57 protein-coding genes and 1 pseudogene (2 of these 58 running past the window's edge) are annotated in these 56,599 nt (G+C 64.2%); 25 read left to right on the forward strand and 33 right to left on the reverse strand.

The genetic code is table 11. The features are described 5' to 3' along the window. The 3 genes in view from truA to def are tightly spaced (at most 31 nt apart) and all read right to left on the reverse strand, a layout consistent with a single transcriptional unit that may run on beyond the window. Positions 1-404, reverse strand: the 5' portion of a protein-coding gene (gene truA, locus ACMDCM_RS10265) for a tRNA pseudouridine(38-40) synthase TruA (protein ID WP_412773465.1). Its footprint begins 334 nt before the window's first position; only the first 404 of its 738 coding nucleotides appear in the window; the start codon lies at positions 402-404; its stop codon lies off the left edge, out of view. Positions 405-410: 6 nt separating this feature from the next. Continuing rightward, the gene (fmt, locus tag ACMDCM_RS10270) at positions 411-1,343 is read right to left on the reverse strand and encodes a methionyl-tRNA formyltransferase (RefSeq protein WP_412773466.1); all 933 of its coding nucleotides are present in this window, start codon (positions 1,341-1,343) and stop codon (positions 411-413) included. A gap of 31 nt (positions 1,344-1,374) precedes the next feature. Further along, on the reverse strand, positions 1,375-1,902 hold the full coding sequence (def, locus tag ACMDCM_RS10275; protein ID WP_412773467.1) for a peptide deformylase: 528 nt from the start codon (positions 1,900-1,902) through the stop codon (positions 1,375-1,377). A gap of 149 nt (positions 1,903-2,051) precedes the next feature. Between def and ACMDCM_RS10280 the strand changes: the two genes are divergently transcribed. Then, positions 2,052-3,266 carry a DNA recombination protein RmuC gene (locus ACMDCM_RS10280; protein WP_412773468.1) on the forward strand — a complete coding sequence of 405 codons (1,215 nt, stop codon included), beginning with the start codon at positions 2,052-2,054 and terminating at the stop codon, positions 3,264-3,266. An 82-nt stretch (positions 3,267-3,348) separates the two neighbouring features. Then, a complete protein-coding gene (locus ACMDCM_RS10285) occupies positions 3,349-4,713 on the forward strand; it encodes an AmpG family muropeptide MFS transporter (RefSeq protein WP_412774723.1) in 1,365 nt (454 codons plus the stop codon). Positions 4,714-4,740: 27 nt separating this feature from the next. Here the strand turns inward: ACMDCM_RS10285 and yddG are convergent, their stop codons facing one another. The 3 genes from yddG to ACMDCM_RS10300 all read right to left on the reverse strand — a co-directional run bounded on the left by yddG (position 4,741) and on the right by ACMDCM_RS10300 (position 7,846). Then, positions 4,741-5,607, reverse strand: a complete 867-nt coding sequence (yddG, locus tag ACMDCM_RS10290; protein WP_412773469.1) for an aromatic amino acid exporter YddG — start codon at positions 5,605-5,607, stop codon at positions 4,741-4,743. Positions 5,608-5,794: 187 nt separating this feature from the next. Further along, on the reverse strand, positions 5,795-6,520 hold the full coding sequence (phbB, locus tag ACMDCM_RS10295; RefSeq protein ID WP_412773470.1) for an acetoacetyl-CoA reductase: 726 nt from the start codon (positions 6,518-6,520) through the stop codon (positions 5,795-5,797). Positions 6,521-6,667: 147 nt separating this feature from the next. After that, positions 6,668-7,846 carry an acetyl-CoA C-acetyltransferase gene (locus ACMDCM_RS10300; RefSeq protein WP_412773471.1) on the reverse strand — a complete coding sequence of 393 codons (1,179 nt, stop codon included), beginning with the start codon at positions 7,844-7,846 and terminating at the stop codon, positions 6,668-6,670. Between the two features lie 291 nt (positions 7,847-8,137). On the opposite strand from ACMDCM_RS10300, the gene phaR reads away from it, so the two are divergent. The 7 genes and pseudogenes from phaR (at position 8,138) to ACMDCM_RS10335 (ending at position 14,712) form a co-directional block, all read left to right on the forward strand. After that, the gene (gene phaR / locus ACMDCM_RS10305) at positions 8,138-8,734 is read left to right on the forward strand and encodes a polyhydroxyalkanoate synthesis repressor PhaR (protein ID WP_412773472.1); all 597 of its coding nucleotides are present in this window, start codon (positions 8,138-8,140) and stop codon (positions 8,732-8,734) included. A 100-nt stretch (positions 8,735-8,834) separates the two neighbouring features. Then, positions 8,835-9,222, forward strand: a pseudogene (locus ACMDCM_RS10310) (ATP-binding protein); the annotation flags it as partial. Then, entirely contained in the window at positions 9,192-10,934 is a 1,743-nt protein-coding gene (locus tag ACMDCM_RS10315; RefSeq protein WP_412773473.1) for an ATP-binding response regulator, read from the forward strand. The pseudogene ACMDCM_RS10310 and the gene ACMDCM_RS10315, both read left to right, overlap by 31 nt. Position 10,935: 1 nt before the next feature. After that, the gene (locus ACMDCM_RS10320; protein ID WP_412773474.1) at positions 10,936-11,679 is read left to right on the forward strand and encodes a response regulator; all 744 of its coding nucleotides are present in this window, start codon (positions 10,936-10,938) and stop codon (positions 11,677-11,679) included. A 400-nt stretch (positions 11,680-12,079) separates the two neighbouring features. Further along, positions 12,080-12,691, forward strand: coding sequence for a sigma-70 family RNA polymerase sigma factor (locus tag ACMDCM_RS10325; protein WP_412773475.1), 612 nt, complete (start codon positions 12,080-12,082; stop codon positions 12,689-12,691). 325 nt (positions 12,692-13,016) lie between these two features. After that, complete coding sequence (locus ACMDCM_RS10330; protein WP_412773476.1) at positions 13,017-13,616, forward strand: L,D-transpeptidase; 600 nt, start codon at positions 13,017-13,019, stop codon at positions 13,614-13,616. Positions 13,617-13,674: 58 nt separating this feature from the next. After that, positions 13,675-14,712, forward strand: coding sequence for an amino acid ABC transporter substrate-binding protein (locus ACMDCM_RS10335; RefSeq protein ID WP_412773477.1), 1,038 nt, complete (start codon positions 13,675-13,677; stop codon positions 14,710-14,712). Between the two features lie 12 nt (positions 14,713-14,724). Here ACMDCM_RS10335 and ACMDCM_RS10340 read toward each other — a convergent pair whose 3' ends face one another. Beyond that, entirely contained in the window at positions 14,725-15,405 is a 681-nt protein-coding gene (locus ACMDCM_RS10340; RefSeq protein ID WP_412773478.1) for a DUF938 domain-containing protein, read from the reverse strand. 153 nt (positions 15,406-15,558) lie between these two features. Here ACMDCM_RS10340 and soxX point away from each other — a divergent pair, with 153 nt between their 5' ends. From soxX to ACMDCM_RS10380, 8 genes are all read left to right on the forward strand, one after another. Further along, the gene (gene soxX, locus ACMDCM_RS10345; RefSeq protein WP_412773479.1) at positions 15,559-15,924 is read left to right on the forward strand and encodes a sulfur oxidation c-type cytochrome SoxX; all 366 of its coding nucleotides are present in this window, start codon (positions 15,559-15,561) and stop codon (positions 15,922-15,924) included. 25 nt (positions 15,925-15,949) lie between these two features. Continuing rightward, on the forward strand, positions 15,950-16,447 hold the full coding sequence (gene soxY, locus ACMDCM_RS10350) for a thiosulfate oxidation carrier protein SoxY (protein ID WP_412773480.1): 498 nt from the start codon (positions 15,950-15,952) through the stop codon (positions 16,445-16,447). A 27-nt stretch (positions 16,448-16,474) separates the two neighbouring features. Beyond that, the gene (soxZ, locus tag ACMDCM_RS10355; protein WP_412773481.1) at positions 16,475-16,786 is read left to right on the forward strand and encodes a thiosulfate oxidation carrier complex protein SoxZ; all 312 of its coding nucleotides are present in this window, start codon (positions 16,475-16,477) and stop codon (positions 16,784-16,786) included. A gap of 29 nt (positions 16,787-16,815) precedes the next feature. Continuing rightward, entirely contained in the window at positions 16,816-17,676 is an 861-nt protein-coding gene (soxA, locus tag ACMDCM_RS10360; protein WP_412773482.1) for a sulfur oxidation c-type cytochrome SoxA, read from the forward strand. Further along, positions 17,673-17,999, forward strand: coding sequence for a hypothetical protein (locus tag ACMDCM_RS10365; RefSeq protein ID WP_412773483.1), 327 nt, complete (start codon positions 17,673-17,675; stop codon positions 17,997-17,999). The genes soxA and ACMDCM_RS10365 overlap by 4 nt, the downstream gene beginning before the upstream one ends. A gap of 248 nt (positions 18,000-18,247) precedes the next feature. Beyond that, a complete protein-coding gene (gene soxB, locus ACMDCM_RS10370; RefSeq protein WP_412773484.1) occupies positions 18,248-19,987 on the forward strand; it encodes a thiosulfohydrolase SoxB in 1,740 nt (579 codons plus the stop codon). A gap of 65 nt (positions 19,988-20,052) precedes the next feature. Beyond that, entirely contained in the window at positions 20,053-20,448 is a 396-nt protein-coding gene (locus ACMDCM_RS10375) for a DsrE family protein (protein ID WP_412774724.1), read from the forward strand. Positions 20,449-20,456: 8 nt separating this feature from the next. Continuing rightward, positions 20,457-20,909 carry a DsrE family protein gene (locus tag ACMDCM_RS10380; protein WP_412773485.1) on the forward strand — a complete coding sequence of 151 codons (453 nt, stop codon included), beginning with the start codon at positions 20,457-20,459 and terminating at the stop codon, positions 20,907-20,909. A gap of 524 nt (positions 20,910-21,433) precedes the next feature. Here the strand turns inward: ACMDCM_RS10380 and hemA are convergent. The 14 genes from hemA to bchF form a co-directional block, all read right to left on the reverse strand. Then, a complete protein-coding gene (gene hemA / locus ACMDCM_RS10385; protein ID WP_412773486.1) occupies positions 21,434-22,645 on the reverse strand; it encodes a 5-aminolevulinate synthase in 1,212 nt (403 codons plus the stop codon). Then, positions 22,642-23,667, reverse strand: coding sequence for a putative photosynthetic complex assembly protein PuhE (gene puhE / locus ACMDCM_RS10390; protein WP_412773487.1), 1,026 nt, complete (start codon positions 23,665-23,667; stop codon positions 22,642-22,644). The genes hemA and puhE overlap by 4 nt, the downstream gene beginning before the upstream one ends. A 12-nt stretch (positions 23,668-23,679) precedes the next feature. Continuing rightward, positions 23,680-24,747 carry a magnesium-protoporphyrin IX monomethyl ester (oxidative) cyclase gene (gene acsF, locus ACMDCM_RS10395; RefSeq protein ID WP_412773488.1) on the reverse strand — a complete coding sequence of 356 codons (1,068 nt, stop codon included), beginning with the start codon at positions 24,745-24,747 and terminating at the stop codon, positions 23,680-23,682. Further along, positions 24,744-25,049 carry a hypothetical protein gene (locus ACMDCM_RS10400; protein ID WP_412773489.1) on the reverse strand — a complete coding sequence of 102 codons (306 nt, stop codon included), beginning with the start codon at positions 25,047-25,049 and terminating at the stop codon, positions 24,744-24,746. The genes acsF and ACMDCM_RS10400 overlap by 4 nt, the downstream gene beginning before the upstream one ends. Further along, positions 25,046-25,483, reverse strand: a complete 438-nt coding sequence (puhC, locus tag ACMDCM_RS10405) for a photosynthetic complex assembly protein PuhC (RefSeq protein ID WP_412773490.1) — start codon at positions 25,481-25,483, stop codon at positions 25,046-25,048. The genes ACMDCM_RS10400 and puhC overlap by 4 nt, the downstream gene beginning before the upstream one ends. 74 nt (positions 25,484-25,557) lie before the next feature. Continuing rightward, positions 25,558-26,205: a photosynthetic complex putative assembly protein PuhB gene (gene puhB, locus ACMDCM_RS10410; protein WP_412773491.1), complete on the reverse strand. Its 648-nt coding sequence runs from the start codon at positions 26,203-26,205 to the stop codon at positions 25,558-25,560. Next, entirely contained in the window at positions 26,202-26,978 is a 777-nt protein-coding gene (puhA, locus tag ACMDCM_RS10415) for a photosynthetic reaction center subunit H (RefSeq protein ID WP_412773492.1), read from the reverse strand. The genes puhB and puhA overlap by 4 nt, the downstream gene beginning before the upstream one ends. A gap of 16 nt (positions 26,979-26,994) precedes the next feature. Further along, positions 26,995-28,425 (reverse strand): PucC family protein, encoded by a 1,431-nt coding sequence (locus tag ACMDCM_RS10420; RefSeq protein WP_412773493.1) that lies wholly within the window; start codon positions 28,423-28,425, stop codon positions 26,995-26,997. Next, positions 28,422-29,123, reverse strand: a complete 702-nt coding sequence (gene bchM / locus ACMDCM_RS10425; protein WP_412773494.1) for a magnesium protoporphyrin IX methyltransferase — start codon at positions 29,121-29,123, stop codon at positions 28,422-28,424. Before bchM ends, ACMDCM_RS10420 begins: the two co-directional genes overlap by 4 nt. After that, entirely contained in the window at positions 29,123-30,031 is a 909-nt protein-coding gene (gene bchL, locus ACMDCM_RS10430) for a ferredoxin:protochlorophyllide reductase (ATP-dependent) iron-sulfur ATP-binding protein (protein WP_412773495.1), read from the reverse strand. The genes bchM and bchL overlap by 1 nt, the downstream gene beginning before the upstream one ends. Next, on the reverse strand, positions 30,028-33,609 hold the full coding sequence (locus ACMDCM_RS10435) for a magnesium chelatase subunit H (protein ID WP_412773496.1): 3,582 nt from the start codon (positions 33,607-33,609) through the stop codon (positions 30,028-30,030). The genes bchL and ACMDCM_RS10435 overlap by 4 nt, the downstream gene beginning before the upstream one ends. After that, positions 33,584-35,119: a ferredoxin:protochlorophyllide reductase (ATP-dependent) subunit B gene (gene bchB, locus ACMDCM_RS10440; RefSeq protein WP_412773497.1), complete on the reverse strand. Its 1,536-nt coding sequence runs from the start codon at positions 35,117-35,119 to the stop codon at positions 33,584-33,586. Before bchB ends, ACMDCM_RS10435 begins: the two co-directional genes overlap by 26 nt. Position 35,120: 1 nt before the next feature. After that, a complete protein-coding gene (locus ACMDCM_RS10445; protein WP_412773498.1) occupies positions 35,121-36,392 on the reverse strand; it encodes a ferredoxin:protochlorophyllide reductase (ATP-dependent) subunit N in 1,272 nt (423 codons plus the stop codon). After that, on the reverse strand, positions 36,389-36,922 hold the full coding sequence (gene bchF / locus ACMDCM_RS10450) for a 2-vinyl bacteriochlorophyllide hydratase (protein ID WP_412774725.1): 534 nt from the start codon (positions 36,920-36,922) through the stop codon (positions 36,389-36,391). The genes ACMDCM_RS10445 and bchF overlap by 4 nt, the downstream gene beginning before the upstream one ends. 286 nt (positions 36,923-37,208) lie before the next feature. Here bchF and ACMDCM_RS10455 point away from each other — a divergent pair, with 286 nt between their 5' ends. From ACMDCM_RS10455 to ACMDCM_RS10480, 6 genes are all read left to right on the forward strand, one after another. After that, positions 37,209-38,177, forward strand: coding sequence for a cobalamin B12-binding domain-containing protein (locus ACMDCM_RS10455; protein WP_412773499.1), 969 nt, complete (start codon positions 37,209-37,211; stop codon positions 38,175-38,177). 76 nt (positions 38,178-38,253) lie between these two features. After that, the gene (gene ppsR / locus ACMDCM_RS10460) at positions 38,254-39,690 is read left to right on the forward strand and encodes a transcriptional regulator PpsR (RefSeq protein ID WP_412773500.1); all 1,437 of its coding nucleotides are present in this window, start codon (positions 38,254-38,256) and stop codon (positions 39,688-39,690) included. Between the two features lie 6 nt (positions 39,691-39,696). After that, the gene (chlG, locus tag ACMDCM_RS10465; protein ID WP_412773501.1) at positions 39,697-40,596 is read left to right on the forward strand and encodes a chlorophyll synthase ChlG; all 900 of its coding nucleotides are present in this window, start codon (positions 39,697-39,699) and stop codon (positions 40,594-40,596) included. Continuing rightward, entirely contained in the window at positions 40,593-41,933 is a 1,341-nt protein-coding gene (locus ACMDCM_RS10470) for a BCD family MFS transporter (RefSeq protein WP_412773502.1), read from the forward strand. The genes chlG and ACMDCM_RS10470 overlap by 4 nt, the downstream gene beginning before the upstream one ends. Position 41,934: 1 nt before the next feature. Then, positions 41,935-43,137, forward strand: coding sequence for a geranylgeranyl diphosphate reductase (locus ACMDCM_RS10475; RefSeq protein WP_412773503.1), 1,203 nt, complete (start codon positions 41,935-41,937; stop codon positions 43,135-43,137). Between the two features lie 14 nt (positions 43,138-43,151). After that, a complete protein-coding gene (locus ACMDCM_RS10480; protein WP_412773504.1) occupies positions 43,152-43,415 on the forward strand; it encodes a hypothetical protein in 264 nt (87 codons plus the stop codon). Positions 43,416-43,423: 8 nt separating this feature from the next. Here the strand turns inward: ACMDCM_RS10480 and ACMDCM_RS10485 are convergent, their stop codons facing one another. After that, positions 43,424-43,834, reverse strand: a complete 411-nt coding sequence (locus tag ACMDCM_RS10485) for a c-type cytochrome (protein ID WP_412774726.1) — start codon at positions 43,832-43,834, stop codon at positions 43,424-43,426. A gap of 377 nt (positions 43,835-44,211) precedes the next feature. On the opposite strand from ACMDCM_RS10485, the gene ppsR (ACMDCM_RS10490) reads away from it, so the two are divergent. Beyond that, positions 44,212-45,570, forward strand: coding sequence for a transcriptional regulator PpsR (ppsR, locus tag ACMDCM_RS10490; RefSeq protein WP_412773505.1), 1,359 nt, complete (start codon positions 44,212-44,214; stop codon positions 45,568-45,570). An 18-nt stretch (positions 45,571-45,588) separates the two neighbouring features. Further along, positions 45,589-47,760 (forward strand): GAF domain-containing protein, encoded by a 2,172-nt coding sequence (locus tag ACMDCM_RS10495; protein ID WP_412773506.1) that lies wholly within the window; start codon positions 45,589-45,591, stop codon positions 47,758-47,760. Positions 47,761-47,939: 179 nt separating this feature from the next. Here ACMDCM_RS10495 and ACMDCM_RS10500 read toward each other — a convergent pair whose 3' ends face one another. The 11 genes from ACMDCM_RS10500 to ACMDCM_RS10550 all read right to left on the reverse strand — a co-directional run. Further along, on the reverse strand, positions 47,940-48,614 hold the full coding sequence (locus ACMDCM_RS10500) for a biliverdin-producing heme oxygenase (RefSeq protein WP_412773507.1): 675 nt from the start codon (positions 48,612-48,614) through the stop codon (positions 47,940-47,942). A gap of 23 nt (positions 48,615-48,637) precedes the next feature. Continuing rightward, a complete protein-coding gene (gene pufM / locus ACMDCM_RS10505) occupies positions 48,638-49,564 on the reverse strand; it encodes a photosynthetic reaction center subunit M (RefSeq protein ID WP_412773508.1) in 927 nt (308 codons plus the stop codon). 12 nt (positions 49,565-49,576) lie between these two features. Beyond that, on the reverse strand, positions 49,577-50,422 hold the full coding sequence (gene pufL / locus ACMDCM_RS10510) for a photosynthetic reaction center subunit L (RefSeq protein WP_412773509.1): 846 nt from the start codon (positions 50,420-50,422) through the stop codon (positions 49,577-49,579). A 107-nt stretch (positions 50,423-50,529) separates the two neighbouring features. Continuing rightward, complete coding sequence (pufA, locus tag ACMDCM_RS10515) at positions 50,530-50,718, reverse strand: light-harvesting antenna LH1, alpha subunit (RefSeq protein WP_412773510.1); 189 nt, start codon at positions 50,716-50,718, stop codon at positions 50,530-50,532. Between the two features lie 14 nt (positions 50,719-50,732). Further along, positions 50,733-50,963: a light-harvesting antenna LH1, beta subunit gene (gene pufB / locus ACMDCM_RS10520; protein ID WP_412773511.1), complete on the reverse strand. Its 231-nt coding sequence runs from the start codon at positions 50,961-50,963 to the stop codon at positions 50,733-50,735. 114 nt (positions 50,964-51,077) lie between these two features. Next, a complete protein-coding gene (locus ACMDCM_RS10525) occupies positions 51,078-51,305 on the reverse strand; it encodes a hypothetical protein (protein WP_412773512.1) in 228 nt (75 codons plus the stop codon). Between the two features lie 37 nt (positions 51,306-51,342). Beyond that, on the reverse strand, positions 51,343-52,791 hold the full coding sequence (gene bchZ, locus ACMDCM_RS10530; protein ID WP_412773513.1) for a chlorophyllide a reductase subunit Z: 1,449 nt from the start codon (positions 52,789-52,791) through the stop codon (positions 51,343-51,345). Then, complete coding sequence (bchY, locus tag ACMDCM_RS10535; protein WP_412773514.1) at positions 52,791-54,368, reverse strand: chlorophyllide a reductase subunit Y; 1,578 nt, start codon at positions 54,366-54,368, stop codon at positions 52,791-52,793. Before bchY ends, bchZ begins: the two co-directional genes overlap by 1 nt. A 13-nt stretch (positions 54,369-54,381) precedes the next feature. Next, a complete protein-coding gene (locus ACMDCM_RS10540; RefSeq protein WP_412773515.1) occupies positions 54,382-55,380 on the reverse strand; it encodes a chlorophyllide a reductase iron protein subunit X in 999 nt (332 codons plus the stop codon). Next, positions 55,377-56,315, reverse strand: coding sequence for a chlorophyll synthesis pathway protein BchC (gene bchC / locus ACMDCM_RS10545; protein ID WP_412773516.1), 939 nt, complete (start codon positions 56,313-56,315; stop codon positions 55,377-55,379). The genes ACMDCM_RS10540 and bchC overlap by 4 nt, the downstream gene beginning before the upstream one ends. 80 nt (positions 56,316-56,395) lie before the next feature. Further along, positions 56,396-56,599: the 3' end of a methyltransferase gene (locus ACMDCM_RS10550; RefSeq protein ID WP_412773517.1), read on the reverse strand. 948 nt of this gene lie beyond the right edge of the window; only the last 204 of its 1,152 coding nucleotides appear in the window; the start codon falls outside the window, past its right edge — the gene reads right to left on this strand; it ends in the stop codon at positions 56,396-56,398.

Consider the following 56,599-nt stretch of genomic DNA (forward strand, 5'->3'; position numbering starts at 1 on the left):
GGCCGGGCCACGCGCCAGACACGGCCGACATTGATGGCGAGGTTCGCGCGGCGGTTGGCGATGCGATAGACGTAATGCCGCTTGAGCGCCGAGAAGCGCGCCTCGAAGGTATCAGGCACGATCTCGGCTTCAAGCACACCGATCGGATGCGGCCGCAGGTGCGCGTTGAGCCCGTCGCGCAGCCGGTTCGGCGCGAAGTGCTTGGCGATGTCGCAATGCGCCACCTGCGCCAGCGCATGGACGCCGGCATCGGTGCGGCCCGCGCCATGCACGCGGACGTCGTCGCCGCAGATCGCCTTCACCGCCGCTTCCAGCGCGCCCTGCACCGAGGGACCGTTGTCCTGATACTGCCAGCCGCAGAACGGGCCGCCGTCATATTCGATGGTGAGCTTGTAGCGCGGCATGACAGCCTAGGTGAACCGCATGGGCGGCTGAAGCGGCGTGCCGTTCAGAAAAGCATCGGCCTTCATTGGCGGCTTTCCCGCGCGCTGCAATTCAAGAATGCGGATCGCACCAATCTTGCATGCGATCGTCAACCGGTCGTCGAGCAGTTCACCGGGTTCGCCCGCGCCTTTCGCCACCTCACAGCGCAGGATCTTCACGCGCACCTGCTCGCCGTCGAGCGGCATCTCGCACCATCCGCCCGGAAACGGCGACAGGCCGTGAATATGCCGCACCACGTCGCGCGCAGGCCTGTTCCAGTCGATCCGCGCCTCGGCCTTGTCGATCTTGGCGGCGTAGGTGACGCCTTCGGCGCTTTGCTTCGTCAGCGGCAGTTCGCTCCGCGCCAGCGCGTCCATCGCTCGGACCATCAGAGCGGCTCCCAGCGGCGCCAGCGCGTCATGGAGGTCCGACGCCGTCATCGCGTCGCTCACGGCGATCCGCTCGGCCATGGCGACATCGCCGGTATCGAGACCGGCGTCCATCTTCATGACCATGACGCCGCTCTCAAGGTCGCCGGCCATGATGGCGCGGTTGATGGGCGCGGCGCCGCGCCAGCGCGGCAGCAGCGAAGCATGCAGATTGTAGCAGCCATATCTCGGTGCATCGAGGATCGGTTGCGGCAGGATCATGCCGTAGGCGACGACCACCGCGGCGTCCGCGCCATGCGAGCGGAACTGTTCGCGTGCTTCCGGCGTCTTCAGCGTTTTCGGCGTCAGCGCGGGAATGCCGAGGCGCTGCGCTTCCCGCTCAACCGGGCTCGGTTGCAGCTTCATGCCGCGCCCCGCCGGCCTCGCCTCGCGGGTGTAGACGGCCGCGACCTCATGGCCATGGGCCGCAAGCGCGGCGAGCGTCGGCACCGCGAAACCGGGCGTGCCCATGAAGATCAGGCGAAGCGGCATTTTCTGAATTCGTATGCGGCGATAATCCGCTCTATTTTCCGGCGAGCTTCGCAGCCTTGGTGAACTTCTTCAACACGCGGTCGCGTTTGAGCTTCGAGAGATAATCGACGAACAGCACGCCGTTGAGGTGGTCGATCTCGTGCTGGATGCAGGTGGCGAAAATACCCTCGGCATCCTCCTCGTGCACCTTGCCGTCGAGGTCGGTGAAACGAATCCGCACCCGCGCCGGCCGTTCGACCTCCTCGTAATATTCGGGGATCGACAGACAGCCTTCTTCGTACACCGAGAGTTCCTCGGACGCCGACAGGATTTCCGGGTTGATGAAGACCCGCGGCCGCGGCGTGAGTTCGCCGTCCTCGTCGCGCCTGGCGAGGTCCATGGTGATGATGCGGACGGGCTGCGCGATCTGGATGCCGGCCAGCCCGATGCCCGGCGCGTCGTACATGGTCTCGAACATGTCGTCGGCGAGCTTGCGGATTTCCGGCGTGACTTTTTCGATCGGCCTGGAAACAAGGCGCAACTGCTTGTCCGGAATGATGATGATTTCGCGAATAGCCATGGTCGGCGATGTAATCTGCCGGTCTGCCGGGGTCAATCCGTCGCGGTCGCGGCCGTCAACCGTCCGTTAGTCATAAAATGCAAGCTTTCGTTAACCCACAATGTTCTCTTTTCGTTCGCATCATGCGCCGAATCGGCTAAAAGAGCCGGATGAACGACATTCTTTTCATGCTGGGCGACATGCCGGTGCGGACGGGCGCCGTGTTGATCGGCTTCGGCGGCTTGGCGCTTTTGCTGCTGCTGGTCATCGCGATTGTGATCGCTCGCTCGGGCCGCCGGGGAACCGATATGGCGATGGCGCAGGCAATCCGCGCCGACGAACTGGAAGACCGCCTTGCCGACTTGATGCGCGCGCAGGCGGAGGCGACCGGCCGTGTCGACGCCATGGGCAAGGCGCTGTCAGGGCGCCAGGCGGAGATGGCACGAGCGTTCAGCGACAGGCTTGACACGGTCACCCATCGCGTCGGCCAGTCGATGGAACAGACCACGCGCAACACCATGGACAGCCTGCGGGTGCTGCACGAACGGCTCGGAATCATCGACAACGCGCACCAGAACCTGACCGAACTGACGACGCAGGTGACCACGCTGCGCGATGTGCTCGCCAACAAGCAGTCCCGCGGCGCATTCGGTCAGGCGCGGATGGAAGCGATCGTGCAGGACGGCATGCCGAAGGACTCGTTTGCCTTCCAGTACACGCTGTCGAACGGCAAGCGGCCGGACTGCGTCATCTTCCTCCCCGACCAGCGGCCGCTCTGCATCGACGCGAAATTCCCGCTGGAGGCGATGACGGCGCTGCACGACGCCCGCAGCGACGACGAAAGGAAGTTCGCGAGCCAGCGGCTGCGTGCCGACGTCATGAAACACGTCGCCGACATCGCCGGCAAATACCTGATCCCGGGCGAGACTCAGGACAACGCGCTGATGTTCGTGCCGTCCGAGTCGGTCTATGCCGAGATCTACGACGCCTTCGATGATGTGATCCAGAAGGCCTATCGCGCCCGGATCGTGCTGGTGTCGCCATCGCTCCTGATGCTGGCGATCCAGGTGATGCAGCAGCTTCTCAAGGACGCGCGGATGCGCGATGCCGCCGACAAGGTCCGGGTCGAGGTCATGAACATGATGGGCGACGTCGAGCGGCTGCGCGACCGCGTCAGCAAGCTCGGCAGCCATTTCGATCAGGTCAGCGAGGACGTCAGGCAGGTGCTGATCTCGGCCGGCAAGATCGGCAAGCGCGCGACCAGAATCGAGGAACTCGATTTCAGCAAGGACGAGACCGCCGCGGAGACGCCGCGGATCGTCAGGTCCGGCGAACCGGAGTTGTTCCCGCCGCGACTCGCCCCGAAAATCCAGGCGGGGGAGTAAGTCATGTACGGGTGTCATCGCCCGGCTCGGCGGGACGATGACGTCGGTTCGTAACGCCAAAGAATCTGCTAACACCCGCCGCATGATCGCTCCGGACGCTACCGCGGCCCCGCCGAAAGTATCCGACGCTGCTCCGCGCGCCTCATGGCGCGAGAGCATCGCGGTCTATCTGCAACCGCGCGTTCTTATCGTGATGCTGCTCGGCTTCTCGTCCGGCCTGCCGCTGGCGCTGTCGGGCTCGACGCTGCAGATCTGGATGAAGGAATCCGGCATCGACCTGCGCGCCATCGGACTGTTCGTTCTGGTCGGCACGCCCTACACGCTGAAGTTCCTGTGGGCGCCGCTGGTCGATGCCCTGCACATCCCGCTTTTGACCCGGCGGTTCGGCCGCCGCCGCGGCTGGCTCGTGTTCTCGCAACTGCTCCTGATCGCGGCGATCCTGCTCCTGGGATCGACCGATCCGGTGCAGGCGCCGTGGCTGGTCGCGCTCGGCGCATTGCTCGTGGCGGCGACATCGGCGACGCAGGACATCGTGGTCGATGCCTTCCGCGTCGAGAGCCTGCCGGAAAGCGAGCAGGCCGCCGGCATGGCCGGTTACGTCGCAGCTTACCGCATCGGCATGCTGGTCTCGACCGCCGGCGCTCTCTTTCTCGTCAGCGCGTTCGAAGGGACAGGTCTGGTCCGCGCCTCGGCGTGGACGTGGGGCTATGTCAGCATGGCGGCGATGGTCCTGATCGGAACCGTCACCGCGCTGGCGGCCACCGAGCCCGAGCAATCCGTTCGCGCTGAGCAGGCAACGCGGGGCGAGGACGGTTTCGCGCGCGTCATGCAGGCCGCGGTCGGCGCGTTTTCGGAATTCCTGAGCCGCAAGGATGCGATCGCAGCACTCGCCTTCATCGTGCTGTTCAAGTTCACCGACGCGTTCTCCGGCACAATGACCGCGCCGTTCGTCATCGATCTCGGCTTCACCCGCAACGACTACGCCGCCATCGTCAAGGGCGTCGGCTTGGCCGCGACGCTGATCGGCGGTTTTGCCGGCGGCTTCGTGGCGCGGCGCTATTCATTGGCGGCGAGCCTGTGGATCGGCGGCGTGTTGCAGGCGGTCGCCAACCTGTCGTTCTCCTGGCTGGCGCTGGTCGGCGTCAACCAATGGGCGCTGGCGGTCGCGATCACGGCGGAGAATTTCACCAGCGCAATCGGCACGGTGATCTTCGTCGCCTATCTCTCGGCGCTGTGCCGCAATCCGCTGCACACCGCCACCCAGTATGCGCTGCTGACGGCGTTGGCCGCGGTCGGCCGGACCTATCTGTCCGCCAGCGCCGGCTTCGTCGCCGAGGCGACCGGATGGCCGCTGTTCTTCGCGATCTGCGTCGCCGCGGCGGTGCCGAGCCTGATCCTGCTTGGCTGGCTGCAGCGGCGCGGGCACTTTGCCGGATTGCAGACGTAGCAGCATCGGCCATGGCAAACGGCGCGCTTATCTCGTGAGCATATCCTTTGCCGCGATCAATCCGCCGCCCGCGATCAGCACCGCCGCCCCGGCGAGCGCTGCTGTCGGTTTGGCAAAGCCTGCCATTATCAGGAACGTGGTCGACAACAGCGGCGTCGCATAGGCGGCCGCGCCCAGCACGCGAATGTCGCCGCGCTTCATGCCGATGTCCCAGACATAGAAGGCGAGGCCGACCGGGCCGACGCCGAGCGCGGCGATCGCGAGCCATTGCGCGCCGCTGTCGGGCCACACCGTCGGCTCCGTCAGCACATGCGCGATCGTTGCCAGCGCGGCCGTCGCCAGACAGAAGCCTGCGACCGCGTCGGTTGGAACCGAGGCCAGCCGGCGCGACAGCACGGAATACGCCGCCCAGACGAACGCCGCGACGAACGCGGCCGCGAGCCCCCGGATCCGGGTCGGTTCGAACGCGATCGAGGTGTTGCCCGCGAACAGCAGCACCGTCCCGGCGAGCCCGAGAAGCGCGCCGATCAGATGATGCGGCGCCAGCCGCTCGCCCGGCAGCAGTGAGGAAAACAGCACGATCAGCAGCGGCCAGAGATAGTTCAAAAGGCCGGCTTCCGCGGGCGGCGCCAGGCGCAGCGCGATGAAATACAGCGCGTGATAGCCGAACAGTCCGCCGACCCCGACGAGCCACGCGACCGGCGGCTGTCGCAATGCGCGGACGCCTTGGGGTCGAAACAGCCAACTCGCGCAGCCTGAAAGGCCGCCGATCGCGAACGTCATCGCCGCCAGTTGAAACGCCGGAATGCGCCCCGTCGCGACCGCCATGACCGCGAGCAGCGACCACATCAGGATGGCGGTGAGGCCGACGAGCGTGGCGGTGCGGGAGGTCATGACATCATGCGACTGCACTCATCGTCATGCCCGGCACTCGGGTCCGGCTTCGCCGGCCCGGGCACAGGCCGATTGTGCGGGGCATCCACGTCTTTCATGCGTCGCAACGTCAAAAACGTGGATGGCCGGGTCGAGCCCGGCCATGACGGCTCTTTTGTGGGGGGCTCAATCGCCCACGACAATCTGCCTACGCGCAATACTGCCCGCCATTGATGCTCAATGTCGATCCGGTGATGAAACCGGCGCCGTCGGAGGCGAGGAACACCACCGCGCGCGCGATCTCCTCGGGCTCGCCGAGGCGGCTCGCGGGGATTTGCGGCAGGATGCTTTTCTCGACGACGTCTTTCGGCACCGCCTGCACCATCTCGGTGTTGATGTAGCCCGGGCAGATCGCGTTCACGGTGATTCCAGTCTTGGCGTTTTCCAGCGCCAGGGCCTTGGTGAAGCCGATGTCGCCGGCTTTCGCCGCAGAGTAGTTCACCTGTCCGAACTGACCTTTCTGGCCGTTGATCGAGGAAATATTGATGATGCGGCCGAACTTGCGCGTGCGCATGCCCTCGATCACCGGGCGCGTCATGTTGAACAGCGAACCGAGATTGGTGTTGATGACGGCGCTCCATTGCTCGAGCGTCATCTTGTGGAAAGCGCCGTCCCTGGTGATGCCGGCATTGTTGACGAGCACCTCGACGGGACCGAGTTCCGCCTCGACTTTCCTGACGCCCTCAGTGCAGGCCTCAAACGAGGCGACGTCCCACCTGTAGACGGGGATGCCTGTCTCGGTCTTGAACTTCTCGGCCGCAGCATCGTTGCCCGCATAACTCGCAGCGACCGCATATCCCGCCGCTTTCAGCGCCTTGCTGATCGCGCCGCCGATGCCCCGCGTTCCTCCCGTCACCAGTGCCACTCGTGCCATTGCGTCGTCCTCCCTGAGAGCAAACCGGAATCGTTACGGCGGTAGGTAAGAGCTTTTCCGATAAAAATGCCCGGCTTGTGACCGGGCATTCCGTTGTCGAATCATCTGCGGTGACGTGATGTCATTTTGAAGCGTCCGCCGCCCCGCTCAGCCGCGCTCGACGCACATGGCGATGCCCATGCCGCCGCCGATACACAGCGTGGCGAGGCCCTTCCTGGCGTCACGCTTCTGCATTTCGTGCAGCAGCGTCACCAGCACGCGCGCGCCCGACGCGCCGACCGGGTGTCCGATGGCGATGGCGCCGCCGTTGACATTGACCTTCGAGGTATCCCAGCCGAGGTCCTTGTTGACCGCGCAGGCCTGGGCGGCGAAGGCTTCATTGGCCTCGATCAGGTCGAGGTCGCCGATGGTCCAGCCGGCCTTCTTCAGCGCGGCGCGCGAGGCCGGGATCGGGCCGGTGCCCATGATCTTCGGGTCGACGCCGGCATGGGCCCAGGAGACGATGCGGGCAAGCGGGGTCCTGCCCTCTTTCGCCGCCTGCCCGGCCGACATCAGCACCACCGCAGCCGCGCCGTCGTTGATGCCGGATGCGTTCGCCGCCGTGACCGTGCCGTCCTTCTCGAAGGCCGGGCGCAGCTTGGCGATCGATTCGACCGTCACGCCGGCCTTCGGATATTCGTCCGTATCGACGACGGTGTCGCCCTTGCGGCTCTTGACCGTGACCGGCACGATCTCGTCCTTGAACCGGCCCGCCTTCTGCGCCGCTTCCGCCTTGTTCTGAGAACCGGCGGCGAATTCGTCCTGCTGCTGGCGGGTGATCTGATACTGGCGGGCGACATTCTCGGCGGTGGTGCCCATGTGGTAGCCGTTGAACGCATCCCACAGGCCGTCCTTGATCATGGTGTCGATCAGCTCAACGCCGCCCATCTTCACGCCGCCGCGCAAATACTGCGCATGCGGCGCCATGCTCATCGACTCCTGTCCGCCGGCGACCACGACCTCGGAGTCGCCGTTGAGGATGGCCTGATAGCCGAGCGCGATTGTGCGGAGCCCCGAACCGCAGAGCTGGTTGACGCCCCAGGCGGGGCTTTCCACCGGAATGCCGGCGGCGATCGACGCCTGCCGCGCCGGATTCTGGCCCTGCGCGGCGGTCAAAATCTGACCCATGATGACCTCGGAGACCCGAGCCGGCTCGACCCCGGCCCGCTCCAGCGCGGCCTTGATCGCAATGGCGCCGAGATTATGGGCGGGCATGGTGGCGAACGCACCGTTGAAACTTCCCACCGGGGTACGGGCGGCGCTGACGATGACGACATCGTCTGACATGGACATCTCCTGGAGCTTGAGCGACTGGGTAGCTAAATATTTGATGATGGTTGCCGCGCCGGCAACCCGTGGCACACGTTTACCCTGTTGACCTCACGAGAGTGTGTCAATCGGCCAGAAGTCGCGCCCGACCATATTCCTGAGCAGTCTCTATGCCTTGGAATTAACTGTCCTTCATAAAACGGTAGCCGAAGCCTGCCGAAAGTGCTTACTTTGCTGCAAATGCGTTGCTTGTTAACCCCATCGTGGCGCCGGTGGGGTTGTTGTCCTCGGTATGGGCGTATGGGACCTATGGCGAAATCAGAGACACCGACGACCATCAAGAAATATGCGAACCGGAGGCTCTACAATACCGGAACCAGCACCTATGTGACGCTCGAAGATCTCGCGGCGATGGTCAAGCAGGGCGAGGACTTCCTCGTCTTCGACGCCAAGACCGGCGACGACATCACCCGTTCGGTGCTGGCGCAGATCATCTTCGAGCAAGAAAACAAGGCCGGACAGAATCTGCTCCCGACCACGTTCCTGCGGCAACTGATCCGCTTCTACGGCGACAGCATGCAGATGGTGGTGCCGAAATATCTCGAACGCTCGATCGACATGCTCACCCAGGAGCAGGAGAAGTTTCGCAAGCAGATGACCAGCACCTTCAGCGGCACCCCTTTCGCGCCGCTCGAGGAGCATGTCCGCCGCAACATGGAGCTGTTCGAGCGCACCTTCGCGATGTTCAAGCCGTTCGTGCCGCCGCGCGCCGGCGGCGGCGCTCCCGAGCCGGAGAAGACGCCCGATGTCCCGAGCGACGGCGACAATATCGACGATCTTCGCCGCCAGATGAAAGAGATGCAGGACCGCCTCGAACGGATGTCGAAAGAGCCGAAGAAGGAGTAGACTCGCGGCGCCCGGGATACGCGCGCTGCTCTCTCACGGACATTGCCGCTGAAGCGGCGCAGCTCGAGGAGGTCGTGCGAACCTGCCGCGATGCCGTCCCCTCACCGTCGTCAATCGCGCGTTCGGGACGGACGGTCCGGCACGATTTCCATCGCGGCGAGACCAGCGCCAAGGATGACATCGAGATCGTTTTTGCCGACAATGGCGTCGGCATGACGCCGGACGTCCGGCGGCGGGCCTTCGATCCGTCCTTCACCAGGCGCCGCAACAAGGGCGGCACCGGCCTTGGCCTTCATATCGTCCACAACCTTGTCACCCAGCGGCTCGGCGGCCGGGGTGATGGTGGACCCGGGACCGGGACAAAGCACGAGTTTTCGCATTATCATGCGGCGTGCGCCGTCGGCGGCGCAGGCAGGGACAAAGCAAGCAAGGATGAAACAGACAGCGAGACCACGCCATGGCCGACCAGGATGACGTCCTCCATCTGATCGACGATTCCGACGTCGACCGCCCGGAAGCCTCGACGGTGCGCAAATGGAAGATCGCCGTGATCGACGACGATCGGGCCGTGCATGAGGGCACGCGTTTCGCGTTGAGCGACTACAGCCTCAACGGCCAGACCCTGGAGATCCTGTCGGCCTATTCCGCTACCGAAGGACGCGAGCTGATGCGCGCGCATCCCGACATCGCCGCGGTGTTGCTCGACGTCATCATGGAGACCGATGCCGCCGGCCTCGATCTCGTCGAGTTCATCCGCAACGACCTCAAGAACGAAACCGTGCGGATCATCCTGCGCACCGGGCAGCCAGGACAAGCGCCGGAGCGCCGCGTCATCGTCGACTACGACATCAACGACTACAAGGCGAAGACCGAACTCACCGCCGACAAGCTGTTCACCTCGCTGACCGCGGCGCTGCGCAGCTATCAGCAGCTCGAGCGCATGGTGCAGACCCGCCGCGGCCTCGAGATCATCATCGACGCCGCCTCGACCCTCTACGACTTCAAGTCGATGCAGCGTCTGGCCGAAGGCGTTCTGACGCAGATTGCCTCGCTCTTGAACGTGGACTGCGCCGGCATTCTGGTGCTGCGCGACAGCGGCGCGGACGATGACAATTTTGCCGTGCTGGCGGGATCCGGCTGCTACAGGCGCTTCATCGGCGCGACGGGACAGGAATCGCTCGATTCCGATCTCAAACAGACGGTCGAGGCCGCCCTCAAGCGGCGCAAGCACGAATTCGTCGATCACCGCTCCGTACTCTATGTTCGCACCGGCAGCGGCCGCGAGGTCGTGGTGCTGCTGCAGGCTGAGCGCGACCTGTCGGATACCGACCGCTCGCTGGTTGAAATCTTCGGCAGCCGGCTGTCGATCGCGTTCGACAATGTGATCCTTTACCAGCAATTGCAGGACGCCAATGCGCAGCTCGAGGACCGGGTCGCGCAACGCACCCGCGCGTTGATGCAGGCCAATCGCAGGCTGTCCGCGCAATGGCTGCGGCTGCAGCGAGCCAACGGATTCAAGAACGAGATTCTCGGGACCGTTGCGCACGACCTGAAAAATCCCCTTGGCGTCATTTTTGGCCGTACCGAAATGCTTGCCGAGCTTATCGGAACCGATTCGCCGAGAGATACCGTCACCTCGCAAATCGATCATATTCGCGACGCCACCAAGCGCCTGATCACGATGGTCGATCATCTGATTTCCGACGCCATGGCCGACGCCTTCGATATCACCATCCGGCGCGAGCCGGTCGATGTCGCGGCGCTGGTCGCCGAGGTCTCCGACGCCAACCAGCCGTCCGCAATCAACAAGCAGCAGACCATCGCCGTCTCGGCGCCCACCGGACGCATCACGATGTGCGACCAGGATCGGATGCGCGAGGCGATCGACAATCTCGTCAGCAACGCCATCAAATACACTCCGGTCGGCGGCAGGATCACGGTGCTGGTCGACCACGACGCGGAGCACACCATCATTCGCGTCACCGACGAGGGCGCCGGCCTGTCGCCGGAGGACCTGGGGCGGCTGTTCGGCCGTTTCCAGCGACTGTCCGCAAAGCCGACCGCCGGCGAAAGCTCCACCGGCCTCGGCCTCTCCATCGTGAAACGGATCGTCGAAATGCATGACGGCCAGATCAACGCCGACAGCAGCGGCCCCGGCCAGGGATCGACCTTCACCATTATCCTGCCGGCGACAGCCTGACATGAGCCAAAACCCGCATATCATCGTTGTCGACGACGAGGCGCCCGCGCGCGAAATGGTCGGCGACTATCTCAGGATGCATGGCTTCGCCATCACGCTATGCGACGGCGGCAAGAGCCTGCGCGAAGCCATCGGCGCTGCAACGCCCGATCTCGTTGTCCTCGACCTGAACATGCCGGAAGAAGACGGCCTCTCGATCATTCGCGACCTCAAGAGCCGCACCAACGTGCCCGTGATCATGCTGACGGCGACGGCCAGTCCGATCGACCGGGTGGTCGGCCTCGAACTCGGCGCCGACGACTACGTGGCAAAGCCCTGTGAGCTGCGCGAACTGATGGCGCGTATCCGTTCCGTGCTGCGGCGAAGCGCGCCGAAGACGGGGGCCGCGCTGCCGGACGCCGTCGCCGGAAAGCCCGCGGCCGGGCGGCTCGTTCGCTTCGGCACCAAATGGCTGGATCTCGACGCCCAGGCCTTGCGCGACGACGAAGGCAACGAACATCCGCTTACAGCGTCGGAATTCAGCCTGTTGAAAGTGTTCGCCGCCAACCCGAAGCGGGTTCTGTCGCGCGAACGGCTGCTGGAACTGGCCAATGCCCGCGACAGCGAAGCCTTCGATCGCGCGATCGATCTGCGCATCATGCGGATCCGTCGCAAGATCGAGTCAGATCCGGCGAAGCCGGCCGTGATCCGGACCATCCGTGGAGGTGGCTACCTGTTTTCGCCCGCCGGCGACAACAAAACCTAAGCCCGGCGCGACGTGTGGATTTGCGACATGTGGATTACGGTTCTCTCCAATCTCGACAGAACCCCTGTTGGAACGCCGCAAAGCGGGTTCTCTACGGCTAAAGTCTAACAGCACGACCAAGGTTTAATAACGCTCGGGCGATCGGGGCAATTCTCCATCCGGGCGGAATCCGTTTGGCGTGAAGAAGATACGCTTAATCAATAACTTACGCATATTCTGACCGCGAAACCGTGATCCGCTTTGGCGGACTATGTGCTGGAGTTTTACCATCGATGTTTCGTCGCCGGCGGTGGGGACGAAACATTTCATTGCTCGCGAAACCATTTTCCGCTTGGCGTGCAGACGTCCTGAAACCGTGACCGGCTAAAAATCTACCCAACAAATATAAGGGGAGCCCGTCATGCGTAACGTCATTGCGATCAACGCAGCCGCCCGCCGAGGCATTATCGCTGCCCAGGCGACCTCGGACGAGATGCTGCTTGAGCAAATTGCCAACGGCGACCGCACGGCGATGCACACCCTCTACTTGCGCCATAACGTGCGGGTCTATCGTTTCGTGCTGCGCAGCCTTCGCGACGCGACGGTGGCGGAAGACATCGTCAGCCAGGTATTTCTTGACGTGTGGCGTATCGCCGACCAGTTCGAAGGCCGTTCGCGGGTGTCGACCTGGCTGCTCTCGATCGCCCGCTTCAAGGCGCTGACCGCGATGCGCCAGCGTCGCCACGAGGATATCGACCAGGAGAACGTTCGCGAGATCGCCGACGGCGCGGATACCCCGGAGGCGTCGCTCGACCGCAGCAACGTCAGCGCCATTCTGCGTGCCTGCATCGCCAAGCTGTCGCCGGCCCATCGCGAGATCATCCACCTCGTCTATTATCATGAGAAAACAGTCGAAGAGGCCGGCGTGATCATCGGCATTCCACAGAGCACGGTGAAGACTCGCATGTTCTATGCACGCAAGCAGCTTGCCGAACTCCTGAAGGGCGCAGGCGTCGCAAGCCTCGCGGCCTGATCGTCATGTCCTTTCGGCCCAAATCCTTGGCGGGCCGGATAGCTCATCTCCAGGCGGCCTGACGTTCGGGCCGGCGCCATGGCGAAGCGACAGGATGGCTTGTCGCGCGACGATCCGGCCCCGATGCAAGCTCCCGGAACGTTCAGAACCGCCGCCGCCCGCGTCGCGGCGCCATTTCCTGAAAACTTTAGGATTTCCAGCCGGCGCTCGCGGTCGCTTGCCATCGCGCCGCCGCTGAGATTTTATGCCGCATGATTTTGTGCTGTATACGATTGGCGAAGACGCTGGCGGCAGGCATCCGCCTTTTCAGCGAGGAGAACAAGCGATGATCGGGTTTCGGGACCTGACCCTGGCGGTTTCTGCCGCGGCTTGTCTGCTGTTTTCAGCCACGCATGGCTTTGCGCAGCAGCCGCGGCCCGATGTCGGCGACGAGCCCGGCCTGATCGCCGACGATTCCTTCCAGCTCGACCCGGAATACCGCAAGCAGGTGGTGCTCTACCGGACCACCGAACCGCCCGGCACCATCATCATCCAGACCGCGGAACGCCATCTTTATCTCATTCAGGGCAACGGTCGCGCGATCCGTTACGGCATCGGCGTCGGACGCGAAGGTTTTCAGTGGCAGGGTATTCTCAACATCACGCGCAAGGCGGAATGGCCCGACTGGACCCCGCCCCCGGAAATGATCGCGCGCCAGCCTTACCTGCCGCGCTTCATGGCGGGCGGCCCCGGCAATCCGCTCGGCGCGCGCGCGATGTATCTCGGCACGACGGTGTATCGCATCCATGGCACCAACCGTCCCGATACGATCGGCACCGCGATCTCTTCGGGCTGTTTCCGTCTGGTCAACGCCGACGTCGCCGATCTCTACGATCGCGTTCCGGTCGGCACGCGCGTGATCGTGCGGCAAAAACCCAAGCTTTAGCTTATCAGTACGTCATTCGCGCCAGATCGATTTTCCCGCTATTGCGAGAGGGCTATCCATGCGGACATTCCGAAGCGGTCTCCTGATAGGCCTCGCCATCGCGACCGCCATTGCGGCGATGGCGATCACCTACGAGCGCTACGACACCAAAACACTGAAACGAACGCTCCGGCGCGACGCCGTGTTTTGCGGCGTCAATACCGGTCTGCCCGGATTTTCCAATTTGGATGAGAAGGGCAACTGGTCGGGCTTCGACGTCGATTTCTGCCGCGCCGTCGCCGCCGCCATCTTCGATGATCCGACCAAGGTGAAGTTCGTCCCGCTCGACGCCAACGAAAGCTTCAAGGAATTGCAGAGCCGCAAGATCGATATCCTCGCCCGCAACTCGACCTGGAGCATGTCGCGCGAAACCAACTACGATCTCTATTTCCCGGCGGTCGCTTACTACGACGGCGAAGGATTCATGTTGCGCACCTCGCGCAAGGCCGCCTCGGCGCTCGACCTCGGCGGCACGAAGATCTGTGTGCAGGACGGCACGACCACGAGACTCAACCTCGCGGACTATTTCAAGGCCAACAACCTGAAATACGAGGAGATGAAGTTCAAGAAACTGGAGGATACGCTGAAGGCCTATGACGAGGCCAAATGCGATGTGCTGACCGCCGATGTTTCCCAGCTTTATGCCCTGCGCCTGCGGTTGACCAAGCCGAATGAGAGTTTCATCCTGCCTGACGTCATCTCGAAGGAGCCGCTGGCGCCGGTCGTCCGCCAGCGCGACGACGACTGGATGATGATCGTCAAGTGGACGCTCTACGCGATGATCAACGCCGAGGAACTCGGCGTCACCTCGAAGAACATCGACGAGGCGATGAAGTCGACGAGGCCCGACGTGATGCGGCTGGTCGGCACCGAGGGCGAGTACGGCGAGGATCTCGGGCTGACCAAGGACTGGGCGGCGCGCATCATCCGCCACGTCGGCAACTACGGCGAGGTCTACGACCGCAACGTCGGCGCCGACTCAAAGCTGAAGATTCCGCGCGGCCTCAACCAGCTCTGGAACGCCGGCGGCATCATGTACGCCCCGCCGCTGCGATAGCGGGCGCAACGGTCATCCTGCATGTCGTCCGAACGCCAGGATCAGATTGTTGGCCGGCATCTCGACAATCTCCGTGAGCGTCAGGCCGTTGCGCCGCGCCAGCGCCGTCACCTCATCGACATCGCGCACGCCCCATTCGGGATCATGGTCGCGCAGGCTGGCGTCGAACGCCGCGTTGCTCGGCGCGGTGTGCCGGCCGCCGCGCTTGAACGGCCCGTAGAGAAACAGCCGTCCGTCCGGGCGCAGGTAGCGTGCCGCGCCCGCGATCAGGCCCTCGGCGACGCGCCACGGCGCGATATGAATCACATTGGCGCAGAACACTGCCAGCAGGGCGCCGGGTCCCGGGCCGTCGCTCGCCTCGGCGAACCAATCCGGGCTCGACAGGTCGGTCCGCAGCGGTCGGCGGACGTTGGCGAGTTGTTCGTGAGCGATCCAGGCTGCGATACTGCGCAGATGATTGTCATTGAGATCGCTCGGCCACCATGTGATCCCCGGCGTTTGCCGCGCGAAGAAAACCACATGCTGGCCGGTGCCGCTGCCGGCCTCGGCAACGTCGCCGGTCTTGCCGCGCAGGAATTTTTCGAGCACCGCCCAGATCGCGGCGTGGTTGCGGTGAAACGCGGCCGCGTCGAGCCGGTCGTCCGATTCCACGCGCCGGCCGTTCTTGCCGAATTCGACGGTATAGCCTGTCATGGCCGGACATCCTTCCTTCATTCTGCCGGCATGAGCGCTTGTGCAAAGGCCGAGGATGTGAAAATTAAGTCCGATGGGGGCTATGCCCCTGCCCCGGCTGACGCCGATCAGGACGCAACCGCAATATCGTAGCCGCAGGAATCGCCTTTGACGATGATCTCTTTGAAGAAACCCGTCCTCCTGCCTGCGCTGGCGACCGCCTTGCTGCTCGCCGCGACCGTCGGGCCTTGCCCGGCGCGCGCGCAGTCGGCCGCCGACGAAGGGCAGAAGCTTGCATTCGATCGCAGCAAGGGCAACTGCCTGACCTGCCATGAGATCAAGGGCGGCGGAATGGCCGGCAATGTCGGACCGGCCCTCACAGACATCAAGAAAAAATATCCGAACCGCGCCGACCTGGTCGAGATCATCACCGACGAGACCAAGCGAAATCCCCTCACGGTCATGCCGCCATTCGGTCGAAACCACATCCTCACCGACAAGGAAATCGATGCGGTTGTCGACTACCTGCAAACGCTGTGACCCTGCCGGCCTAAAGGAGAGCTGAATGATCCATTCACGACTTGGCAGCGTTGATGAGACGCGGCGGCAGATTTTGAAAGGCACGGCCGTCGTTGCGCTGGCAGGCCTAGCCGGCATCCGCTTCGGGCTTGCGCCTGCGCTCGCAGCCGCCAACGACAAATATCCCGACGCGGCTTTCAAGGTAAAGGGAGCTGAGGGCGCAATTCAGGCGCTCTACGGCAGGACCGCGGAGAAATCCGACAAGGTCAGGATGGACGCGCCGGAGATCGCCGAGAATGGCGCGGTCGTTCCGATTTCGGTTACCACGAGCCTGCCCGACGTGACGTCGATCTCGCTTCTGGTTGCGGAAAATCCGAACGCTCTCGCCGCGTCGTACCGCATCCCGGCCGGAACGATGCCGAGCGTCGCCAACCGCCTGAAGATGGCGAAGACCAGCAACGTCATCGCCGTCGTGGAATCCGGCGGCAAGCTTTATAGCGCCAGCAAGGAAGTCAAGGTCACCATCGGCGGCTGCGGCGGCTAGTGGGCGAAACGTCAAGGGAAGACAGTCATGGCATCGACAATCCGCATCCGCGCAAGGTCGAGTGGCGACACCACCGAGGTCCAGGCGCTGATCCAGCACCCGATGGATTCGGGCTTCGCCAAGAATTCCGCGGGCGAGCTGATCCCGCCGCACTTCATTCAGCAACTGACCTTCGAACACGGCGGCAAGCAGGTTTTCATCGCCGACTGGGGACCGGCGGTCTCCAAGGACCCTTACGTGAAGTTCAGTTTCAAGGGCGGCAAAAAGGGCGATGACCTCAAGATTAGCTGGGTCGATAACAAGGGCGCCTCCGACTCTTCCACGGCGACGATTCAGTAATGGCGGCGCGCGACAGGCGGAGAACGGACATGCGATTGACTTTCCGCTCGGTGGCGACCGGACTGATGCTGACGGCGCTGACATGCGCAGGCGCGCAGATATCCCACGCGACCGAAAAGACCAATCCGCAGGCCGACCTCAAGGCATTCCAGAAATACTTCACCGACAAGTTTCCCAAGCTGAAGCTGAAGGATTTCGTCAACGGGCCCTATTCGATGGACCAGGGCCTCTACAAGCAGTGGAGGGAAAAGGAGGAATTTCCGCCTTACGAATTCGCGCTGGCCGCCGGCAAGGAACTGTTCGAGAAACCGTTCAAGAACGGCAAGACGTTCGCGGACTGTTTCCCCCACAAAGGCATCGGCATCCGGCAGAACTATCCCTATTTCGACGAAAAGCAGGGCAAAGTCGTCACGCTCGAACTCGCGGTGAACCAGTGTCTTGAGAACAACGGCGAAAAGCCCCTCTCCTACACCAAGGACGACATGGCGTCGGTGACGGCGTATATGGCCTTCACCTCGCGCGGCAAGCCGTTCAACATCAAGATTCCGAAAGATCCGCGGGCGCTCGCAGCCTATGAGAACGGCAAGCGCTACTTCTACACGCGGCGGGGGCAACTCAATTTCTCCTGCGCGACCTGCCATGTGCAGCTACCGGGCGACCGGATCCGGGCCGAGGTTCTCGCGCCCGCGCTCGGCATTCTCAACGCGATGCCGATCTACCGCTCCGCGTGGGGCGGCATGGGCACGACCAGCCGCCGCTTCACATCTTGCAACAGCCAGGTGCGCGCGGTGCCGCTGACGCCGCAGGACGACGAATACCGCGATCTCGAATACTATCTGTCCTATGTCAGCAACGGCCTGCCGATTTCGGGTCCGGGAGCGCGGCCATGAGCACGAGCGTGATGCATCTCCCAGCCCTCGTTGCGATTTCAATGACGCTGGTCGTCGTAACGACATCCGCTCATGCCGCAAACACCGAAGCCGACTACAAGGCGGCCTATGCCGCGGCCGAAGCTGCCAACAACCAGGCCAGCCAGCTTCGCAACCAATGGACCACTGCGGTCAAGGCGTTGAAGGATGCCAAGGCGGCCGCGGAGGCTGGCGATTTCGACAAGGCGGTCGCTGCATCGAAGAAATCCGAAACGTTGTCAAAGGCCGCGATCTACCAGTTCAACGAGCAAAAGGACGCCTGGAGGAAAATGGAGATTCGCTAACCGGGCGCGGGACGGGATCAGATCGAACTGTCATTGCGAGCGCGCGACAAAATTGTCCCCACCATTTGCGCGTGACGTTCCGGAGGTCCCGAAGAAGCTGGATCGCTTCGTCGCTTTGCTTGACGGCGCCCGTTTGTCCCGGCCTCGCAACGATACACCGGAAGATCAGGTCGGAAGGCGTCCCGCCTTCCCTCGGCGTGAGTACCGTTCTTGAGAGGATGGAGCGCCGCAACAGACGGATTCATCGCATGCTCCGCCGTCGCGACCTTCTGAAAGCCGCCGGGGCCGCTGGCCTGTCCGGCGCGCTGCCACGCATCGCTCGCGCGGCCGACGATCCGGCGGTGTATGAGCTTGCGGGCTTCGGCAACGCCCGCATCCTGCACATGACCGACACCCATGCGCAACTGTTGCCGGTATTCTACCGCGAGCCGAGCGTCAATCTTGGAATCGGGCCGATGCAGGGACATCCTCCGCATCTGGTCGGCCATGCTTTCCTCGACCGATTCCAGATCAAGGCCGGCAGCGCCGACGCCCATGCCTTCACCTGCCTGGATTTCGAGAAGGCGGCCGCGCGCTTCGGCAGGCTCGGCGGCTTCGCTCACCTCAAGACGCTGATCGACCGGCTGCGCGGCGAGGCGGGAGCGAACAACTCGCTACTGGTCGACGGCGGCGATCTATGGCAAGGCTCCGGCCTCGCCAATACCATGCGCGGCGCCGACATGGTGGATGCCGCCAATCTGCTCGGCATCGAAGCGATGACCGGCCACTGGGAATTCACCTACGGCGAAACAACGCTGCGCGACAACCTCTCCCGCTTCAAGGGCGAATTCCTGGCGCAGAACGTTTTTCTCACCGAGGAGGCCGCGTTCAATGACGCGCCGGCTTTCGACGCCGCTTCGGGCCGCGTGTTCAAGCCGGCGACGATCAGGGAGATCGGCGGCCATCGCGTCGCGGTGGTCGGCCAGGCGTTTCCCTATGTGCCGGTCGCGCATCCGAAGCGCTTCACGCCGGACTGGAGCTTCGGCATTCGCGAGGAGGAGCTGCAGGAACTGGTGCGATCGCTGCGCGATGCCGACAGGGTGGATGCGGTCGTTCTGCTGTCGCACAACGGCATGGACGTCGATCTCAAGCTTGCAAGCCGGGTCAGTGGCATCGACGTCATCCTGGGCGGCCATACCCATGATGCGGTGCCACGGCCGGTCCCCGTCAGCAACGCCGGCGGCACGACCCTCGTCACCAATGCCGGCTCGAACGGAAAATTCCTCGGCGTGCTCGACCTCGACCTCGCCAAAGGCAAGGTGCGCGACGTCCGCTACCGGCTTCTGCCGGTGTTTTCCGAGTTGCTCAAGCCCGATCCTGCGATGCAGGCTCTGATCGGGACAATGCGCGCACCGCATGAGGCGGTCTTCGCCGAGAAGATCGCGGCCGCGGACCGCCTGCTGTACCGCCGCGGCAATTTCAACGGCACCATCGACACGTTGATCTGCGGCGCCTTGCACGAGGCGTTCGACGCCGAGATCGCCTTGTCGCCGGGCTTCCGCTGGGGCACCAGCGTGCTGCCCGGACAGGGCGTGACGATGGAAGACGTGCTCGCGCAGACCGCCTGCACCTATCCCGAGACCTACGTTCAGAGCATGACCGGCGGCCAGATCAAGGACGTTCTGGAAGACGTCTGCGACAACCTCTTCAATCCGGATCCCTATTACCAGCAGGGCGGCGACATGGTTCGCGTCGGCGGCCTGTCGTATACCTGCACGCCTGCTTCGAGCGTCGGCCATCGTATCTCGGAGCTGAAGCTGGAGAACGGACGTCCGCTCGAGGCCGGCAAAAGCTACAAGGTTGCCGGCTGGGCTTCGGTCAACAAGCAGGACGGCGCGCCGGTCTGGGACGTCTTCGCCAAGCATCTGCATAAGCGCATGACAAGCGGTGCCGGCCGCGATAGCGTGACGTTAAAAGGCGTCGAAGGCAATCCGGGTCTGGCAGAATGACCGACATGCTGACACGAAGAGGCGCGATCGCAACAGCGGCGGTTGCGCTGACGCTGCTTCCGCGCATGCTGCGGGCCCAGCCTGCCCCGCTGCCCGACAAACCCTTCGCCGAACATCGCGTCGTCCTGCAGTTGTCCGACGGCGATCCGAAAAAACAGAGCCTCGTTCTCAGCGTCGCCAACAACCTGATCAAGGCCTACGCCCCCGACAGGATCGCCATCGAGGTGGTGGCGTTCGGTCCGGGCATCGATCTGCTGCGGACGGAGAGCGCCAGCCGGGTCCGCGTCGAGAGCCTGATCGCGCAGGGCGTCAGGTTCGACGTCTGCGTGAATACGCTCGACACCATCGAGCGCACGACGGGCAAGCGGCCGGCCATCATCCCGTCCGCAACGCCGGTTCAGGTCGGTGTCGGACACATCCTGTCGCTTACGGAAAATGGCTATACGCTGGTCAGACCATAGGAGATTCCATGCGCCGATTTCTTCGTCGTCTTGTCGCCGCCGCGGGCCTGCTGCTCGCGTTCACCTCGTATGGTTCCGCCGCCGGAATTCAGCATCATCTTGTGATCCAGGTCGACCAGAACGATCGGCAGACCATGGACTTCGCGTTGACCAATGCCACCGACGTGGTTGCATATTATCGGAGCATAAACCAGGCGGTGGTCGTCGAAATCATGGCATGCGGACCGGGCCTGCACATGCTGCGCGAAGATACCTCGCCGGTGAAGGAGCGCATCAAACACCTCATCAAGATCCCGCCCCCCAGCAAAATCCAGTTCTCGGCCTGCAACAACACCAAGGAGAGCATGGAGAAGAAGGAAGGCCATCCGCTTGAGTTGTTGCCCGGAACGACCGTCGTGCCCTTGGGCATGGTGCGGCTGATGGAGTTGCAGGAGCAGGGCTGGAGTTATGTGAGGCCGTAACTCCGACACCTGATGTCGTCCCCACGAAAGCGCAGAGCCTCCCAACCCAGTCCCGACTGACCTCTTGCTGATTTTGAACAGACGATTGAGCCAATCGCTCATCCCGAAAGTCGGCTGGATATTTCGACTCCGTCGCGAAGATCGGACGGCGTGATGGACTCAATGAAGGAGCAGTTGCACACGCCGCGCGGGACGTGCTGACAACCGTCTCGGAAGGCAAATAAAGCGGCGAGCGGCTTGTGCTCTGCCGCGACGGACCGGAATGCAAAAACATAGAGCCCCGCTTCTGATTCCATCAGAAGCGGAAAGGCTCCAGGTCCTTCACCGTTTCATGGAAACGATGAAGGACTCTGGCTTTTGATTTGACGCGTTTTCTTCACGCGAACCGGATTCCACTTCGCTCGAAAGCGCTCCGGACGCTGCGATTTCGGTGCGAACCGACGATCATCTCGCACGGATCGCCCCGTGCTACCCGTCAGACGTCACGCGATGGGCGCGCGCCGTCACATCGCTCGCACCGCAGCTCACGCCGCCTTGGCCAGTCCGACCTCGGCCCATATCTCGGACAGCGCCCCGACCAAAGCCGAGATGTCGTCGTCCGAATGATGCGGCGACGGCGTGATGCGCAAACGCTCGGTGCCACGCGCCACCGTCGGATAGTTGATAGGCTGGACATAGATTCCATACCGCGCGAGCAGAATATCGCTGATCTCCTTGCACAGGACGGGATCGCGCACCATCACCGGCACGATATGGCTGGGGTTGTCGAGATGCTGCACGCCCGCCTCGTCCAGCCGGCGCCGCACGGTGGCGACGCGGTCCTGGTGGCGCTCACGCTCGTAAGAACTCATCTTCAGATGGCGGATGCTGGTCAACGCCCCGGCCGCGACCGCCGGCGGCAGGGCGCTGGAGAAAATGAAGCCCGAGGCAAAGCTGCGCACGAAGTCGCAGATGACATGCGAGCCGGTGATGTAGCCGCCGATCACGCCGAACGCCTTGGCAAGCGTCCCCTCGATCACGGTGAGGCGCGCGTTGAGGCCGTCCCGATCCGAAATGCCGCCGCCGCGCGCGCCGTAGAGGCCGACGGCATGCACCTCGTCGAGATAGGTCATCGCGCCATGCTCGTCCGCGACATCGCAGATGTCGGCGATCGGCGCGATATCGCCGTCCATCGAATAGACCGACTCGAATGCGACGAGCTTGGGCGCGTTGCGGTCGAGGTCGGACAGCTTTCGCTTCAGGTCCGCGACGTCATTGTGGCGGAAGACGCGCGTTTCACAACGGCTGTGCTTCATTCCCTCGATCATCGAGGCATGGTTCAACTGGTCCGAGAGGATGACGCAGCCCGGCATGCGCGACGCCAGGGTGCTGAGCGTGGTCCAGTTGGACACATAGCCGGAATTGAACAGCAGGGCCGCCTGCTTGCCATGAAGATCAGCCAACTCGCGCTCGAGTAGAACGTGATAGTGATTGGTTCCGGCGATGTTGCGGGTGCCTCCGGCACCGGCGCCGCATTTGTCGAGCGCCTCATGCATCGCCGCGAGCACTTTCGGATGCTGACCCATGCCGAGATAATCGTTCGAACACCAGACCGTCACGTCGCTGATGCCGGACGGGTTGTGATGTGTGGCCTTGGGGAACGCCCCGGCCTGACGCTCGAGATCGGCGAAGACCCGATACCGCCCCTCGCGGCGAAGACCATCGAGCTGGCGATTGAAATAGTCTTCGTAATTCATGTTGTCCTCCCGTCTGCGGTCCGGCTGATTCCGGTCGAAAATCTTGTTGCGCCGGTCGACACGTTCAGGCCGCCGAGCTTGGTCGTCGTGGCGTCATGCCGCGGGTCACAGGCTTGCGCGTGATAGGATTGGCGGAACTCATCTTCGAGTCGCTGCCGCGACAGAGCCGCCGCGTTCATTTGCACAACGGGCGGCTTGGGCCCGGCAGCGCCCGAAATAACCGACAGCGACGGTCGTGCGGCGGGCACGGTGCTCGCTGGCGCCGGCGCCGGCGAGCGAATCGACCAGCGCCACAGATCGACAACGGGCATCGGCAGAATCATGAACCAGTGTTCGAGCGCGCCGAGCGCTACCAGCACTGCCAGCAGCGAGCAATCGAGCGTCGCGAACTCCGATTTCACGCCGATCGCGGTGACGGCAAGAATCGCGGCGGCCGCCGTCGCCAGCGTCACCGAAAACGGGAACAGCGTATTGATCGGCTTGCGGGTGAAGTAACTTCGCAGGAACGCGACGTGCTCCGGCAGAAGTTCGTCGTTCAGGGTGCGCACGCCGAGAAACAGATTGACCTTCGCGCTCTGCCGCAGCACCAGCAGCGCGGCGAACGTCCACAAGCCAAGTTGATTTGGCGCGCCGGCCGTCACCGCAAAAACCAGACCGGCCGTCACGACAAGCGCAAGCTCGTGATAGGCGATCGCCTGCAACGCAAACCAGAAGCGATCGACAGCAGCGCAATCGCGCGGGCACGGCTGCGGCCGCGGACCGGTGATCCAGCCGCTCAAAAACGATATCTCGATCGCGCCCCACAGCAGGATGGCGCAGGTGAACACGCAATAGGCACCGGCCGCGCCGGTCACCTGGCTGCTGGCCCATATCCCGGCGAGCGAGGCGACGAACAATGCCGTGGCCCCGGTTTTCAGGAGCACGCCGTGGCGCGCCGACAAGCCGACCAGAAGCAGGACGCTGCCCGTGCTGAACCACCAGACGAAGAGAACGTAGGGGATTGCGATCGCGAGCGCGCCCATGGCCGGACTCCATCACCAGGCGGGTTGAAGTCTGACGTCCCGAGGCAGCTTGTTCTTCTTGACCGGAAGCAGGAAAAGCCGCGCAAAGGCCGCCGCCGCCTTGAGCGGCAGGACCGCACGCTTCATGCGCGCGGAGAAACCGCTGCGCGCCTTGGCGTCGGCGATCGCCTCGGCAACCTTGCGAAGCTTTTCGAGTCCCGCGAGAAAGCGCGGATCGTCAATATCGAGCACCACCGGGAATACCTGGCGCGAGATTTCCGAGGTGATCCGGAATACCCGCATGTCGTAATCGGTCGGGTCCATGCCGAGCGCCCGATGGAATGCGGGCCGCATATGATCGCGCACATACATGGTCGCGAACACCGCGAGCAGGAAGAACTTGATCCAGAGCTTGTTGTGGCCTTGCAGCAGCCCGGGATCGGCCCGCATCAGCAGCGCGAAGGCTTCGCCGTGCCGGAATTCGTCGTTGCACCAGCGCTCGAACCAGCGGAAGATCGGATGGAACTGGCGCTCCGGATGGCGCTCCATCTGCCGGTAGATCGTGATGTAGCGCGCGTAGCCGATCTTCTCCGACAGATATGTCGCATAGAAAATGAACTTCGGCCTGAAGTAGGTGTACTTCTTCACCTTGGTCAGGAAGCTGAGATCGACCCCGATGCCGTGATCCTTCAGGATCTCGTTGATGAAGCCGGCATGGCGCGCCTCGTCGCGACTCATGTAGGTGAAGAGTTCGCGGATATCGGGATTCCTGATCCGCTTCTTGATCTCCGCGTAAAGCACGCAGCCGGAAAATTCGGCGGTGAGCGAACTGACGAGGAAATCCTTGAATTCCTTGCGCAGGTCGTCCGGCAGATCGTCGAGGCCTTTCTCGAATTCGTCCGTCTTGACGAAATGCCGCCGGTTGAAATCCGCCCGCAGGTCCGAGATTATCGCGTTCCATTCGGCGCGGACGAGATCGACGTTCAGGCGGTCCATGGCGTCGAAGTCGGTGGTGTAGAAGCGCGGGCTGAGGATGGTGTCCTCGCGCGCCATGTCGGTGCTCGATGATGATGCGGGCATACCGCCTTCGATCGATATCATGATGCCCTCCCGTCGGAGAAACTGACTTCGTAGAGTTCGGTGAGTTCGAGATAGCCGCCGACATGCGCCAGCAGCCGTTTCCATGCGCCGGCCCGCACCACGGTCGCCGTGCGACGCAGGCTGACGCACTCGCCGAAGGCGATCGACACCGGCGCGCCGTGGACCGTGACCTCGTCACCGGGGCCGATCTCCACGTCGCCGTCCAGGCTGACATGAGCGTGCAGGCTCTCGGCGGTCTGCTCGATTTCGATCGTGCAGCCGACGTCGAAATGACGCGGCCCGGTTTTCCGGCGTCCATTCACGGCTTGTCACCTCGCATGGCGATCACCTTTTCAAAGCTCTGCATGTTGCCGGCGCCGAATGCCGCCAGATCGACCCGGCGGTTCGTCGCCGGGTCGTCGATGGTCGTATGACCGTCAGACCATTTGGAAATGACGAAGGCCGGCCCCGCCGCGCCCACGCCCTGGCGCTCGCGGTCGAAGGCCAGACTGCGCAGCACGGTGCGAACGAAGCCGTCGCTGCCGGCAGGCAACACGCCGATGGTCGCGCCGCTTTCCGGCGCGACCACGTTGATGCCGCCGTCGGGCCGGTCCTCGAAACGGAAGCTCATGGCCCACACCGTACCGGTGTAGTTCGCGCGGACCGTGCCGATGCCCGTGAGCCGGCCGACGCTGGCCGCGACGATGGAGAAGATGATCAGCGCCGCGGCGCCGATCAGCGCGCCACGGGGCACCATTCGATCGGCTCGATTGGCTGAGGTTCGACTGGTAACCGCTCGACTGGTAACCGTTTGGTTCATCGCCTCCTCCCTTACGCCGCGGTGGCGACGACTGGCACCAGCCGCACCGTCTGCGGCGCCGGCAGCGCCGTGACGACAGGTTCGGGCGCCGGCGTCGACGATGCCGCAAGCGCCGCCGTAATCAGATCCGCCACATTCCGCGCATCCGGCACGCAGCGAAGCATCGGCTCGACGCCGTTGAGCCGCCATGGCCGCGCATGCGGCCACAGCAGCAGATAGGACAGCCGCTGTTCGCTGACGACGGAAAAGGGCAGATCGCCGCTGCCGTCGTCATATTCCCTCAAGGCTGCGCTCGCGACCTGCTTGAGGGGGATGTTGAGCGTCATCGGCAGCACCGCGCCGAATTGCAGCAGCACCCGGTTGTTGGTCAGGCTGTAGCGCGTGGTCCGGCTGTAGAGAAACGCGAGTCCTCCGAGCAGAACCATGGCGACGGCGAGCGGAAGGCCCAGACGCGCCGTCCCGGCGACGGCCCCCAGCCACGGCTGTCCAACGGACCAGCCGATCGCCAGCCGGGCGACCAGCAGCAGCGCGAAGTAAAGCGCGACGAGACGGACATGAAAAACGCGAAGCGCCAATGACCGCGCCTCCGGCCTTCCCTGCCAGATCAGGTGCTCGCCCTTGGGCAGGCACAGTTCCTCGAAACGACCTGCGGCGCTCATAGCAGAGGCTCCTGTCTCGCGGCGGTGGCGTAAAGATTGCCGCCGCCGAAATAACCGACGATCCTGTCCTCCTCGCGCTTGGTCACCTGGTCGGGATTGGCGAGCAGCGGCGCATCGGCGAACTGCCGGCCGAGCACCGCCTGCACCGCCACGTGGTGGCCTTTCCATTTCCTCTTGATGCGCGCCATCGTCATCGGCAGCAGCACATGACGGTCGGCCACGCCACTCACCTCGACCTCGAGATAACGGATCAGCATTTCGGCGCGATCGACCCAGACGTCGCGGACGACGCCGCCGACCTCGCCGTCGGCCCCGAACACCTCCATGCCGCGCGGATCGGGGTCGCGCTGCTCGATCGTGATCGAGCTGTCGGCGCGCAACGGAACGATGGCCGGAACTCCGCCCATCGTCAGCTCCGGGACGTCCTCGCGATCGGCGTAGGACGCGGGCCCGACGCCGTCGAGCATCGGATTTCCGGTCGGCACATAGGGCGAGCCGGGCCATGGCGCGGCCGGCGTCACGGGCGCATCGCGCCGGTCGTTCTGCCAGTTCGGAACGGTGGCGGTATGCCCACCGCGCAGCAGATAACGCTTCATGCCCGGAAAGGCCGGGAAGCCGACGCTGCTGCGGCTGCCGTCGTCCTCATACAACAGCGGATAGCCTTCCCGCTTGTCCTCGCGCCGCAAATAGAAAATCAGACCGGCGAAGAAAATCCAGAACGCGTAAAGCGCGATCTGCGCGACGTCCATTCTAGCTGTCAATTCCGTATGCATGGCGTCCTCCCGATGGCTATCCTGGAAATTCCACGAGACCGAACTTCTGTTTTTCCTGTCGCGCGGGATGCCGCCACCGCACCAGCGGTCCGATGACGACGAGCGTTGCGAACAGAAGAACGATCTCGATCTGATAGACGAAGGTGTAACCGGTAGCCCGGCTGACGAGCGCCGCGCCGAGATGACCTTCGGTAGCGAGCGCCGACATCACATCGCGAATGACGCCGCCGCCCGCGATCGCCAGACCGGCCGCGGTCGCCTGCACGCCGCCCCAGATGCCGAGCGCGAGGCCGGCCGAGCCGTTCGGCGCGAGCGCCATCGCCGCCGTGAGAGTCCCGACCGCGAACAGGCCACCGCCGAAACCGATCAAGGCCGCGCCGATCCGATACAGCGCGGGCGACATCAAAGGCGCGGAAAAGATCACAGCCGAGAAGGCCGCGACACCCACGGTCACGCCAATGGCGGCCATCCGGTAGGGATCGAACCCGCGGCGGAGGCTGCGGGCGGAGATCGTGAAGCCCGCCAGCATCCCTCCCGCGAAAACGGCTGTAATCACCGTCGTCTGGCTGACGGTGAGATTCAGGATCTGGGCACCGTAAGGCTCGAGAAGTATGTCCTGCATCGTAAAGCCGAGCGTCCCGAGACCCACGACGAGGAGCACGCGGACCGTACCGCCGGCAGCCTGAAATTGATGCCAGGAATCTCGGAACAGCGGACGCTCGCGCCGTGCCGACGTGCGGGAGGGATCACGCGCCTCCTGCTTCCAAAGCGCGGCGACGTTCAATGCCACCACCGTCAACGCGGCGCCCTGAATGACCTGGATCAGCCGCATTTCGCTGAAATTGTCGAGCAGAACCCCGAACGAAAGCCCGCTCACGATCATGCCGACCATCAGCATGACATAGAGAAAGGCGACGACGCTCGGGCGTGACGCCTCCGGCGCGATATCCGTTGCAAGGGAAAGCCCCACGGTCTGCGTGGTGTTGAGGCCCGCGCCGACCAGAAGGAACGCGAGGGCGACGCCGATACGCCCGCCGATGATCTGGCTCGGCGCCGGGCTCGACAGGAGCAGCAGCGCGAACGGCATGATGGCCAGGCCGCCGAACTGCAACATCGTCCCCAACCAAATGTAGGGCACACGACGCCAGCCGAGCACGGAACGGTGATGGTCTGAGCGGAACCCGATGAGGACGCGGAACGGAGCGAAGATCAGCGGCAGAGCGACCATCGCCGCGACCAGCCAGCTCGGAACGCCGAGTTCGACGATCATCACGCGGTTGAGCGTGCCGTTCAACAGAACGAATGACATGCCGACCGAAACCTGAAACAGCGAGAGGCGCAGCAGGCGCGACAACGGAAGCTCCGTTGTCACCGCGTCGGCAAACGGCAGGAACCGCGATCCCAATCGCATCCAGAATTCTGCGAGTGAGGGAGCTGACTTCATCATCGGCGCACCAGTTCCAGGGCATGAGACTTGTAGAACCCGCTGGCGACGCGCCGGCTGCGGCCGAAGGACCAGTCCTGCAAATCGGGATGATCCAGAATGAGCTTACGCAGATGTGGCTCGGAGACGGGCTCGATCGCCGGTGCGCGATTGTCCCGCGGGAAGGCGCGTCCGGCCGCGTGCATCAGCATCAGCAACGGGGTCCTCGGCGCGAAGGTCACGAGCATCGCATGGCGCGTGCGCGCCGCGAAACTCGCGATGATCCGCACGGCGTCCTCGGTGCGATAATGGATGATGGAATCCATCGCCACGACGACGTCGAACGTGCCGAGCGCCGGATCGAGCATGTCGCCGGCGATGAAACGGATCGCTCCGGCGTCGATATCGGCGGGAAGCCGCCCGTCCGCGATCCCGATCAGGGTCGGCGAGATGTCGACCGCGGTGACGGCCGCGCCGCGCCGCGCCGCCTCGATCGACAGCGCGCCAGTACCGCAGCCGGCATCGAGCAGGCGCGTGCCGCGCAGATCTTCTGGCAGCCAGGACAGCAATGTCCCGCGCATCTCGTCGCGGCCCGCGCGCACGGTGGCGCGGATCCGACCGACCGGAGCGTCCGAGGTCAGCCGCGTCCACGCCGCCGCCGCCGTGCGGTCGAAATAGGTTTCCAGTTCGCTGCGCCGTGCAAGATAGTTTGCGGTAATCATCAGTCGAATCCCAACAAATCGAAAATGTCACGGTCTTTCAGGGGAACGGCATTCAACGGCTCGGCGCCGGCCAGCAGCGACGCGGCCAGCCGCAGATACTCGTTCTGCACGGCATCGACCTCGGGCGACGGCTCCATCTCGAACAGCGTCGACTTCTTCAGCCGGCTCTTGCGGATGACATCGAGGTCGGGAAAGTGCGCCACGGTCTTGAGTCCGGTCTTGTCGTTGAACTTGTCGACCTGGTCGGTGCCCGCGCTACGGTTGACGATCACGCCGCCGAGCCGTACCGGATAGTTGCGCGACTTGGCCTGGATCGCGGCGACGATCCGGTTCATCGCGAAGATCGAGTCGAAGTCGTTGGCGGCGACGATCAGGGCGCGGTCGGCATGTTGCAACGGCGAGGCGAAGCCGCCGCACACGACATCGCCGAGCACGTCGAAGATGACGACGTCGGTATCGTCGAGCAGGTGATGCTCCTTGAGAAGCTTGACGGTCTGGCCGACGACATAGCCGCCGCAGCCGGTGCCGGCGGGCGGCCCGCCGGCCTCGACGCACATCACGCCGTTGTAGCCGTGATAGACGAAATCATCAGGCCGCAGTTCCTCGGCATGGAAATTCACCTGTTCGAGCACGTCGATGACGGTCGGCACCAGCCGCTTCGTCAGCGTAAAGGTGGAATCGTGCTTGGGGTCGCAGCCGATCTGAAGCACGCGCTTGCCGAGCTTGGAGAACGCGACCGACAGGTTCGACGAGGTCGTGCTCTTGCCGATGCCGCCTTTGCCGTAGACCGAGAACACCTTCGCCTTTCCGATCGAGACGTTGGGGTCCATCTGCACCTGCACGCTGCCGGCGCCATCGGGACGGCCGACCGTTGCGGCGGCAGCGGGTTGTCGGATCGGAATATTCATGCGGCAACTCCTACCCCTTCGAGGTGATCTTCGAACTGCTCTCCGGCCTTGCGCAGCGAGTCGAGCGTGGCCTGGTCCGGCGACCAGTAGTTGCGCTCATGCGCTTCGATCAGCCGGTTGGCGATCTTGGCCGACGCGGCCGGATTGAGCGCGGCGAGCCGCTCGCGCATGGCCTCATCAAGCACATAGGTCGTGGTGATCTGCTGATAGACCCACGGTGCGACCTGACCCGTGGTGGCCGACCACCCGACCGTGTTGGTGACGTGGGATTCGATCTGACGGACGCCCTCGTAGCCATGCGCGAGCAGCGCCTCGTACCATTTCGGATTGAGCGTCCGGGTCCGTGTTTCCAGCGCGACCTGCTCCGACAAGGTGCGGACTGCGCCCTCGCCGCGCGTCTGGTCGCCGATATAGACCGGCGCCGCCTCGCCGCGCGCGCGCTTCACGGCACGACTGATGCCGCCCAGCGTATCGAAATAGTGGTCGACCGTGGTGACGCCGAGTTCGACGGAATCGATGTTCTGATATGCGGCATCGACGCGCGCGAGGACATGGCCGAGCAGCGCGTCGTGGCGCACCGGCCGGCCGTCGATGCCGTAGGCGAAGCCCTTGCGGCGGGTATAGGCCTCGGCAAGCTCCTGCTCGTCGGTCCACGCGCCGCAATCGATCAGATGATTGACGTTGGCCCCGTAAGCGCCCTCGGCATTGCCGAACACGCGAAGCGCCGCGTCGCTCAACTCGCCGCCATGCTGCGCCTGATAGTCGAGCGCGTGCTTGCGGACGAAGTTCTGCGTCACCGGCTCGTCGGCGCCGGCGGCCAGCAGCGCGGCCTCGGCAAGCAGGCGGGTTTGCAACGGCATCAGGTCGCGGAAGATTCCCGACAGCGTCATCACAACGTCGATGCGCGGACGCCCCAACCGCTCCAGCGGAATCAACTGCGCCCCGGCGAGCCGGCCGTAGCCGTCGCGGCGCGGCTCGGCGCCGAGCAGCCACAGCGCCTGCGCGATCGGCGCGCCTTCGGTCTTGAGATTGTCGGTGCCCCACAGCACCATCGCGACGGTCTCCGGCAAGGCGTTGCCGTCATGCGCGTGCCGCGCCAGCAGCCGCTCCGCCTGGCGCGCGCCGTCCAGCACCGCGAACGCGCTCGGAATCCGGAACGGATCGAAGCCGTGAAGATTCCGTCCGGTCGGCAGGACTTCGGTATTGCGCAGCAGATCGCCGCCGGGCACCGGACGAATATATCCGCCGTCGAGCGCGTGGATGATCGCTGGCGTTTCGTGATCGGTGGCCAGCAACGCATCGAGCGAGGCGCGCGCGCCATCCTCGGTGATGCCCGCCGCCTCCAGCATCTCGGCGCGCTCGGCGTCGGCCGGCGGCCGGCCGACGACATGCAGCCCGTGCGGGATCAGCGAATATTCAAGCTCGAGAATGCTGTCCGACAGCGCCGCGATCCGCTTGTGCGCGTCGCCGTCCCACGCGGGCTCCGCCGCCGCGAGATCGACCGCCGCCGCCTGCGCCTGGATCAGCGCCACGACGTCGGTCCGCTCGGTGGCGTCCGGCAGCATCGACCGCCAGCTATCGAGCGACGCCTTCAGATCGACGAGCCCCTTGTAGAGCCCGGCTTTCGCGATGGACGGCGTCAGGTAGCTGATGAGGGTCGCCGCGGTGCGGCGCTTGGCGAGCGCGCCCTCCGACGGATTGTTGGACGCATACAAATAGAAGTTCGGCAGGTCGCCGATCAGCCGGTCCGGCCAGCAGTCGCCCGACAGGCTGACCTGTTTGCCGGGCATGAATTCGAGCGCGCCGTGGGTGCCGAAATGCAGCACCGCCTGCGCGCGGAAATCCTCGCGGATCCAGCGATAGAACGCGGCGAACGCATGCGTCGGCGCAAATCCGCGCTCGAACAGCAGCCGCATCGGATCGCCTTCGTAGCCGAACGCCGGCTGCAAGCCGACGAACACGTTGCCGAACTGCTCGCCGAGAATAAAAAGATGGCCACCATCGGTCTGATGCCGGCCGGGCGCGGGGCCCCATTGCTGCTCGATCTCCGCCAGCCAGCTTTCGCGGCGGACATGGGTGTCCACGGGAATGCGGACCGCGACATTGGCGTCGGTGCCGAAGCGCTGCGCGTTGCCTTTCAGCACGCGGGCACGCAGGTCATCCACCGTCTCCGGCACGTCGACCGTGTAGCCGGCCGCCTTGAGCGCCGTCATGGTGTTGTGCAGCGACTCGAACACCGACAGATAGGCGGCGGTGCCGGCGCTGCCGCCGTTGGGCGGGAAATTGAACAGCACCATCGCCAGTTTGCGGTCGGCCCGCGCGCTCTTGCGCAGCGCCACCAGTTTGGCGACGCGCGCGGCGAGCATCGCGGCCCGCTCCGGCATCACGGTCATGTCGTGTCCGGCGTCGACGATGGACGAACGGCCGCCGAACGTCATCGGCCCGGTCGCGCCGTCCAGTTCCGGGATCGCCACCATCATGGTGGCTTCCACCGGCGTCAGCCCGCGCGCGTCGTCGCGCCATTGCTCGGTGGTCTGGAATTCCAGCGGATGCGCGACAATGTAGGGCATATCGAGTTGCGCCAGCGTCGCCTCGGCGGCGCGCACGTCGTTATAGGCAGGACCTCCGACCAGCGAGAAGCCGGTCAGCGACACCACGGCATCGACGGTGGCGACACCATCCTTGACGAAGTACGCCTCGACCGCCGGCCGCGAATCGAGCCCGCTGCAGAAGGCGGGAACAACAGTGAGCCCCTTGGCCTCGAAGGCTGCGATCACGCCGTCATAATGCGCGGTGTTGCCGGCCAGCAGATAGGAGCGCATCACCAGCAGGCCGACGCGTCCGGCCGGCTTGGGAAGGACCGGCAGTTCGTCGACGCGCGTGACCATCTTCGCCGCGAGGCGGGGGTGATACAGCCCGAGTTCGGGATAGGCGACGGGCTCGGCGGCGCGAATCCTTCCGCGCAGTTGCGCGCGCGGACCGCCGGCATAGCGGCCGACCAGAAACCGCACGAGATTGGCGAAGTTCACTTCCGATCCCGCGAGCCAGTATTGCAGGGTCAGGAAATAGGCGCGCAGATCCTGCGCGGTGCCGGGGATGAAACGCAGCAGCCGGGGCATCTGGCGCAGCATCTTCATCTGCCCAGCACCGCTCGACTCGCCGCCACGGCTGCCGCGCAGGCGCTTGAGCAGCGACAGCACGCCGCCGCCCGAACCGGACATCGTCAGCTTGCCGAGGCGCGTCAGCTTCACCACTTCGGCCGCGGACAGACAGCCGATCATCGCGTCGCAATGCGCGCGGCGCGCGGCGAGCGCCGGCATTACGGCCTGGATGTGCTCATCCAGGAACAGCATGGTGACGACGATGATGTCGGCGCGCGCGATGTCGTCGCGGCAGTGTTCAAGCGCCGCCGGGCTGCAGCTCCATTCGTCGGCCGCATGGATCGCCAGTTCAAGTCCGGGGAACTCGGTCTTCAACGATGCGCGCGCGCGTGACGCAGCCGTGGCCAGATGGCTGTCCATCGTCACGATGACGACCCGGATGGGCGTCCTGTCAGCGGCCGAAATGGGCTTTGGCATCGTACAAGGTCTCAAGCGTTATCAGGCCCAGGTTCCGTTCCTGGGCGAAGCGCTCCGTGTTGCGGCGCGCCTTGCCACGCACGAAGAACGGAATCTTGTGAAGCTCCTGCTCGGCTTCCGCGGACCACGCCGCGGCGGCGACGGCTTTCGGCAGTTCGATCGGCGCCGACGACGGCACCGGCTTGCGGCCGAGATGCGAGGGCGCGGAATCGCTGAACTCGCTGTCCTCGCGAAACATGCCGAGGAGATGTTCTTCAAGGCCCATCATCAGCGGATGCACCCAGGTGTCGAACAGCACGCTCGCGCCTTCAAAACCCATCTGCGGCGAGTATCGCGCGGGAAAATCCTGCACATGCGTCGGCGCGGAAATGACCGCGCAGGGAATGCCGAGCCGCTTGGCGATATGGCGCTCCATTTGCGAGCCGAGCACCAGCTCGGGCTGCAATTCGGCGACCTTCGCCTCGACTTCCAGATAGTCGTCCGTGACCAGCGCCTCGACGCCATAAAGCGCCGCCGCTTCCCGAACGTCGCGGGCGAACTCGCGGCTGTAGGTGCCGAGGCCGACGACCTTGAAGCCGAGTTCGTTCGACGCGACGCGGGCGGCCGCGATGGCGTGGGTGGCGTCGCCGAAGATGAAGACGCGCTTGTCGGTGAGATAGGTCGAATCGATCGAACGCGCGTACCACACCGAACGCGCGTCCGCCGTCGCGAGCGTCGGCTCCGGATCGACGCCGGCGAGTTGCGCCACTTCGGCGACGAACTCGCGCGTCGCGGCGACGCCGATGGGGACGGTCTTTGTAAACGGCTGACCGAAAGTCCGTTGCAGCCATTGCGCAGCGCTCAACGCGATCTCGGGATAAAGCACGATGTTGAAATCCGCCTCGCCGAGGCGGGCGATGTCGGCGGGCGCGGCGTTCCACGGCGCGGTCACGCCGATGTCGATGCCCATCTCGTTCAGCAGCCTGGTGATCTCCGCGAGGTCGTCGCGGTGACGGAAGCCCAGCGCTGTCGGACCCAGCACGTTGCACAGCGGGCGCGCGCGGGGCTGCGGTCCGGCGCCTGTCTCGCGCGGTTTGGCGAGCGCTCGCACGATGCGGTAGAAGGTCTCTGAAGCGCCCCAGTTTTCCTTGCGCTGATAAGCAGGCAATTCCAGCGGCACCACCGGGATCGGAAGCTCAAGCGCCTGCGCCAGTCCTCCCGGATCGTCCTGGATGAGTTCGGCCGTGCACGACGCGCCCACCAGCATCGCCTGCGGCGCGAAGCGCTCATAGGCGTCGCGCATCGCGCTTTGAAGAAGCTCCGCCGTGTCGCCGCCGAGATCGCGCGCCTGAAACGTGGTGTAGGTCACCGGCGGACGACGGTCCCGCCGCTCGATCATCGTGAACAGCAGGTCGGCATAGGTGTCGCCCTGCGGCGCGTGCAGCACGTAATGGACGTCACGCATCGCGGTGGCAATCCGCATCGCGCCGACATGGGGAGGTCCCTCATATGTCCAGACCGTGAGCTGCATCTCAAGCCACCAGCCTTGCCCGCCGCACCAGCGGCCGGGCGAACAGTTCGGCAAGGTCGCCGGCCTGCTCGTAGCCTTGGATGGGCGTGAAAATCAGTTCGATCGACCATTTCGTCGCCATGCCCTCCGCCTCTAGCGGATTGGCGAGGCCGAGGCCGCAGACCACGAGGTCGGGCCGCGCGTCGCGGCAGCGATCGAGTTGCCGCTCGACGTCCTGCCCTTCGCTCAGGAGAACGTCCGGAGGCAGCAAGGCGAGATCGCCGGCGAGATGGTCGCGGTGCAGATAGGGCGTGCCGACCTCGACGAGACTCATGCCGAGCTCTCGCGCGAGGAAGCGCGCCAGCGGGATCTCGATCTGCGAATCCGGAAACAGGAAGATGCGCTTGCCGGCGAGTTGCGGCCGGTGGCGCGCGACCGCGCGGTCGGCGCGCGCGCGCAGCGGCGCGGTGACGGCATCGAAGCGCGCGTCGTCAATGCCGAAGTGCCGTGCGGCGGCGCGCAGCCAGAGTGTGGTACCCTCGCTGCCCAGCGGAAACGGCGCCGGAATCCGCCGGCAACCGCGTTCCTCGAGCGCGCGAGCGGTGTCGCCAAGGAACGGCTGCGCCAGCAGATAGACCGTGTTCGGCCCGATCGCCGGCAGATCGCGCGAGCGCCGCGGCGGCAGGAACGCCACGGAGACTATTCCGAGCGCCGCGAACAGACGCCGGAACTGATCCTCCACGACGTCGGCCAATGCACCGACGATCAGCAGCGAGGGTAGCGTTTTCATTTCCGCCGCGGGCAGCACCGGCACCAGCGAGGCGAGGCAGGCATCCTCGCCCTGCGTGAAGGTCGTCTCGATGCCGCTGCCCGAATAGTTGAGAATGCGGACCGCCGGCGCGAATTTTTGGGACAGCCGCAGCGCCGCGCGCGACAGATCAAGCTTGATGACTTCCGACGGGCAGGAGCCGACGAGAAACAGCAGCTTGATGTCCGGACGCCGGGCCAGCAGTTGCGCCACGATGCTGTCGAGTTCGTCATTCGCATCGACCAACCCGGCAAGATCGCGCTCCTCCATGATCGCGGTGGCGAAGCGGGGCTCCGCGAAGATCATCACCCCCGCCGCCGACTGGATGAGGTGCGCGCAGGTCCGCGAGCCGACCACGAGAAAGAATGCGTCCTGGATCTTGCGATGCAGCCAGACGATGCCCGTCAGCCCGCAGAACACCTCGCGTTGCCCGCGCTCGCGCAGAACGCCGCCGCCATCCGGACAAGGTTGCACGCGCACGTTCATGATACCTCCGCGACGGCCAATGCAGACACGTTGCGCTCCTGAAGACGCGCGGCTCGCAGCTTGAGCAGGAATTGCGTGGCGTTGATCGCGTAGGAGGCATAGGCGGCGAGAACCAGCATCATCTGCTGCCGCGGACTGCCGATGTCCGCGAAGATCGCCACGAGATAGGCCGTGTGCAGCGCCAGCACGAGAATGCTGAAGACGTCTTCCCAGAAGAAAGCCCGCGCGAACAGGTAGCGGCCGAACACGACGCGCTCCCAGATCGAGCCGGTCACCATGATTGCGTAGAGCAGCAGCGTCTTGACGACGATCGAGCAGGTCGCGATCCACAGCCCCTCGCCGGTCGCGAGGTAACGCAGCACGAGGGCCAGGCTCACAAGGAAGGCGACGAACTGGACCGGCGCCAGAATGCCCTGCACCAGGGTCCACGGTGTCGCGTCACGCCGCCGTTTTTCTTCGGCGGTGTAGAGCGCCACAGCCTGCGGCCGGGCCGGCCGCCGATCGTCCGCTCCTCCCCGCCGATCGCGCACACCGATCAGGATGCCGGTGTCCGGCCAGGGGGTGTAGGCCGCGCCCGGTGTTAAGTCAGCGCAACATTCTGTGTAATGAACATTTGACAATCTAACGGTGCGGTGATGCGATGGGCCAGGGAGGCGCGCCATGAACACGACATCAGAGCCATCAGCATTACGCCTGGTTCGAGTGGTTCGGCGCTCGTGCATCGCTTCACCCCGCCAGTGGAAGCCCAATACGGACAGTAAGGAGAGGCTAGACCTCCGAGCGAGGGGTGTCAACTGCTATTGACGTCAATAATGCTTGACGAAAACGACAACATCCGTTCAGATACTGATAGGGAGGCATTCGATGGCTGAGCTCAATGAAACTGCCCCTGATGTTGCTTTCGATTTCGGCGCCAGGCCGAGCCGGATGCATCGTGACTCCGGGCTTTCGCCCAGGTTTTCCGAGGCCGCCTTTCGCCGTCATGTGTCCGCGACGCGCCAGCCACTGACGGCCGTGAGCAAAATCATCGAGGTCGAAATCATTCCCCGTCTTGTGATGGCGCGCGGCAACCTCGCTCATTCCGACAACCTTCCGGCGGCGCCGACCAACGATTCCGACCCCGCGGGCTTTGCCCAACTGATGCTTGGCGAGACGGGCAGCCGCGCGGCGGACTGCATCCAGGCTTTCCGGGATCGCGGCACGTCGCTCGAAACGATCTATCTGGATCTGCTCGTTCCGACCGCGCGCCACCTGCGCCACCTCTGGGTGAACGACGAATGGGACTTCGCCGACGTCACCCTCGCCTTCTGGCGCATGCAGCAACTGTTGCGCGACCTCAGCCCGGCCTTTTGCGCTGACGCATCCCTCAGATCCACGGGACTTCGCGCCCTGCTCGCGCCCGGACCGGGCGAGAACCACGATGTGGGGCACATGATATTCGGCCTCGTTCTGGCCGGCGAATTTCTTCGGCGCGACGGGTGGGATACCTGGATCGAACCGAACTCGGCGCACGCGGCCTTTATCGACACGATCCGCACGCAATGGTTCGACGTTGTCGAATTTTTTTCCAACAGCGACAAAAAGCTGGATGACCTCGCCTCGAATATCCGCACGGTCCGGCGTGAATCGCCCAACCGGGATATCGGCGTCATGGTCGGTGGAACAGCATTCACTGAACGGCCTGAACTCGTCCTATTGGTCGGTGGCGACGCTGTCGTCTCCGATTTCAGTCAAGAAGCCGGGCAAGCCCGCAGCGTCGTTACCTTGCTGACAGACCAACGATAACAGGGCATCGACCAGGGTTACGGTAGGACGAAACTCGCCGTCATGATGTTCCTTTTTCAGGAAGGTTGTTTCGTCCGTGCCCGTGAAGGCTTTCAGGTATCCAAAAGAATCGCTTGGCGATCTCAAGGCTGACATCGCGGCGACATTGATCGCCGCCACCGCGGATGTCGCGCTGGCCCTCGACGGCGACGGCGTCATTCGGGATATGGCCTTCCAGCGCGCGGACTTGCCGCTCGAGTTGAAGAACACGGACCAGTGGGTCGGCCGGTCCTGGCAGGCGACGGTCGCCGAGGAGAGCCAGATCAAGATCGAGCAGATGCTGGAAGAGGCCGCCGCCCACAAGGTTCCGCGATGGCGGGAGATTCGTTGCCCGGCAACCCGCGGCCCCGACGTTCCGTTTCTCTTTTCCGCGATCGCGATCGAGGATCGGCGGCGCAACGTCGCGATCGGGCGTGACCTGCGCGCCGCCGCCGCGCTCCAGCAAAAATTGGTCGAGGCGCAGATGGTGATCGAGCGCGACTATTCGCGCATGCGGAACGTCGAATCGCGTTATCGTATCCTGTTCCAGATGTATTCGGAACCGGTACTGATCGTCGACGCTGCGACCCACCGCGTCGTGGAGGCGAATCCCGCCGCGTCCATCCTGACCGATGGAAGCCTGGCGCATCTGGTCGGCAAACTGTTTCCCGACGCCCTGCCGATCGACGACCCGTCCGTCGCCCAGGGCATCGCCTTCGCGCTTCGCGCGCAGTCGAGAATTGAAAACAAGCGACTGAGCCTCGGCGACGGAAGGCAGTTCGTGCTCGACGGCATGCTCTTCAGGCAGGACCTCTCCTCGTTCTTTCTGCTGCGTTTCGCGCCGGTGGCGACTGCGTACGTGTTGCCGGCCAAGCCCGATCTGACATTACAGATGCAGCAGTTCGTCGAGGATGCTGCGGATGGCTTCGTGCTGACGGATCACGAGGGGCACCTGCTTCACGCCAACGCCGCGTTCCTGCAACTCGCGCAGATCGACAGCGAGAAGCGCGTTCACGGCGAGCGCATCGATCGCTGGATCGGCAAGTCGAGCGTCGATTTCGACATTCTGCTGTTGAATTTGCGTCAGCAAAGGTCGCTCAAGCTGTTTTCCAGCGTTGTTCGCGGTGAGCTCGGCTCGCCGGTCGACGTCGAGATTTCCGCCGCCATGCTCGGCAGCGAGGCAGATCCGAATCTCGGCTTCATCGTCCGCGATGTCGGGCGGCGGATCGGAGGCTCGATCGCGCCCCATTCCGAAATCCCGCGATCGCGCGAGCAGCTCGTCGAATTGATCGGGCGCGTGCCCCTGAAGGAGCTGGTGCGGGAGACGACCGACGTTATCGAGCGCATGTGCATCGAGGCGGCGCTGAAACTGACCGGCGACAATCGCGCCACAGCGGCCGAAATGCTCGGCCTCAGCCGGCAGAGCCTCTACGTCAAGCTGCGGCGCTTCGGGCTCGCGGACATCGGCGAGTATGACGATAACAGGATCGAGTAGGCCATCATGACGGAAATCGCCCCTGCTTCGCTCGCGCGGCCCTCGCCATCGGTCGTCCTCGAACTCCTGAAACCGATCACCTGGTTTCCGCCGATCTGGGCGTTCGGCTGCGGGGTCGCTTCCTCGGGCGCGAGCGTTTGGGACCGCTGGCCGACCGTCATCGCAGGCATGGCCCTTGCCGGTCCGCTGGTCTGCGCCACCAGCCAGGCGGCCAATGACTGGTTCGACCGTCATGTCGACGCCATCAACGAGCCGAACCGCCCGATTCCATCGGGACGCGTTCCGGGCCGCTGGGGGCTCTATATCGCGATCGTCTGGACGGTGCTGTCGCTTCTGGTCGCGGCCCTGCTCGGTCCCTGGGGATTCGGAGCGTCCGTGGTCGGGTTGGCGCTGGCCTGGGCCTACAGCGCGCCGCCGATCCGCCTCAAGCAGAACGGCTGGTGGGGCAACAGCGCCGTCGGTCTCTGCTACGAGGGGCTGCCGTGGTTCACCGCGGCGGCGATCATGACTCGCGGCGCGCCTCACTGGCCGATCGTGCTGGTCGCGCTGCTCTACAGCTTCGGCGCGCACGGCATCATGACGCTGAACGACTTCAAATCCATCGAAGGCGATCGCAAGATGGGCGTCGCATCGCTGCCGGCGCAGCTCGGTCCGCAGCGCGCGGGCGTCGTCGCCTGCGCGACCATGGCTCTGGCGCAGGCGGCGGTGATCGTCATGTTGTTCGCTTGGGATCGCCCACTTCACGCCGTGGCGATCGCCGCGCTGCTCGCCGTTCAGATCGGCCTGATGCCGCGGCTCCTGCGAGACCCGCGGAAACTGGCGCCCTGGTACAACGGGACCGGCGTCAGCCTTTACGTCCTCGGCATGATGGTCAGCGCATTCGCGCTCGCGGGGCTGGGGCCATGACGCCGAATTCCCCGCAACCCCTGTCGTGGACCGGAATCGTCCGGCTCGGCCTGGTCCAGTTCGCGCTCGGCGCGGTCGTCGTGCTCACGACATCGACCCTGAACCGGGTCATGGTGGTGGAGCTTGCGTTGCCAGCCACCCTGCCGGGATTCCTCGTCGGCATTCACTATGCCATGCAGGTCTTCCGCCCCCGCCTCGGCCACGGCTCCGATCTCGGCGGACGCCGCGCGCCCTGGATCATCGGCGGAATGGCGGTGCTGGCCGCGGGCGGCGTGCTCGCGGCCAGCGCTACCGTCTTGATGGCGACCGAGCTTCTTGCCGGCGTCGCCCTGGCCATCGCCGCCTTCGTCATGATCGGCATCGGCGTCGGCGCGGCGGGGACATCGCTGCTGGTGCTGCTCGCCAAGCGCACCTCGCCGGAACGCCGGAGCGCCGCGGCCTCGATCACCTGGATCATGACGATCGCGGGCTTCATCGTAACCACGGCGGCGGCGGGCCGCGCGCTCGACCCGTTTTCAGGGCCGCGACTGGTCGCAGTGTCGTCGGTGGTCTCGATGATCGCGATGATCCTGACGCTGGCCGGCGTCTGGAATATCGAAAGCAAAACGCCCGCGCCCGGAATGCGCCACGCGCGAACGCGCGACGCTTCGTTCGGCGAGGGTTTCAGGGAGGTCTGGCGCGAGCCTTCGACGCGGCGCTTCGCCATCTTCATCTTCATTTCCATGCTGGCCTATAGCGCCCAGGACCTCATCCTTGAACCATTCGCCGGCATGGTGTTCGGCATGACGCCGGGCGAGACGACGCAATTGTCCGGCGTCCAGCACACCGGTGCGCTGACCGGCATGCTGCTGGTGCCTGCCATCAATATGCTGATGCCGGCGTGGCGGATGCGGACAACGGCCTGGATCATCGCGGGCTGCCTCGCATCGGCGCTGGCGCTGACCGGCCTCGCGCTGGCCGCGCTGGTCGGGCCGCCCTGGCCGTTGCGCCTGTCCGTCCTGATGCTGGGCGTTACCAACGGCGTCTACGCGATCGCGGCGATCGGCGCGATGATGAAACTGGTCGATTCCGGGCATCGGAACCGCGAAGGCATGCGCATGGGGATGTGGGGTGCGGCGCAGGCGATCTCGTTCGGAATTGGCGGCTTCATCGGGACGCTGGCGAGCGATGCGGCGCGACGCGCGCTGCCGTCGCTCTCGCTCTCCTATTCGCTCGTCTTCGCAGCCGAGGCCGGACTGTTCGTATTGGCCGCTTGCCTTGCAGCCCGCATCGGCCGGCCGTCTACCGGGAAACATCCGGCGGGGCCGATGCCCAGCCCCGCCAATCAGGGAGCATGACATGACAGATCCCCGGACATACGATGTGGCGGTGGTCGGAGGCGGTCCGGCGGGCGCGACCGCGGCGAACGATCTGGCGAGGCTCGGATACCGCGTGCTGCTGCTCGATCGCGCGGGCCGCATCAAGCCATGCGGCGGAGCGATTCCGCCGCGGCTGATCCGCGACTTCGACATACCCGACGACCTGATGGTCGCGCGCATCTCCTCCGCAAGGATGGTGTCGCCGGCCGACAGGCAAGTCGATATGCCGATCGACGGCGGCTTCGTCGGCATGGTCGATCGCGACGTCTTCGACGAGTGGCTGCGCGAGCGTGCCCGCCGCGCGGGCGCCGCGCGCGCCACCGGCACCTTCCGGGAATTCACCCGCGACACGGACGGAACGGCGGTGCTGCGTTACGAAACGCGCGACGCCACCGGGGCCGGGCAAACGGCGGAGATCCGCGCCCGCGCGGTGATCGGCGCCGACGGGGCCCTATCCGCGGTAGGCCGGCAATGCATTCCGGGCGCCGAGACCATTCGTTACGTCTTCGCCTATCACGAGATCATCCGCTCGCCGGACCAGGGTCAGGCCGCCTTCGACGGCACGCGATGCGACGTGATCTATCGCGGCAAGCTGTCTCCGGACTTCTATAGCTGGATTTTCCCGCACGGCGCGACCACGAGCATCGGGACCGGCAGCGCGTGCAAGGGATTCTCCCTGCGCGGCTCCGTCGCCGAGCTGCGGCAAGCCGTGGGCATGAGCCAGGCGGCAACCCTGCGACGCGAAGGCGCGCCTATACCGCTCCAACCGCTCAAGCGCTGGGACAACGGCTGCGACGTCGTGCTCGCCGGGGACGCGGCCGGCGTCGTCGCGCCGGCATCGGGCGAAGGCATCTATTACGCGATGGCGAGCGGGCGCATCGTGGCCGACGCGGTCCACAACTTTTTGCGCAGCGGCGATGCGCGCGAACTCGCCCGCGCGCGCAAGCGGTTCATGCGCCTGCACGGCGGCGTGTTCTGGATTCTCGGGCAGATGCAGCGCTTCTGGTACAGCAGCGACAATCGCCGCGAGCGCTTCGTCGCGATCTGCCGGGACCGCGACGTGCAGCAACTGACATGGGACGCCTACATGAACAAGGAACTGGTGCGCACCAGGCCACTGTCGCACGTCCGGATTTTCTTCAAGAATATCGCTCATCTCACCGGGCTTGCGCGGGCGAGTTGAGGTGAAGGCCAGCGATGATCGACTTTCTGTCAGGGGTTCACGTCGTCGATCTGATTCTGATCGTCGTCGCCGTCGAGACGGTCGCGATCACGCTCTATTGGCGCAAGACTGGCCGCGGCATCACGCCGGCGCGGTTGCTGCCCAATCTTCTCGCCGGCGCGTTGCTGCTGGTCGCGCTACGCCTGGCGCTCAGCGGCCATCCGTGGCCGTGGTATACTGCGTGCCTCGCGCTCGCCGGTATCGCCAACGTTGTCGATCTCCGACAGCGCTGGCGATGACGGTCAGGTCACTTCGCATTCGGCGAGAACGTCTTGATGTAGGCGATCACGTCCTTGCGCTTCTGCTCGTTTGCGAGCTTGAAAGTCATCTTGGTCGTTCCGGTCGCCAGATCGGCCTTGCCCTTGTCGGTCAGGAATTTTTTCAGGAATGCGTTCGGGTCCGGAAGATACTGGTAGATCAGATCCTCGCTCCAGACGAGGCCGTTTTCGCCGGCGTGCTTGTTCAGCGGCGAGTAGGAATACCCCGGATATGTGCCGGAATGTCGGCCGATGACCCCGGTCAGGACGGGACCCACCATGTTCTTCGCATCGGGACCTATCCGATGACACATCATGCATTGCTTGAAAACCTGCTTCCCTTTCGCAGGGTCGCCACCGGACCCTTCACCCGCTGCGAAGCTCGGGCTGGCGACAGCCAGCGCGATCGCCGAAATACCCAAGGCGCAACATATTGCATTCCTGACTGTCACTTTCTCGCTCCCGATCTGTTGTCGTCGATGTTACTTGTTTCGTGATCGACTCTTAACAATATAAACTGTCAATTCATCTTGTCACAGTCAAGGTATCCTCACCAACTGTTGTTCCCTCTCGCTTCGGAAATTTCACCCGGACCGCAGAGCAAGTTGGAAAGGCTTGGACTAAAGACGAAGAGGCGAGAAAACGGCTTGACTTCGCCCCACCGACGTGAGCAAACCGGAACACATTGACTGGATTCTCAATGTGTTACCGATGGCCCGCCGCAATCGCGCGTCATGTTTGCCGCCGGTCCGGCGATTGAATCTGGATACGAAAAGCGATGTCGGTGTTCAGCGCACCCCAACCCGACGTGACATTACTTCTTGATATGGACGGCGTCATCCGTGAGGCCACGCTGTCACGTTTCCTGGCCAGGGAAAATATCGACGGCTGGGTGGGCCTCCCATGGTCGGACGTCGTCGGCACATCGGGCGAAAAGATCTTGCAAATGATGCAGGACACGCGCCGGACGGGAATCTCGGCCTTCCGGCAAATCACCCAGAGATTCCCCAGCGGTCTCGAATTGCCGATGGAATTCACCGCCGTGCTGCTGGGCGGCCGCGCCGGGATGCTGGCGGTCGGCAAGAACATCCAGGCCGTCGCCGAGTTGCAGGCCCGGCTGATCTCCGCGCAACAGACAATCGAGCGCGATTACTGGAAACTCCGCGAGATTGAAACCCGATACCGCCTCGTGATCGAGGACGCCCGCGATGCGGTGTTGATGGTCAAGGTCGAGGACCTCAAAATCGTTGAAGCGAACCGGACCGCCTCAACCGTGCTGTCGGGTGCCGGCCGCCGCAAGGAAAGTTTGGTGGATCGCGATTTCCTCCAGGAGATCGCGAGCCGGGAGCGCGAGACCGTTGAGTTGATGCTGCGCCGGGTCCGCGACCTGGGCAAGGCGCCGAGCATCGTGATCCATCTCGGCGAAGCGGCGGTCCCCTGGACCTTGCGCGGATCGCTGATGACGCACGAGTCGATGCCGGCCTACCTCCTGCAGATGACCCCCATCGGCACGGTGACCAAGGCAGAGCCGGACAGCGACACCAGCGCAAGCTGCCTGGATCGCATTCCGGACGCGGTGACGATCCTCGACGAGAACGGGGCGATCAAGAGAGCCAACAGCGCATTTGCGGATCTCGTTGAAGTCGGGTCGGCGGAATCTGTCGTCGACAAAAGCCTGGGCCGCTGGCTTCTGCGGCCGGGCGCCGACGTCAGCGTGGTGATTTCGAACATCCAGCGGCACGGCATGGTGCGGCTGCTTTCGACCTCCATACAAGGCGAGTTGGGCACCGAAACAGAGATCGAAATTTCCGGTTCCGGGTATCAGCAGGGAACCGAGACGCGGATCGTTCTTATCCTGCGCAACGTCTCACGGCGCCTTTCGCCAACGTTCGAAAGCGACGACCTCAGGTCGGCATTAGCCGCCATGACCGAAACCGTCGGCAAAACGCCTCTGCGCAAGCTGGTCAAACGCACCGTCGAGGTCGTCGAACAGCACTACGTGCGCGCCGCCCTGCAGCTTGCCGAAGGAAACCGCACGACGGCCTCGGAAATTCTGGGCTTGAGCCGGCAGAGTCTTTACGCCAAACTTGACCGATATAATCTGAGCGAGCGAGACCCGGACAGCGAAGAAGCATAATCCTCAAGGAGGGAGCGATTGGTTGCCCTTGCATCTCCCGCCTTCGGACAGGCGACGCTCGCGAATTGCGAGCGTGAGCAAATTCATCTCGCGGGGTCGATCCAACCGCATGGCGTCCTGCTTGCCGTGCAGGAACCGGACTTCGTCATCATTCAGGCGAGCGCCAACGCAGAGAAATTCCTGAAAATCGACCAGGTCGTCGGTCTCCCCCTTTCCGCATTGGACAGCCGCCTGCTGCCGGAACTCCTTCCGTGCCTCGGCGAACCTCTGGACGAGAAGCCGATGACCGTGCGCTGCAGCCTGGGAACCCCACAGCGCAAATTCAACTGCACCGTTCATCGTCCGTCCAACGGCGGGTTCATCCTCGAGTTCGAACCGGCGGGCCGCTCCTCGGATGTTGCGCTGGCGCTCGACGGGGCCCTTCACCGTATCACCTCGGCGTCGTCGCTGCGCGCGCTCTGCGACGAAACCGCCGCGATATTCAAGGATCTCACCGGCTATGACCGCGTGATGGTTTATCGCTTCGACGAGGAAGGGCACGGCGAGGTCTTTTCCGAAAGACGACGCCCGGACCTGGAAGCTTTCCTCGGCAATTGGTACCCCGCATCGGACATTCCGCAGATCGCCCGCCGGCTGTACGAGCGAAACCGCGTCCGCCTGCTCGTCGATGTCAACTACACGCCGGTGCCCCTGCAACCGCGGCTGTCCCCCCTTAACGGCCGCGATCTCGACATGTCCTTGAGCTGCCTGCGCAGCATGTCGCCCATTCACCAGAAATACCTGCAAAACATGGGCGTCGGCGCCACGCTGGTTTGTTCCCTGATGGTCAGCAACCGCCTTTGGGGATTGGTGGCGTGCCACCATTACGAGCCGCGCTTTGCGCCTTACGACATCCGCGCCATCTGCGAGGCGCTGGCCGAAGCCTGCGCGATCCGCATCGCCGCGCTCGAAAGCTTCGCGCAGAGTCAGTCCGAGTTCACGGTCCGCAGGATCGAGCAGCGGCTGATAGAAGCGGTGTCGCGCGAGGGCCATTGGCACACCGCGCTGTTCGACGACGCGCAATCGCTGCTGCAGCCGCTCGGCGCATCGGGCGCGGCGATGCTGTTCGAGGAACGGGTCGTCACGGCCGGCGAAGTCCCGGCGACCCAGCGCATCCGCGAGATCGGCCGGTGGCTGGATGACAAACGAAAGGAACGGACAGGCCAGGCGCCCGACAATTTCGTCACGACGTCCCTGACCATCGACGAACCGTCCTTCATGGCCGTTCGATCCATCGCCAGCGGGCTTATCGCAGCCCCGCTGTCGGCGAGCCCCGGCGAATATCTGATCTGGTTCCGGCCGGAGCGCGTCACCACGGTGACGTGGGGAGGCGATCCGCTCAAGCCCGTCATCGTCGGGGACGATCCGTCCGATCTCTCGCCGCGACGCTCGTTCGCGCAGTGGCATCAACTGGTCGAAGGAAAATCCGATCCGTGGTCACCGTCCGACATCTCGGCCGCGCGCATGATCGGGGGAATCGTCGCCGACGTCGCGCTGCAATTCCGCTCGGTGCGGATGGTGATCGCGCAGGATCAACTCGAGACGATCAGCCGGCAGGTCATGCGCTCGGAACAGCCGGTCATCATCGCCGACGTCGAAGGCCGAATTCTTCTCCTGAACGAGGCCTTCGAACAGCACCTTCATGCGGCGCATCCCCACTTCCAGCACCTGCGCGATCTCAGCAAGTATCTGTCGTCGCCGGCCGAGTATCGCGCCAATCTCGAGGACCTTCTCAGCCATAAACGAAGCTGGCGCGGAGAGGTGCAGATCGACGCCAAGGGGACGCAGCCGCGTCCGCTGATGATCCGCGCCGATCCCGTCATCGGGCCGCACAATCGCGCGCTCGGATTTGTCCTGATCTTCTCCGACCTCAGCGAGCGCAAGGCGGCCGAGGCGGCCCGAAACCGTTTCCAGGAAGACATGACCAGCAGAAGCCGCCCCAGCCGGCGATTCGATCCCGGGGACAGCGTGCTTTATCGAGAGTTGGCGGCGTCCGTCGTTGAAAATGCGCAGTTGGCAGCGCTTGAGGTCACCCATGGCGCCGAGACCAGCCGCATGCCGGAGATGCTCGACGGCATCCGAACCTCGGCCGACCGGACGCTCGACATCCTCGCGCACCTGATCTGGCACACCTCGCATGCCGACGGTTAGAGCTTAGAGCCTTTCCGCTTCTGATGGAATCAGAAGCGAGGCTCTATGATTTTGATTTGAGGCGTTTTCTTTACGCGAACCGGTAGCCACTTCGCTTGAAAACGCTCTGACAATCCGTACTTTTTCGAGAAGATGGATGCGCGGATCAAGTCCGCGCATGACGCTCAGAGCATCATGACCTATCGCCCCCGCGCGGCCTCGGCCTGAAGCGCCACGGACAGCGCGATGTTCAACTCGAAAGCCAGCGCGCCTTCCTCGACGATGGCATCGAAGTCCTCGCTCACGTCGCCTGCCCGATCGATCGCGGCCCGGTAGTCCGCCTTGAAAGCCTGGACGTCGTCGATGACGGAGAAGTCGTAGAACGACAGTTCCACGGGAAGCAAATCCAGCGACCTCGCCAGCAGCCGCTTGAGGATTTGACCGCCGCTGAGATCGCCGAGATAGCGCGCATAGGCGTGCGCGACGAGTCGACCGCCATCGCCCATGCCCGCCCGCACGATCGCATCGACGTATTCGGTCGTGACGGGAAGCACGGGCAACGCGGGGATATCGACCGCAAGGGAGTTCAGGTCTTCCCGGATGGCGGCGGCGCGCGCCAATTCGGGGCGTACGAGCGGTCTGACCGGCGGTGATCGTACGGCGCCGGTCAATTGCTCTTCGAGGGCGTGATAGACAGGCAGGAGATTCCGCAACAGCAACGCATAGCCGTCTCGCGTGGCCTGTCCTCGCAGGATGTCCGCAATCACCCCGGACCGCTCCGCCTGCACATGCAGATCGCGTGTCCGGCTTCGCAAGGCTTCCAGCAGGCGCGCCGGGCGCGGCATGCACCCGGCGTTATTCGTACGTTCCAGCATGCGTCCTCGAACACACCGCAGTCTTATTGAGCCATCGCCAGGCCGTGCTTCACGCCCCAATCGAACCAGTTATCGACCACCGTCCCCGAGAGTAGAATGCCGATACCGCCGGTCAAGGGGCAAAGCACCGCGAACCACCATGCCCAGCGATGAATGGATTCGGCCGTTGCGTTGAATCCCATGGTCCAGCGCCAGAACAAGGCCCCGCGTTCGAACGCCGTTCCGCGATCCACGATCTGCTCGATCTCCCGCTCGCCGCCGTAGCGGCTGATCGCGAGCACCGTCGCGCCATGCATCGCAAACAGCAATGCCGAACCGTAGAGGAACGCGATCGAGAGCATGTGGAACGGATTGTAGAAAAGATTGCCGTGGCTGATCGAGAAATTATTGGTCCAGTCGAGATGCGGGAAGATGCCGAACGGAACCGCCTCGCTCCAGCTTCCCATCAGGATCGGCCGGATGAAGCCGAGCACGAGATAGAGCCAGATGGCCGCTGCGAACGCCCAGGCGACGTGGGTACCGAGACCGAGCGCGCGGGCGCGACGATAGGTTCTCAGCCACCAGAGCAGAATCGCGGTGGTGAGGAAGAAGCCGGCCATCAGCCACCAGCCGCCTTCCTTCAGCGGCGGAAAAATCTGCAAGCCGTATTTGGCGTCCGGCGGCTGCAAAGCCAGCCACGGAAACTGCCGGATGAACTCGAGCGGACTCCAGTGCACCGACGCAAGCATGTTGAGACCGATGATCTCGATCGCAACGAACCCCGACATCAGCGAGGCAAGGCCGAGAAAGCCGAGATAGACGGGACCGATCTGCGCGTCTCCCAGCTTGCCGAACCAATAGTTGAATCCGCCCTTGCCCATTCGGTCCCAGACGCCCGGCTGAAGCGGGATTCCCGGATAGATCGGACCGCGGACCTGAACTTGCGTGAATATGTTTTGATATTGAGCCATCTCAAACTCCCATCATCCCCGCGGAGACCAGATCGGAACGTGTCGCCACCACTCCCACCAATCGGACCACGGCGCGCCTTCCGGCCGCAGCCACGCCGGGCCGCTGATCACGATGCAGACGGCGCTGAAGAAAACCGCGGACAAGGCGAGGAACAGGCCGAGCCGGTGAATGCCGAGCGTGCCTATCGAATAGCCGAGGAGATCGCGGAACATGGTGTTTTCATGCTCCGGCGATTTGACGTCTTCGCCGCGGCCGGGATTGGTCGACGACAGGATCAGCGAGCCGTGCAGCGCAAGCGCGAAGCATGTCGTGAAGAAGAAGCTGATCGCGATCATGTGCACGGGGTTGTAGTGAAAATTCCCGAACTGGTAGCCGGTGTTCGACACCCAATCGAGATGCGAGATAATTCCGTAAGGAAAGGCGTAACTCCACGACCCCATCAGCACGGGACGGATCACCTCCAGCGTGAAGTAGGCCAGGATCGCGAAGCTGAACGCAACCGGCACATGATAGCCGATCCCGAGCTTCCTGCAGATCTCGACTTCGCGCAGTGCCCACGAGCCGAAGGCGCCCAGCGCGCACACCGTGATCAGTTGCCAGAACCCGCCTTGCGCCAACGGGGCGAAAGACAGTCCATATTTCGCATCGGGCGGGTTGATGCTGATCTGCCAGATATTCCAGGTCGGCCCAAGCGCCGCGGCATAGAGAATGAGCGACACGCCGACGAAGGTGAAAAAGATCGTCGTCACACCGAAAAAGCCGACATAGAACGGTCCGACCCAGAAATCGAACAGGTCCCCGCCGATCAATGTCCCGCCGCGGACGCGATATTTGCGTTCAAAGCTGAGCATGGCCATCGGTCATTTCCTCCGGTGTCGATGATGAAGTTTCCTGTTGCGAATGGGGAAGCGGGCGAAACGGATCTGTCGTCCGATCCGTCCGCATCCCTGTCTTGTCGAGTCCGTTAGCCGGGCTTGAGTGGGGTCGCATGGCCGGAAATGGACGACGTCTTTACGGGACGAGGTCCTTCCAACCAGTTGAACCGGTTCGTGCTGAGCAGGATGAAGTGAATCACCAACGCCAGCGCGAACAGGAACGTGAACAATGCGACCAACGTTCTGCGCGGATCGAATAACAGCCACATGCGCCACATAGCTTTCTCCTTCTCTAGGTCAGGTAGGAGCTAACGATACTGGCGTAATGGACGACTCCATCCATCGCGTCCTTATACCCACCGGGGCCCGGCAGCCAGGGACGCCACATCCAGGCGAGAATGTGCGCGATGATCGCAATCACCGTGAAGATCACAAAGCTCGTCATGAAGATGCTGTGGAATTCCTTGGCTTCCGATTCGGTCAGCCCCGACAGAGAGCCTCCCTTGCTTGGTCCGTCCACCATGTGCGGTACCTCCTGTGTTTGCCTTTCGGCCGAATGCCGCTCGCGGTATGAGCGGCGTCGAAATGCCATCCCGTTGCCGGCATGGCCATTCGTGCGGCGTCCGCACGAATTTCTTCAAAGACCTCCGAACGGCATCGCGGCGCAATTCGCCGCAAGCTCGCTCACTTCACCGAAGACAGTGTTGCGACGCTCGCCGTTCGCTGTCCTCACGAGATGGCGGAGGGCAACCGGCGCCAGATAGAGGACAAAACATATCGAATAGATCAGAAAATATTCGAACCTGGCCTTCGGCCTCGGTAAGGCATCGCGACTGATCACGTCATACAGGTCATGCATCGACATTTGCGTCTCCTTGCCTGGTTGAATATTGATTGCACGCTCATGCGGCCTGTCCCTCCAGCAGAGAGCCCGCTTTCGCGATCAGGTCAGCCGTCACCCGGTCCGTACCGGAGCGTCGGGCGTTGCGTTCGGCGGCGTCGCGCAGGCGCTTGGCTGCCGAGATCCTCACCAGCACGGGCTGGCTGTCGACCATTCGATCGAGGGCCCGCTTGGCGTCTTCATCCCATTCAAGCTCGCGATGCACGCGAGAAGGAGTCGACTCGACCTGGTCGAGATTCGTCGCCAGTGGAAGGATGTGAAACAGGACATCGAACAATGCGTTGCAGACTTCCTGCACGACGTAGGTCGCGCCCGCATAACCCATGAAAGGCGTACCGGTATGCCGACGGATGATCGCACCGGGAAAGGATGCCGGGACGTAGATGGCGCGGCCCCCGACCTCGGACGCGTACATGCGTTCGTTGTAGCTGCCGAACAGCACCAGCGGCGTCTTCTCATGCACCGCCTTGCGGATGGTCTCGTTGTCGGTCTTGGTCCCGGCCGTGCGCGCGAAAGCGAACATGCAGGGCAATCCCATCTCGACCTCGAGAAAATTCCTTACGCCACGCGCGTAGGTCTCGTTGGCGACGATGCCGAAGCTCGCGGTCCCGAAGAAGTCCTGCGTGACCGAACGCCAGAGATCCCACAACGGCTTGATGGTCGTATGCTTCTCCCGCTCAATAAAGGGCTCCGGATCGAGCCCGAGAATCTCACCAAGCGAGCGCAGGAACGCGGTCGTGGAATGCAAGCCTATCGGCGCCTGCAGATAAGGCCGCTCCAGGGTCTCGCACAGCAGCCGTCCGAACTCGCGATACATGCAGACATTGGCGTCGGCGTTGACGAGCTTCGGAACGTCGGCGAGGTGGCTGCCGAGCGGAAAGACCATGTTGATCTCGGCGCCGATGCCCTCGACCAGGCGACGGATTTCGGCGAGATCGGACGGCATGTTGAAGGTGCCGTAGATCGGGCCGATGATATTGACGCGCGGTTTCACGCCTTCGGCGCGCGGCTTGCGTTCGGGAATCTTGCGCAGGCCGTATTCGCTCCACAGCCAGGACATGGCGCGGTTGGCGCTCTGCCATTGATCCTCGTCGATCGTCCGCGGCAGGAAGCGCTTGATGTTGCTGCCTTCGGGCGTGACGCCGCCACCGATCATCTCGGCGATCGAGCCCGTCACCACCACCGCGGGCAGATCGGGATCGAGCACGGCGCGCGCGCGCTTCATGGCCTGCTCGGTGCCCTTCTGGCCGAGTTCGTCCTCGGCAAGTCCGGTCACCACGATCGGCAATTCGTGCGGCGGCAGCCCGTCGGTGTAGTGCAGCACCGACGTCACCGGCAGGTTCTCGCAGCCGACCGGCCCGTCGATGATCACCTGCAAGCCCTTGACCGCGGTGAACGCATAGACCGCACCCCAATAGCCGCCCGCGCGATCGTGATCGAGCACAAGCATCAGATCATCTCCTCTGACTTGCGCTTCTTGGCCTGCGCGAGCGCGGCCTTGCGGAATTTCTCGCGGTAATCGGGCCGCAGCGTCGGCGTGTCCTGCCAGATCCCGGCCTTGTCGCCCTCGCCCACGCCCTCGAAGAACTCGCGCATGGTGTCGAAGCGGGCCTTGCCGGCGATCGCGGCATTGACGACCTGGGCGAGCGAGCCCGCGCCGGCGACGCCGAACAGCGGGCGGGCCGAAATCAGGTTGGTGAAATAGAGCGCAGGCGTGGCCTTGGCCTTCGCCTTCTGCACGACCGGCGTGGTGCCGATGGCGAGATCGGGTGCGAACTCCTCCATCGCCGCGAGATCCTGCTCGAGCGAGGCGCGATACTGAACGCGCACGCCCTTGGCTTCGAGCCACTCGCGGTCCGCGTCCGACCACGGCGTGCGCGGGCAGGCGGTGCCGACGTAACGCAGGTCCGCGCCGCTTTCGACCAGCAGCCGGCCGACCAGAAGCTCCGATCCCTCATAGCCCGACAACGTGATGCGGCCGCGGATCGTCTTGTCGGCGAGCGCGCCGGCGATCGCGGGCAGCGCGGCGTTCTTCGCCGCGTCGATGGCGCTCCGCGCGATCCCGCAAGCGGACCCGACCGCATCGAGCCAGGCGGCGGTGCCGTCGCAGCCGACAGGCGCCGAGCCAACAACAGTGCGGCCCGCGGCTTCGAATTCTCGGATCGAAGCCTTGTAGAACGGATGGATCGCGGCCACCACGGCGCAATCCAGCGCACCGTAGAGTTCGCGCCACTCACGCGTCGGGACGGCCGGACCGGCGGCGAGACCCATCGGGGCCAGCAGCATGCCGATGCCGACCGGATCGGCCGGAAACATCTCGCCGAGCAAGGTCACGGTCGGCTTGCCGGACTGCGGCGTGCGCGGCGCCTGCACCGGCCCCTGCTCTGCCTCGCGCCGCGCGTAGTTCAGCATCGCCGCCGCCAGCACGTCCTTGGCTTCGGCATGCGTGGGAACGCCGAAGCCCGGCACGTCGATGCCGATGACGCGGACGCCGTTGATTTCCTTCGGCAGGATTTGCAGCGGCACGCCGGAGGCGGTCGGCACGCACAGATTGATGACCACGACCGCGTCGTATTGCGCAGGATCGGCGAGCTTGAACACGGCGTCGCGGATGTCCTCGAACAGCTTTCCCGTCACCAGCGTCTCGGAGTTGAACGGCACATAGCCGACGCTGCGCCGCGCGCCATAGAAATGCGAGGTGAAGGTCAGTCCGTAGACGCAGCAAGCCGAGCCTGACAGCACCGTCGCCGTGCGGCGCATGCGCAGCCCCACGCGCAGCGAGCCGAACGCCGGACACATGCTTTGCGGCTGGTCGTGCGGACCCACCGGATAGTCGGCGGCGTAGCGCGCCAGGGTCTCGCTCTTGCCCGCCGCTTCGGCGGCCTTCTTCAATTCGTCCTTGCCGGCATGACAGCTCAAGCCGCCCACGGCCGTCGCCGCGGACTCAGGCGCAGACTCAAGCACGGGAGCCGCGGCCTGAATGCCGCTCTCACTCGTCGTCAGGTCCTGGCGAAGTACTTCGCTCATGGCGTCATGTCCGTCATACGTTGTCGTAGATCACTTCGAGCGAAGGCTTCGCCTTGACCTGCGGACCGCACATGTCCTCGATCGTCGCCTTTTCCAGCACGACATCGCGTCCGACGTCAGAACTCTTGAACAGACTCAGCAATCCGTCATGCGTCAGCGTGCGCGGCTGCTGCGGCGGCGCGTCCGCGACGCGCGCCGCAAGCTCCTCGAACAGCGGCGCCCATGGCGTGCCGGGCCTGCCGATGATCTGGTAGCTGGCGCTCTTGCGGCGAATATCGTCGTCCGCCGGTATGGACGACAGCACGGGAATGCCGGCGGCTTGCGCGAAAGCGGCCGCCTCGCCGGTGCCGTCGTCCTTGTTGACGACGATTCCCGCAACGCCGACATTGCCGCCGAGCTTGCGGAAATACTCGACCGCCGAGCAGACGTTGTTGGCGACGTAGAGCGATTGCAGGTCGTTGGAGCCGACGATGATGACCTTCTGGCACATGTCGCGCGCGATCGGCAGGCCGAAGCCGCCGCAGACGACGTCGCCCAGGAAATCGAGCAGCACATAGTCGAAGCCCCAGTCGTGGAAGCCGAGCTTCTCGATCAGTTCGAAGCCGTGGATGATCCCGCGACCGCCGCAGCCGCGGCCGACCTCCGGTCCCCCGAGTTCCATCGCGAACACGCCGTCGCGCTTGAAGCAGACGTCGCCGATGCTGACCTCGTCGCCGGCGAGCTTCTTCTTTGACGAGGTTTCGAGAATGGTCGGGCAGGCGCGGCCGCCGAACAACAGCGAGGTGGTGTCGCTCTTGGGATCGCAGCCGATCAGGAGCACCTTCTTGCCGAGCTGCGCCATCATGTAGGACAGGTTGGCAAGCGTGAAGCTCTTCCCGATTCCGCCCTTGCCGTAGATCGCGATGATCTGCGTCGTCTTCGTCGGCGGCGCGGTGACCGGCGCATCGGGTTCGATCGCCGCCTCGGCGCGAAGATTGTCGGTCATGGCGCTGAGCTTGGGATGGACGTTCATGCAGATGCACTCCAGTCGAGGATCATTTTCAGACAGGCCGGATCATCGAACGCCATCCGGTAGGCGCTTGCCGCCGACACGACGGCTTCGCGGTGGCTGATCAATCCGTCCAGCGAGAGTTTTCCGGAATCGATCAGGTCGCGCACCGCGACCAGATCGTCGTGACGCCATTCGGCGGCGATGCGGATGCGCGCTTCGCGCATGAAAGCCGGCGGGAAAGCGAAACTGAGCGGCGCGCTGTAAAATCCCGCGAGCACGACCTCGCCGCCGGGCGCGAGACGGGCAATCAGGCTGTCGAGCAGCGAGCCGTCGCCGCTGACATCGCAGATCACGCGATAGTCGCGCCGCGGATCGGCGGCGGGATCGATGACGTCGTAGCCGAGCGCGCCAGACGCGCGGTCCGGATTACGCTCCCACACGACCGGCGGCGCGCCGCCAAGCGCAATGGTCAGGCGCGCAAGGAGTCGCCCGAGCACGCCATGCCCGACGATGCAATCCGGCTTCGGGTCGCCGCGCAACGCATGATAGGCCGTGGCGGCCAGCGCGAGCAGCGTCCCCTGCTCGCCGAGATCAGCGTCGAACGCGACCGCGCGCTTCGCCGGCACCACGAGATGCGACGCAGCCGCGCCGAACAGGCTGCGCACCTCGCCGAAGCAGCCGGCGGCGCCGGGCACGAACACCCGCTCGCCTTTACGGAAGCCTGAATCGGCATCGCAGGACCGGACCCGGCCGACCGCCTCATAGCCCGGCACCAGCGGATAACCCATGCCGGGGAAAGCCGGCATCCGGCCCTCGAACAGCAGGCGCTCGGTGCCGGTGCTGATCGCGCTCCATTCGACATCGACCGCGAGATCGCCGTCGGGGACGTCGGCCAGGGTCAGCCGTTGCAGCGACAACTGCCTCGGCCTTTCAAATACGACGGCTAGCGTATCCATGGCTATTCCCAGGATTGACGGTCCGAGTGTCAGGTTATCCTTACCAATCCTAATGTCAACTGAAATTAACACTTAGATTGTCAGGACTGCGCGACAACGACGCTTGCGATCAGGGGAATGCGGGTCGGGCGCCGACGAATGTTGCGAAAGCCTGCCAGATGAAGAAGTTGCCGCGTCGCGGCAAAGGTGCGGGGACGCCCGCTTCCCATCGCCTGGAGGTAGATTTCGAAATACGCCCCCACTGAATCGACGCCCGGCGCGCCCGCCAGCGGCTCGCCGATCAC

Source organism: Nitrobacter sp. (assembly GCF_047149785.1).
GTDB lineage: Bacteria > Pseudomonadota > Alphaproteobacteria > Rhizobiales > Xanthobacteraceae > Nitrobacter.

Coding starts and splice junctions, on each gene's coding strand:
- ACMDCM_RS10285 (WP_412774723.1), top strand. CDS start 3,349: ATGATCGCTCCGGACGCTACCGCGGCCCCGCCGAAAGTATCCGACGCT.
- puhA (WP_412773492.1), bottom strand. CDS start 26,978: ATGCATACGGAATTGACAGCTAGAATGGACGTCGCGCAGATCGCGCTT.
- chlG (WP_412773501.1), top strand. CDS start 39,697: ATGACGGAAATCGCCCCTGCTTCGCTCGCGCGGCCCTCGCCATCGGTC.
- bchZ (WP_412773513.1), bottom strand. CDS start 52,791: ATGCTTGTGCTCGATCACGATCGCGCGGGCGGCTATTGGGGTGCGGTC.
- ACMDCM_RS10435 (WP_412773496.1), bottom strand. CDS start 33,609: ATGCCAAAGCCCATTTCGGCCGCTGACAGGACGCCCATCCGGGTCGTC.
- ACMDCM_RS10365 (WP_412773483.1), top strand. CDS start 17,673: ATGAGCACGAGCGTGATGCATCTCCCAGCCCTCGTTGCGATTTCAATG.
- phbB (WP_412773470.1), bottom strand. CDS start 6,520: ATGGCACGAGTGGCACTGGTGACGGGAGGAACGCGGGGCATCGGCGGC.
- ACMDCM_RS10525 (WP_412773512.1), bottom strand. CDS start 51,305: ATGTCGATGCATGACCTGTATGACGTGATCAGTCGCGATGCCTTACCG.
- hemA (WP_412773486.1), bottom strand. CDS start 22,645: ATGAATTACGAAGACTATTTCAATCGCCAGCTCGATGGTCTTCGCCGC.
- bchM (WP_412773494.1), bottom strand. CDS start 29,123: ATGATTACCGCAAACTATCTTGCACGGCGCAGCGAACTGGAAACCTAT.
- acsF (WP_412773488.1), bottom strand. CDS start 24,747: ATGATATCGATCGAAGGCGGTATGCCCGCATCATCATCGAGCACCGAC.
- ppsR (WP_412773505.1), top strand. CDS start 44,212: ATGTCGGTGTTCAGCGCACCCCAACCCGACGTGACATTACTTCTTGAT.
- ACMDCM_RS10280 (WP_412773468.1), top strand. CDS start 2,052: ATGAACGACATTCTTTTCATGCTGGGCGACATGCCGGTGCGGACGGGC.
- soxA (WP_412773482.1), top strand. CDS start 16,816: ATGCGATTGACTTTCCGCTCGGTGGCGACCGGACTGATGCTGACGGCG.
- bchB (WP_412773497.1), bottom strand. CDS start 35,119: ATGCAGCTCACGGTCTGGACATATGAGGGACCTCCCCATGTCGGCGCG.
- bchL (WP_412773495.1), bottom strand. CDS start 30,031: ATGAATATTCCGATCCGACAACCCGCTGCCGCCGCAACGGTCGGCCGT.
- ACMDCM_RS10445 (WP_412773498.1), bottom strand. CDS start 36,392: ATGAACGTGCGCGTGCAACCTTGTCCGGATGGCGGCGGCGTTCTGCGC.
- pufL (WP_412773509.1), bottom strand. CDS start 50,422: ATGGCCATGCTCAGCTTTGAACGCAAATATCGCGTCCGCGGCGGGACA.
- ACMDCM_RS10325 (WP_412773475.1), top strand. CDS start 12,080: ATGCGTAACGTCATTGCGATCAACGCAGCCGCCCGCCGAGGCATTATC.
- ACMDCM_RS10330 (WP_412773476.1), top strand. CDS start 13,017: ATGATCGGGTTTCGGGACCTGACCCTGGCGGTTTCTGCCGCGGCTTGT.
- ACMDCM_RS10480 (WP_412773504.1), top strand. CDS start 43,152: ATGATCGACTTTCTGTCAGGGGTTCACGTCGTCGATCTGATTCTGATC.
- soxX (WP_412773479.1), top strand. CDS start 15,559: ATGATCTCTTTGAAGAAACCCGTCCTCCTGCCTGCGCTGGCGACCGCC.
- def (WP_412773467.1), bottom strand. CDS start 1,902: ATGGCTATTCGCGAAATCATCATCATTCCGGACAAGCAGTTGCGCCTT.
- ACMDCM_RS10300 (WP_412773471.1), bottom strand. CDS start 7,846: ATGTCAGACGATGTCGTCATCGTCAGCGCCGCCCGTACCCCGGTGGGA.
- bchC (WP_412773516.1), bottom strand. CDS start 56,315: ATGGATACGCTAGCCGTCGTATTTGAAAGGCCGAGGCAGTTGTCGCTG.
- ACMDCM_RS10380 (WP_412773485.1), top strand. CDS start 20,457: ATGCGCCGATTTCTTCGTCGTCTTGTCGCCGCCGCGGGCCTGCTGCTC.
- bchY (WP_412773514.1), bottom strand. CDS start 54,368: ATGAGCGAAGTACTTCGCCAGGACCTGACGACGAGTGAGAGCGGCATT.
- pufM (WP_412773508.1), bottom strand. CDS start 49,564: ATGGCTCAATATCAAAACATATTCACGCAAGTTCAGGTCCGCGGTCCG.
- pufA (WP_412773510.1), bottom strand. CDS start 50,718: ATGTGGCGCATGTGGCTGTTATTCGATCCGCGCAGAACGTTGGTCGCA.
- puhC (WP_412773490.1), bottom strand. CDS start 25,483: ATGGTGCCCCGTGGCGCGCTGATCGGCGCCGCGGCGCTGATCATCTTC.
- ACMDCM_RS10540 (WP_412773515.1), bottom strand. CDS start 55,380: ATGAACGTCCATCCCAAGCTCAGCGCCATGACCGACAATCTTCGCGCC.
- ACMDCM_RS10375 (WP_412774724.1), top strand. CDS start 20,053: ATGCTGCGGGCCCAGCCTGCCCCGCTGCCCGACAAACCCTTCGCCGAA.
- phaR (WP_412773472.1), top strand. CDS start 8,138: ATGGCGAAATCAGAGACACCGACGACCATCAAGAAATATGCGAACCGG.
- ACMDCM_RS10335 (WP_412773477.1), top strand. CDS start 13,675: ATGCGGACATTCCGAAGCGGTCTCCTGATAGGCCTCGCCATCGCGACC.
- soxB (WP_412773484.1), top strand. CDS start 18,248: ATGCTCCGCCGTCGCGACCTTCTGAAAGCCGCCGGGGCCGCTGGCCTG.
- pufB (WP_412773511.1), bottom strand. CDS start 50,963: ATGGTGGACGGACCAAGCAAGGGAGGCTCTCTGTCGGGGCTGACCGAA.
- fmt (WP_412773466.1), bottom strand. CDS start 1,343: ATGCCGCTTCGCCTGATCTTCATGGGCACGCCCGGTTTCGCGGTGCCG.
- ACMDCM_RS10475 (WP_412773503.1), top strand. CDS start 41,935: ATGACAGATCCCCGGACATACGATGTGGCGGTGGTCGGAGGCGGTCCG.
- soxZ (WP_412773481.1), top strand. CDS start 16,475: ATGGCATCGACAATCCGCATCCGCGCAAGGTCGAGTGGCGACACCACC.
- puhE (WP_412773487.1), bottom strand. CDS start 23,667: ATGGGCGCGCTCGCGATCGCAATCCCCTACGTTCTCTTCGTCTGGTGG.
- ACMDCM_RS10500 (WP_412773507.1), bottom strand. CDS start 48,614: ATGCTGGAACGTACGAATAACGCCGGGTGCATGCCGCGCCCGGCGCGC.
- puhB (WP_412773491.1), bottom strand. CDS start 26,205: ATGAGCGCCGCAGGTCGTTTCGAGGAACTGTGCCTGCCCAAGGGCGAG.
- ACMDCM_RS10315 (WP_412773473.1), top strand. CDS start 9,192: ATGGCCGACCAGGATGACGTCCTCCATCTGATCGACGATTCCGACGTC.
- soxY (WP_412773480.1), top strand. CDS start 15,950: ATGATCCATTCACGACTTGGCAGCGTTGATGAGACGCGGCGGCAGATT.
- ACMDCM_RS10420 (WP_412773493.1), bottom strand. CDS start 28,425: ATGATGAAGTCAGCTCCCTCACTCGCAGAATTCTGGATGCGATTGGGA.
- ACMDCM_RS10470 (WP_412773502.1), top strand. CDS start 40,593: ATGACGCCGAATTCCCCGCAACCCCTGTCGTGGACCGGAATCGTCCGG.
- ACMDCM_RS10340 (WP_412773478.1), bottom strand. CDS start 15,405: ATGACAGGCTATACCGTCGAATTCGGCAAGAACGGCCGGCGCGTGGAA.
- yddG (WP_412773469.1), bottom strand. CDS start 5,607: ATGACCTCCCGCACCGCCACGCTCGTCGGCCTCACCGCCATCCTGATG.
- ACMDCM_RS10320 (WP_412773474.1), top strand. CDS start 10,936: ATGAGCCAAAACCCGCATATCATCGTTGTCGACGACGAGGCGCCCGCG.